This is a genomic window from Priestia sp. SB1 (genome assembly GCF_038898415.1).
Genome location: NZ_JBBJSS010000001.1, coordinates 1 through 57,671, shown reverse-complemented (window position 1 = coordinate 57,671; position 57,671 = coordinate 1). Strand labels below are relative to the sequence as shown.

Genomic DNA, 57,671 nt, shown 5'->3' with positions numbered 1-57,671 from the left:
GGGCAAGGATATGCTTTTATGACGCCTACACTGTTTGTACTATTGCTGTTTGTTATTGCACCTATTTTTTATGCCATCTTTTTGTCTTTACATAAAGTTCAATTGCTGGGAGGAACTGAGTTCCATTTTCGAGGGCTTGAGAACTACATGAAGGTTCTTGAAGATGAGAAAGCTAAAATTGCTCTTTGGAATACGGTGAAGTATGTAGTAATTGTTGTACCGGTACAAACCGCATTGGCACTTATACTGGCTGCCACATTAAATGCAGGGCTAAAAGCAGAAAAAGTTTTTCGCATTATTTATTTTTTACCTACACTTACATCATCGGCTGTATTAACGCTTATTTTTATGTGGATGTACAATCAAAATGGAATTGTGAACGAGTTTTTAAAGTTTGTTGGTCTTCCAACTTACAATTGGCTTGGAGATCCTCAGGTCGCTTTGATTGCCATTATGATTATGAACATCTGGGCAACAGCTCCATTTTTTATGGTTATTTATTTGGCAGCTTTGCAAGACGTACCAGATTCGCTTTATGAAGCAGCTCAGTTAGATGGGGCTAATGTATTTCAACGATTTTGGCATATTACAGTTCCGAATCTGCGACCGGTTACATCATTCGTAGTGATCATGGGACTGATTGGTACGTTTCAGTTATTTGATCAATCGTTTATTTTCTCAGGAGGTTCAGGAGGTCCTAATAACTCGACTCTGACTGTTGTTCTGCTTATTTATCAATATGCATTTAAAAATTTAGGTACTATGGGGTATGCTGCAGCACTAGCCTTTATGCTGGCGCTCGTGATTTTGGTGGCAACGGTTATTCAGAGAAAGTTTTCAAAAGAAGAAAGTATGTACTAAGGGGGGGAGAAAAAGATGAAGAAAAAAACAGGAGTCCTCATTTTATATACGATTTTAAGCATATACGCGCTGATTACTCTGATTCCATTTATTTGGGCGCTGTCCGCTTCTTTTAAAACGCTAGAAGAAATTGTGTCAGGTACGGTGAACTTTATTCCGAAACACTTTACGCTAGACAACTATAAACAAATTTTTGTGGAACAAAAGCTGTTCCCTCGCTGGATGTTTAATAGCTTATTTATTGCCGTAGTAGGAACAGCTCTGAATTTGCTATTTAACTCAATGGCTGGTTATGCCCTTGCACGCCTCAGTTTCCCGGGAAAGAAAAGTTTATTTATTATTATTTTAGCGGTGCTTATGATTCCTGGACAAGTAACGATGATTCCTAATTTTTTAATTTTAAAAGAGTTAGGCTGGTTAAATACCTATCAGGGAATGATTGTACCGGGAATGGTAAATGCGACTTTTATATTTATGATGCGTCAATTTTTTATTAATTTCCCAAAAGAGCTTGAAGAAGCAGCGGAGTTGGATGGGTTATCGAAGTTTGGAACATTCTTCAAAATAGTCCTTCCACTTGCAAAACCTGCCTTAGCAGCACAAACGATTTTTGTATTTATGGGGTTTTGGAATGATTTTATGAAGCCTTTAATTGTGATGTCTGATGAAAATATGTTCACGTTGACTTTAGGCCTTAACACATTTAAAGGTCAGTATATCAGTTATTGGAACTATATTATGGCAGCTTCCATGGTTTTTACACTTCCAATTTTGCTCATTTATGCGTTTTTTAACAAATATTTCATTAAAGGAATTTCGTTTACTGGAGGAAAATAAAAAAGAGGCTGGGATAAAAGTATTTTAGTTGGAATTACAAAAAAACGAACGATTAATTAAAAAATCATAATCGTTCGTTTTTTGTTGTCATGGTGAGCGTTAATTTCATATGTTTAGTTGCTTCTAGCTGTTGATTGAAGTTCACTCACATACTGATCAATCATCGTTTGCAGTTCCTCTAGGTTCGTTTTACTGTTGTTAACAGGCAGCTGCTTTAATGAATGAAGGGCACTATCCACAACAAACTTGCGGGGAGTCGACTGTTTAAACAGCTCTTCTTCAATAAAACTAATAAGCTCTGTACATTTTTGACGTTCAAATTCATCCGTAAATTGTTTGTGAACCTGCTTTTTTAAATCGATAAGTGCTGCGGAAATGTCCTGTTCTATTTGATTTTTAGTATTTGGGCAAGATGGAAGCCATTCTTTAATCGTTTGCGGATCGAGCAAAATGTCTCCTGAATTTGCTACTTCGTCTACAAGAGGAAGCAGACGCTTAACGCTGTAAGTTATAATCTCATGGGGATCAGTCTTTGTACCATTGACCATAAAGTTATAGTGAAAGTTGCGGTGAAGCATGCCAAGAAACATAATTGCACAATCTAGCAGGTAAGGTTTCTTTTCTTGACCAAATAAATCAATGAACCGTTTGTAGAACCAGTTTACTTCAATAAACTGGGTTTTTTTTATGTATGCTTTTAAATCAGGGTCATTGGAAACAAATACTTCTTCAAGTAATGTAAAAAATTTGTGTTTGTGATGGTTTTTCATCTGTGCATCGATCTGTTTAATAAATACATCTACATCGGTCAGACTTTTACCAACCAGCAGCTGATTCCGCTCTTGTTCAATGGTCGTATGAAGCCATGTAAAAACAGCGATTAATAATTCATTTTTTGAAGAAAAATAGTTGTAGAATGTTCCTTTTGAAATGCCGCTATAATCAATGATGTCTTGAATAGACGTAGCTTGAAATCCTTTTTCAACGAAGAGATGGTGTGCATTTTTTACAACTTGCTGTTTTCGGTTATTCATTATTATCACCTAAATATAAAATTAGACTCATGGTCCAACTTTATGATACATGATTTAAAGCGTTTACACAAATGTTCTTTTCAGAAAACTGAACGATATCACGACAATATATTGGTATAAAAGGAGTATAGGACTAAAAAAGTTGAGAAAATAAAGAACGTGAACGTAAGATTTTTCACTTGCATAAATTGAACTCACAGTATAATATACTCTATGTAGAACACGTGTCTAAAAAAATGAACCTAAAGTATAAGGAGGTACAATAATGAGTCGATCGATAAATCAAATGGAAAAGCCGCCTTATGGCATAATTGCTATTTTGTTAATTGGCGCTTTTATCTCATTATTGAATGAAACGTTATTAAATGTGGCGCTGCCGTCTATTATGAAAGACTTAGATGTGACAACGTCAACTGTCCAGTGGCTTTCTACTGGTTATATGTTAGTGAATGGTATTATGATTCCAACTACCGCTTTTTTAATTCAGCGCTATTCTGTCAGAGGCTTATTTTTAACGGCGATGACTTTATTTACAGCAGGAACAATACTTGCAGGTGCTTCGCCCGTATTTTCTGTGTTGTTAACCGCTCGTATTATTCAAGCGTCAGGCGCAGCTATTATGATGCCGCTTTTAATGAACGTATTGCTCACAAGTTTTCCATTAGAAAAACGCGGAGCTGCGATGGGGATTTTCGGTTTAGTTATGATTTTTGCTCCGGCAATTGGTCCTACATTATCAGGATGGCTAATTGAACACTATGAGTGGAGAATGCTGTTCCACCTTGTTACGCCAATCGCAGCCATTGTATTAATAGGCGCTTTCTTCCTATTAAAAGACAAAAAAGAAAAAGTGGAAATCAATTTGGATTTTTTATCCCTTTTGCTATCTACAATTGGATTTGGCGGACTTCTATACGGGTTTAGCTCAGCAGGGGATAAAGGCTGGGATTCTGTGGAAGTATATGGTACCATTATCGTAGGAGCTGTGGCTCTGATTTTATTTATTACACGTCAGTTCAAGCTTAAAACACCGATGCTTGAATTCCGCATTTTTAAATATCCAATGTTTGCTTTATCATCAACGATTTCGATGGTGATCACAATGGCATTATTCTCAGCCATGCTGCTAATGCCAATTTATGTTCAAACGGTACGAGGCATCTCTCCGCTTCATTCAGGATTACTAATGCTTCCAGGTGCGCTGCTAATGGGTGTAATGTCACCGATTACCGGAAAATTATTTGATAAATTCGGAGCGCGTGCATTGGCTGTAACGGGTCTAACGATTACAGCCGTTACGACGTATTTCTTCAGTAACTTAGAGCTTGATACGACGTATACAACGCTCATTACGCTTTACACGCTTCGCATGTTCGGAATGTCTATGGTGATGATGCCGGTTATGACAAACGGATTAAATCAGCTGCCGCAGCGCTTTAATCCGCATGGTACTGCCATGAACAATACGCTTCAACAAGTATCGGGAGCTATTGGTTCGGCTCTTTTAGTAACGGTGATGTCAAACCGTACAGCTACTCATGCAAAAGAGCTCGCTCAAGATGCAATGAGCGGAGCAGGAGCAGCTAATGCAACCGCAGCCGGGGCAGCTCAAATGAAAGAGCAGATTGGGATGCAGGCAATGGTACAAGGGATTAACGATGCGTTTGCTATCTCTGTAGTCCTAGTGGTGGTTGCCTTAATTCTTTCATTGTTTATGAAACGAGCAACGCCGGCAAGTGAAGATGAAATGATAAAGGAAAAAGCAGGACGCGAGCAGTTTGCTAAATAAAAAAGAAATCCCCGCTGAGACAGCGGGGATTTTTTCAGCTTGTATATCTAAAGCTTAAGCCCATTTTCTTTAATAATTTCCGGTAGCCGATAGACGTTTGATCAGCCATAATATGCGCTTCCATCTGCAGGTCTAAAGGCAAGTCTTCAGGTTTTTGATTTTCAACCATTTCACGGTCTTCGTCAAAGACGCGAAGGTTAAAGTCATACACACCTTCAACGGGAGAATCTTTGTCAAAGTTTCGAGCGATTGGCGCGAATAAACGTGTTTCGCGGGCTGAAATAGGAGAGACTGCATTCATAATCCACAGCTCTGCGCCTTCTGGGAAGTATACTTTTAGCGTAGCTGTAAACGGCGGATAAACATCAAAGACGCGAAGCCATTTAAAATCAGGTGGATTTAAATGCTGCTGTTCTTTGGAATAATTGCTCACGGTGCTCGTATATTCTACATGAAGCCCATAGTCTGTATCGCTTACTTTATATTTAGGCACAAAGGCGTTGTTTCGATCACCAAATGTGTCCGTGTGAACCCAAGCAAAATGAGCTACGTCTAAAAAGCCTTCCATTTGACGACCGGCTGAACCCATGATATCAAAGCTCGGACAAACAATTTGCTGAAAATCAGGGTCTTCCCACGCATCGAAGTAAGGCAGGTTATCTTGTTCTCCTGTCAGGGAAGTCCAAACTAATCCAAATCGTTCAATAACTGGATAGACGGCCATACAGAGGCGGGGAGAAATGTTGGCGTCAGGGTGAGCTGGAATCGACGTGCATGCGCCGTCCGTTGCGTAGCGGAAGCCGTGGTAAGGACAGACAATTTCATCATCTTCCACCCAGCCCATGCTAAGCGGGGTCCCTCGGTGAACGCATAAATCGCGTGCCGCTACAACTTTGTGTGTGGTGCGGTATAGAACTAGATTTACATCTAGCAGTTTTACAGACGTTGGTTTCTCAGTTACATCACTGCAGCGTGCGACGGGGTACCAATACTTAGCGAGCGTCGTCCAATCTTCCAGGCTGAACGTGCAGTCTCTTGGGTAGGGAGTTGCCGTTTTTGATTTGGTCATGGTTGGTTGTTGTTCCATCTATTTTCTTCCTTTCTTTTGTAAGCTCTTTTACTAAGGGTAATATAAAAAAAGAAAATTCACACAATTTATGTGAGAAGTTCTAACATAAAATATGGAACTTTGTAGAAAGTGCGAATTTCAGAAGACGCCAATTAGAGAATATACCAATAAAAAAATTTAAAAAAGCGCTTCCTAAATAAATTTAAACGTGATATAATTTTCCAAGACGCTGGTGTAGCTCAGTAGGTAGAGCACTTGCATGGTAAGCAAGAGGTCGCAGGTTCGATCCCTGTCGCTAGCATACTCAAAAACCTTCTTTCTTGTTGAAAGAAGGTTTTTTTATTTGAATTGGCTTTAAATTTATTCTCCGAATTATTCTTCCCCGCCTTGTGAAAACTTTAACAGTTTGATAGCCTTATTAGGAGGCTGTTAGAAAACATGTGTATCTTTTCCACTATGTCTTATGAATCATATTTAGAAATATTCTTAAAAGAATGTTTATTGCCTCTAAGTATTGGGTACACGAAACTAGGGGTTAAATTTCAACAGGGAGTGTGAACGATAATTTGATTACGTTTAAGAATGTGTCAAAGCAATATCCAGACGGTACGACCGCCGTGAAAAATATTAATCTAGAAATAAAAGAAGGAGAGTTTTTCGTTTTAATTGGTCCGAGTGGATGTGGGAAAACAACCACCTTAAAAATGATTAACCGTCTTCATGATATTACCGAAGGAGAACTATACATAAAAGATAAGCTCGTATCGGACCACAACATACATGAGCTACGCTGGAACATTGGTTATGTGCTACAGCAGATTGCTCTTTTTCCTCATATGACCATTGCTGAGAATATAGCCATTGTACCGGAGATGAAGCATTGGAAGAAAAACAAAATCAAAACGCGTATTGATGAACTGCTTACCTTGGTAGGACTAGACCCAAAGCAATATCGAAACCGAAAGCCGTCTGAGCTCTCAGGTGGCCAGCAGCAACGTGTAGGTGTAGCACGTGCCCTCGCAGCTGATCCCCCCGTTATTTTAATGGACGAACCCTTTAGCGCCCTCGATCCGTTAAGCCGCGAACAGCTTCAACAAGATGTTATTAGCTTAAAAGAAAAAATCAAAAAAACATTTGTGTTTGTTACGCATGATATGAGCGAAGCCATGACGCTTGGAGATCGTATCTGCCTGATGAAAGATGGGGAAATTGTTCAAGTTGGCACCCCGGAGGAATTCATTCAAAAGCCTAAAAATGAGTTTGTAAAAACATTTATTGGAAATCAAGGAAATACTTTATTTGAGACATTGGATATGTTTGTCAAAGAAAGTGAACAGCCAGACGTAGAACCTACTGAAGAGCTAGCTTCAACCGCCACTGTTCAGCAGGCAATGGACGCCCTTTACGACCATGAAGCAATAGCTGTGAAAAAAGGGAGCAAACGCATTGGCGTTGTAACGCGCAAAACTCTATTAGCGTTTCTTTCTGATAAAACGAAAGAAGGAGGAACGCTGTAATGAATGCACTAAGCACATTATTAGATCAACGAGGAGATGCCCTGTTTCAAGCTCTTCTTGAACACATTCAAATTTCAGTACTGGCTCTTGTGATCGCCGTATTAATTTCAGTGCCGCTTGGACTGTACTTAACGAGGCATGACCGCATTGCTGAACCGATCATTGGCGTAACAGCCGTACTGCAAACCATTCCCTCACTCGCTTTATTAGGATTACTGATTCCTCTTGTCGGAATTGGAACCTTTCCCGCGGTTATTGCACTGTTTTTATATTCGCTTCTTCCTATTGTACGAAATACATATACCGGAATTAAAGAAGTGGACCCATCTTTAATTGAAGCATCCAAAGCCATGGGGATGAACTCGTGGAGACGATTAATCAAAGTAGAACTTCCTCTAGCGCTTCCTGTCATTATGGCCGGAATTCGCACAGCGATGGTACTCATTATTGGTACAGCGACAATCGTGGCTCTTATCGGAGCAGGCGGACTCGGAAGCTTAATTTTGCTTGGTATTGACCGAAGCGATAATAGTTTGATTTTATTAGGAGCCGTTCCAGCAGCATTATTAGCGCTTATTTTTGATGGAATTCTGCGAACGATTGAACACTCTGCTAAAAAAGGGTCCAAAAAACGCTCGTTCATCATGATCATCGTATTAATACTTATTCTTGTTTCTCCGTTTGCAGCAATGAGCGCAACAAAACCAGACCTTGTTATCGGAGGGAAAATTGGCGCAGAACAAGATATTTTAATTAATATGTACAAAGAATTAATTGAAGATCAAACCGATATGAAAGTAAATCTTCGTTCGTCGCTTGGAAAAACAGTATTTGTATTTGAGGCTCTGCGTAACAAGGAAATTGATTTGTACCCTGAATATACGGGGACAGCCATTGTGACGCATCTAAAGGAACAGCCGGACAGCAAAGATGAAACACAGGTGTACAAGCAGGCAAAAGAAGGATTTCAAAAGAAATTCGGCCTTGTCTATTTAGATCCAATGAAGTTTAATAATACGTACACATTGACCGTTACAAAAGAATTTGCTAAAGAAAATAATCTAACGACCATTTCAGATTTGGCAAATGCAACAGATAAAGTAAAAGCAGGATTTACGCTTGAGTTTAAAGATCGTGAAGACGGCTACGTAGGCCTTCAAAAAGAATATGGCCTTACCTTCCCGAATATTAAGACGATGGAGCCGAAGCTTCGCTATCGCGCTGTAGAAAAAGGCGATATTAACATGCTTGATGCTTATGCAACGGATCCTGAAATCAAACAGTTTGGTTTAAAAGTCTTAAAAGACGACCAGCAGTTCTTCCCACCGTATCAAGGAGCGCCTGTGCTTCGTGAAGATACGCTAAAAGAGCACCCTGAACTGAAAAAAATCTTAAATCAACTGGGTGGTAAAATCAGTGACGACGAAATGCGTGAAATGAACTATCAAGTAAACGCAAAAGGAAAAACGGCTGAAGAAGTCGCTCATCAATTCTTAGTGAAAAAAGGATTAATTAAAAAATAAAAATGAAGACAAAAAGATCCGAACGATTTATCGTTCGGATCTTTTTTTAGGCGTGATTTCGTTATGTTTCAATCTCTTTTTAATGTGAGAGAAGCGTTAATGAAAATGAGGTCTTATGAACAAGCTAAAGGTACCAAATTTGTTTTCTGATGGAGAGGAGGCGCCGTTATGAATTCATTTTTTGCGTGTCATCCTGTACAACATTCTTTTCAGCTTTTTTCAGTTGAACACCTTGTAACTTTAGCCATTATCGTGATCATAGGAACAGTTATTTTTTTGTGTCGAAAGCAGCTGCGAAAAAAGAGGTTTGCGTTCGTTTTGCTTTCACTCGTTCTAATTGCTTCAGAAACGGCCTACCAGGCTTGGGAAATCGGATGTCATCAGTGGTCCGTTGAAACTTCTTTGCCTCTTCAGCTGAGTGATATAGTCGTGCTGCTGGCTGCTGTTATGCTGATAACCAAAAGCAGATTTCTTTTTTATTTTGTGTACTTCGCAGGAATCAGCAGCTCTGTTCAAGCGATGATTACCCCAGACCTTGGCGGCTATGCGTATGCCCAGTTTCGCTATGTGCAGTTCTATGTATCGCATGGTGGTGTGGTACTTGCTTGCTGTATGCTAATTGCTGCCTGCAGATATGAGCCGACGCTTCGTTCTTTATGGGTAAGCGTAGTATTTGTTAATCTGTACGGAGGTTTTATCTATGTCATGAATCGTTTACTCGGTGCGAATTATTTATACATGATGAAAAAGCCAGAGCACGCTTCCTTGCTAGATGTTCTTGGACCTGATCCTTGGTATTTAGTATGGATTGAAGGAATCATGATTCTTAGCTTTCTTGTCCTTTATCTTCCGTTTTGGGTACATAAAAAAATTAAAGGTGATAAAAGCAAAGTCAATTTTATTGAAGCAGAATGATAATACTGGTAATTTATAAGTGTAAACGAACTCGGATTTCCTGAAGGAAAAGGAAAGAATGAGTGAACAAGACGTGAGAGGCAAGCGTAAAAAATAGAAAAGAAAAAAGCAAGCACAGACATCAGAAGGAGAGTATCCAAATGAAAACACTGGTTATTTTAGCGCATCCAAATCTAGCATCTTCTCGTATTAATAAAGCGTGGGCAGAGCGAGTAAAAAAAGAGGAGGATGTGTACGTTCATGATTTATACGCAAACTATCCCGATTTCAAAATTGATGTAGAAAAAGAGCAGGAGTTAGCTGTTCAATTCGATCGTATTGTTTTTCAATTTCCATTTTACTGGTACAGCTCACCAGCACTCTTAAAAGAGTGGCAAGATGTTGTTTTAACATACGGATGGGCTTATGGAAGCAAAGGTACTAAACTTCAGGGAAAAGAGTTTGTCGTAGCTACTTCGACAGGAGGCCCTGCAGAAGCTTATCAAGAAGGGGGATACAACCGTTACCCAATGAATCATCTGCTTCTTCCTTTCCAAGCTATGGCAAATTTAACAGGTATGAAGTTCCAAACTCCATTTTTATTTCAAGGAGCAGGCGGTGACCTGAGTGACAAAGTTATTCAAGATAGCGCAGAAAGCTACGCTCAATTACTAAGATAATAAAAAAAGCCGCGTCAAAGCGGCTTTTTAATTTGCGTTTGTTCGTGAGAAAGAAGTAAGCAGCTTTTGAGGAGCAATATCTAATCCTTCAATCAGTAGTCCTGTCATAGCCGTTAGACTCCCGACTTCAAAAGATTCCCCAGCTCTCCAAAATGCTGATTCACCTTGTTTGATATAAATTTTCAGTCCGTTATCGCCAGCTACCCAGCCTTCCCCGTGAACGACTAAAAGAAGCTGTGGAATCGTAGCTTCTTGACGGGGGGTATAATCATTTTCTTGAAAAGATAAAAAGCTGATTTTGACATCTCCAGTATGAGAAAGCAATGGGTTTACTTTATAGGTAGAATGAAGAAAGGAACGCTCTTCTTCAGATTGAAAACCATATAATTTCATCATTTCATCTCCTTGACTAAAAAATATAAAAAAGAAGTCCTTCTCTTTTCATATACGCATACAGGAGAAAAAATAGAACTCCAAAGAAACAGCTGTTTTCTAGAAAACAACTCCATTTTATCTCCATTTTTTGTCGAAGCTGAAAATTTTTTGAAGGATAGGGAGGAAAAACAGAAGTTTTTTTGAATAGTATAAAAAAAGGTGTCCTCTAATGGACACCTTTTCCTAATTTAAAAATGACTGTAACGCTTGTTTGTTTTCTTCAAGGTCGATGCTTAAAACAGCACCAATACCGGATATTCGTTCATTTGAATAGGAACCTTCAACCGGTAAACGAAGAGATTTTAAATCTGGCTGATTTCCAACTAAAAAATCTTTTCCTATCACAATAAATGTTTTTGGCGGAATATTTGTATCCACATATGGATCAATGACACCCCATAGCTTAGGAGCTTTCGCCAGTGTCTTTACTTGAAGAGCTTCATCCATTAATTTACCAATCACTTCTTGTTGACGCTTCACACGCCCGAAATCACTTTGGCTATCATGGCGGAATCGCACGTATCCTAGTAATTTATCTCCGTGAAGAGTTTGTTTTCCAGGTTTTAGCGTCATGCCAATTCCTGACGACATTTCGTGTGGCACGGTAACCGTAATTCCCTCAGGGGCAATCGTATCGGCAACTTTAGAAAAACCTTTAAAATCAACAACGGCATAATAGTTTACATCTACGCCGAAATTTTCTTTAATTGTCTTACGCATTAATTCGGGCCCGCCAAATGCATAGGCTGAATTTAATTTGTTTTTGCCATGTCCAGGAATATCCACATATGAATCACGCATCAAAGAAACAATTTTAGGCTGATTGCTGTCTTTGTCATAATGAGCAATCATGATTGTATCGGCACGCGAATGTTCTTCACCGCGAGAGTCAATTCCGAGAAGCAGCACATTCATGCTATCTAAATTGGCACTTGCACCATTAAAATCAAACTGTCCATCTTTCCCAAAAGCTCCGTCTGCTTCTGCTAATCCTTGTTGGTATTGATAATACACATATGCACCAGCGGCGATTACAAGAATGAGAAAGAAAAGAAGTAGCTTTCTAAAGCGTTTCTTTTTTCTTTGCTTTTTTCTTTTATGTTGTTTACGTTCTGTACGTTCTTCCAAATGTCTCACCATCGCATTCAAAAATATTAATACTTTTTTGTCTAAAACCAATTATGCAAAAAATTATAAAACGACATAATAAAATTAACACTAAGGAATTAGATTAGCAAGTACGTTCACTAGTAAATCTGCGAAGACAGCTAAAATAAGAGAAGTGTACAAATAGAAGAAAGAGGAAATAAAGGTTATTTTTTTCGAGGATATTTGTTATAATCTATCATAGTTAGGGAAAAAGTTCTGTCTTTTAAGAAGGGTATAAGAGAAAAGTCTCTGTTTGTTGAGAATTAAATATAGGTCTAAGTGTAGAAAAAAGGAGTGAAGCGAATGAGTATATATGTGTCATCTTCGAACCTTGTGCTGATTCCAGAAGCGGCGTTAAGTCATTGGAAACCTTATGGCGCGGGGGAATTGACCGGAGCTATTATTTCAGGTAAGGATAGTGCTGAAATAATTAGAGAGCTTAATCAATCGTCTATTCTGCCTTTTACAAGTTTTTTCTATCGAAAGCATTTTGTTATTCTATTTGATAAAGAACAAGTGAAAAATCATTTTGAACAGCTGCTTTTATTATATAAATCTCAGGGCTATATTTTTTATTCTTCTACTTTATACGATGATCATTGGTCCCAGGTCCTTGAAGGAACCAAGCAGCTGCTAACGGTAAATGGACAAGTGGTACCGGTGCTTGAGCTTGAACAAAACGGTGAATTTGACGTTGTGCGTGATGAAGGTGGTCTTCACATTGTGATAGATGATGACGAAGACGAAGAGAAGCAGCTAGAAAAAAAAGTTCATGAGCTCCCGCTTGAAGAAGGTAGCTATTTTATTGGCGATCCGGGATTTGTTGAAAACCGAGACATGCTGGTAAAAGAATATTTTCCTAAAGGTACGTACGAATTTATTTATAGATACGGAGAAAATGGCTGGCTGATGAAAGTAAGTATTCAGCGAAAAGCGATTAAAGAGCAGCTTACTACTCTTCACGCGGCTTTGTCTTAACCTCTATTCATTGTACAATATTGCTAAATAACTATGTTATAATAGTAATATTGCACAATGAAAGGGGTTTTTTTAATGGAAGCACGTTTGCAAAAAGTCGTATCATGGCTGAAGGAAAAGAATGTAGAAACGGCCTTTATTTCGTCAACTGAAAACGTATTTTATTTAACTGGATTTCACACGGATCCGCATGAGCGTCTGCTTGGTTTATTTTTATTTAATGAAGCGGAGCCGATGCTTGTTTGTCCATCAATGGAAGTGGGTCAAGCAAAAGAAGCCGGCTGGAAATTTGATGTGATCGGATATGAAGACCATCAAAATCCTTGGGAACTTATTAAAGAAGCTTTACATAAACGAAACGTAATGGATGTGAAAAAAGTTGCTGTAGAGAAAGAGCAGCTGCTGTATGCGAGAGCTGAAGAACTGCTTAATTTATATCCAAATGCTGAGCTAGTCGGAGCAGAAGAGAAATTAAATCAGCTGCGTTTAATTAAAGATGAGCGTGAAGTTGAGATTCTGCAAAAGGCAGCTGCATTAGCTGATTTTGGCGTGGAAGTAGGCGTAGCTGCCTTAAAAGAAGGCGTTACGGAAATGGATGTTCTGGCTAAAATTGAATACGAGCTAAAGCGAAAAGGAATTCGTGAGATGTCGTTTTCAACGATGGTGTTATTTGGTGAAAAAACGGGAGAAGCGCACGGGAACCCAGGTCTTCGCACGTTAAAGCCAGGAGATATGGTTCTCTTCGATTTAGGTGTAGTGCTAGATGGATACTGTTCAGATATTACGCGTACAGTCGCGTACAAGTCGATTAATGATAAGCAAAAAGAAATCTATGAAACGGTACAGCGCGCCGAGCAGGCAGCTCTTGAAGCTTCCAAGCCTGGCACTCGCATTGGCGACTTGGATATGGTAGCACGCAATATTATTACAGAAGCAGGGTATGGAGAGTATTTCTTGCATCGTCTTGGTCATGGCCTTGGTATCAGCGTGCATGAGTTTCCTTCAATGAGCCGCAACAATGATGATGTGCTTCAAGAAGGCATGGTGTATACGATTGAACCGGGTATCTATATTCCAGGACTCGGAGGCGTGCGTATTGAAGATGATGTAATCATCACAAAAGATGGATACGAAACGTTAACGAAGTACCCAAAAGAATTACAAATTATTTCATAATAATGTCATAAAAAATAGAGGCTGCCATGGTGCAGGCTCTATTTTTTTATGGGAAAAGAAAAAATTGGTTAAGGTTTCTTGTTTGCTTCTTGAGACAATTTCATAGTATGTTACGAAACGATAACATTTCTATCACATTTTCTAAAAACTATATCGTAAGCGAGTGCGGTAGTATATGCTGTACAGTAGGGGACTTTTTAAGGTCGCAAGCAAGGAGGTTTTTTATGAGTAATTTTACAAAAGATGAAGAATTAATTATACATAAAGCAATAGATGTATTTGGTCAAAAGGACCGAATTGAAGATTATTCAGATGAACGAAAAAAGCATGGTATTCACGTTGTGGCATGTGAAAATCATCCGCGTCAAGACGTAACCGCGTATGCAACGCTCGGTGGACATCAATGTCCGACAGGTTATACAGTTGGAGGGATCCCGCTTCGAATTGAAATTGTTGGGGCATGTCATGAGGAGTTCGGTATTTATTCTGCTATTTTAGCAAACTGTATTTTCCATATGATGAAATCTCATGTCTCCATTTTCCCAGGAGCTATTTATAAAGACGTTATTGCAGTCCTTGATGACAGCTTTCATATGCAGCACATTTTGCTGATTCCGCCGTTTTTATGGGATAATTTTTCAACGATTGAACTATCTGATAAAAAAGTAACGTTCCTGCAGGCCGTTCCGATTTCAGAAAATGAACGTGCTTTTGCACTTGAGTACGGAGTAGATTCGTTGCTAAGCCGCTTTGATGCTGAGCAGGTTAATGTCTTCAATTTAGAAAGAAGATCTGTTGTATAAACAAAAAGAGCGCCGACTGAGACGCTCTTTTTTGTTATTGATTAGTAGGTCAATTCTTTTTGAGGTATAGCTTTTTTATGACTCGTTTGGTAGCTGTGAAGCACCATGCCTGCTACGATAACTCCCATTCCAACCCAAGAAAGAATCGATGGCAAAGGACTTGATAGAAGGAAGACCTCTCCTAGCAGGGCAAATAAAACTTCCATCGATTGTGTAGCTTCAACTGCACCTAACTTGTGAGAATCTTTTTTCACAAGGTCAGTTGCCGCAAAAAATAAAATCGTTGCACACACTCCTGAAAGTAAAGCAACTAAACTGCTTTGATACATCTGAGTTGGTTTTGGTAGTCCATCGGTCAAGTAGGCATAGACAGAAAGAATAATCCAAAACGGCAGGCTTGAAAGCGTCATTCCAAGCACGCGCTGAAACGTATTAAGCGACGACAGCTCCATCATCTTACGGTTGCCAAGCGGATACGCAAAAGACGCAATTAAAATGGGAATCGTACAAAGCAAGGCAGTAGCCGCCGACAGTTCAGTCGCATGCTCAAGCTGCATGAGCACAACTCCTATTAAAATAATAAACGAAAAACCTAGCTGCTTGAAAGGAATGGCTCCTCGCTTTTTTCCTTCCTTGTAAAACAAAGGAGCTAGGAGAGACCCCGATAAAATCGTGATTTGCCAAGTTCCTGCAATAAGCCAGCCGGGACCGTAGGCGGAAGCAAAACAAAGAGGAGCGTAAAATAAGCCAAATCCGACCGTGCTCCATAGCAGCCATTTTTGCGGCTGGGCTTTTATTTCTGCCACCACAGGTTTGATGCCACCCCAAAAATAAACAAGCATAAGCAAAAGAGGTACCATAAAAAAATAGCGCAGAGATGCGCTCCACGCCCAGCTGCCTCCAGATAAATCCATCGCTCGATTTAAAACGAATGTAAAAGCAAAAAAGAATGATGCAGCAACGCCTAATAAAAGAGGCTTCACTTTGCTTCCTCCTCACTTGTCAGCGCTTCACCTAGTGTCAGCCAGTTTGTTTCGACAAGCTGTGATGTCAGTGCGGAATCTTTTTGACGGCAAGCATTTATGATTTCTTTGTGCTGATCAACGGAAGCAAGGCTAGCAAGAGAAGAAAAGCGAGCGATTTCCAGACGTTGAATTTTGGCGCTTGTTTGTTTTACAACACGTTCTAGCTCTAAATTATTTGCCCGGTTTAAAAAAACGGAATGAAATGCTTCATCCGCTTCGATCGCTTTCAGTACATTTCTTGTTTTGATTGCATGTTCTAGAGATTGATTATGTTTGATTAGTTCGCCCATATCTTCTTCTTGCAATGAAGTACAAGCCAGCTTAGCAGCAAGTGCATGAAGAGCTGCGACGACAATAAAGGATTGTTTTGCCTCCTCAAGGTTTAATGGAGCCACTTTTGTAGAAGAACCAGGTGTCGTTTGTACAAGGCCTTCATCTTCGAGCCTTTTTAATGCTTCTCGAACAGGAGTGCGGCTAACTCCAAATTGCTCAGCCAGTTCTTTATCCTGAAGCTTTTGTTCCGGCTGAAATTCAAGCATAACGATATTGTGTTTAAGTGTTTGATAGACTTCCTCCCGTAGGGAAAGTCGTTTGAGAGGTTGAATGTTATTTTTCATAAAACCAATATATCGCATATCATATTAAATAACAATGTGAAATCTAAAAAACTTCGTCTAAAAAGCAGACAGCTGCTTTTTAGATGAAGAGCTTAATTACTGCTGCGCAAAGATTTAGATAAGATGCGCGCAATTGCTTTGCTGTGCTCAACCTGCGTTTTTTTGGACTCTTTTCGTTCAAGAGCTACTTTTTGAAGGCTTTTTTCTTCTTCAGTTTGAGCAATAACTTGAGGAACGGGAGCAGGCTTCCCATTTTCTAATGCGACGAAGGTAAGAAAAGAAGTAGCAGCAATACGTTTAATGCCCGTTAACAAATTTTCGGCAATGACTTTAACAAAAATAATCATGGAACTTTTTCCTGTGACAACAACGAATGCCTCATATGAAATAAAATCTTCTTCTGTGACGGGCTCGATAAAGTCAACATGATCAATGGAAGCTGTAACACACGACTTTCTGGAATGTTTAGCTGCTGAAAGAGAAGCCGTCATGTCCATGTCAGCGACAATTTTGCCGCCAAAAAGGGTGTGGTGATTGTTCAGGTCATTTGGAAAAATGTGCTGTGATTTGACTACTCGTGAGACGCTGCAAAGTACTGCTTTTTCACTCATTGAAAACACTCCTTCAAACTGTTTATATGGTTTAATGTATGTTGACTACTTGTTCTTATGTATACAAGTTATAGAAAGCCCTTTCGTAAAAAGCTCTTCAAAAGCTTCTATATGGTAAAATAGAACAAATATGAAAGAGAGGATGAGAGCATGAACTTAACGCAATTTTCTAGAAGAAAATATACGGATTCCCCTACACCTTTAGAAAAGCTATCGGTTTTATCTCAGCAGTTAAACGGACCTTCAATTTATATGAAGCGCGATGATATGCTTGGACTGACAGGGGGCGGAAATAAGACGCGTAAGCTTGAATATCTAGTAGCTGATGCAAAAGCAAAAGGGGCAGACGTGCTTGTAACGTGCGGTGCGATACAATCCAATCACTGTCGTTTGACGCTTGCTGCTGCCGTAAAAGAGCAAATGAAATGCGTGCTCGTATTAGAAGAAGGGGAAAATAAAGCAAGTGATCAGCCGACGGGAAACTATTTTCTTTATCATTTATTAGGCGCTCATGACATGCGGTTTGTCGCTGAAGGTTCGGATTTGACAGCAGAAATGGAAAAAGTAGCGCGCGAGCTAAGTGAAAAAGGTCATAAGCCGTACCTAATCCCCGTAGGAGGTTCAAATGTTATCGGTGCAACAGGCTACGCTGCCTGCGCACAGGAGCTGCTTATGCAAAGCTATGAGCAACAAATAAAGCTTAGCCACGTAGTTTGCACAAGCGGAAGCGGAGGCATGCATGCAGGGCTAGTGGCAGGCTTTCAAGGCCTTCAAAGCGGGGTGTCTGTTATTGGAATGAATGTGAGTCGTGCTAAAGAAGAGCAAGAAATGAAAGTTGCCAAGCTGACGAGTGAACTTTATGATCATTTACATAGCAAAACGCCTTTTAAAAAAGAAGATATTGTTTGTATGGATGAATATGTCGGTCCAGGCTATGCTGTTCCAACAGAAGAGATGGTGGAAGCAGTCAAACTTGTGGCCGGTACGGAAGGAATTTTATTGGATCCTGTGTATACGGGAAAAGCGATGGCCGGCCTGATTGATTTAATTCGAAAAGGTTATTTTAAAAAAGATGAGAATGTGGTGTTCATTCACTCCGGGGGTTCACCAGCTCTTTATGCATATACATCGGTTTTTTCATAAAAAAGCAAGGGAGTCGACTCCCTTGCTTTTTTAGTTTATATAGGAATAGTAAGTGAAAACGTCACTCCGGCGTCTGTGTTTTCAGCCGTAATGGCTGCATCGTGCATCGTAACAATACGCTTTACGATACTTAGGCCAATACCGAATTCACCGTTTGCTCCTTTTTTAAACGGTTCAAACAAGTGTTGAAGCACGCTTTGATCAATCGGCGGACCATCGTTGCTGATGGTACATTGAACGTTCGTTTGGTGTTTAGCAAGTGAAAGTGAAACCTTCGTATCAGCATAGCGCAGCTGATTGTCGAGTACATTTTCAAGGACTTTTGTCCACAGCTCTTTGTCTCCCTTAATCGTTGCATTTACGTCGTCAAATTCCCACTGTATTTCAGGGCGCCTCCACCGCAAGCGATCCACTACTTCATGAAGAAGTGCAGTAAAATCAAAGTCGTCTTGTGCAAGCTGGTGAGTGGACATATAGTCAAGCTTGGTTAAGTAAAGCAAATCGCGGATTTTTTTCTCAAGATTTTTGGATTCATCTTCAATGACTTTTACCGTTTGGGATAAATCACCTTTTGGATAAATGCCGTCTTGAATCGACTGAGCGTAGCTTTGAATAACCATTACCGGTGTTTTTAAATCATGTGAAATATTTTGAAGGAGCGTTTGCTGTGCTTCATCTTTAGATACGAGCCTTTTGCGCATTTGCTCGATGGACGCGCCTAGCTTGCCGATTTCATCGGAACGGTTGACTGTAACAGGTTCATGCCAATTTTGTTCGGCGATTTTTTTTACATCTTTTTCAAGCGATACAAGCGGCTTGCTTAAGTATCTTGATAGCCAAATAGATGGAAGCCAGCTGAATAGAAATACAATTGAAATGACAAGAAGCAGCTGTTTAAAAAGAGTAGAAGTGAGCGCGTTGCGATACGTATCCCACGAAAATGAAAGTAAAAAAGCAGGCTGTCCGTTTACGCTTACTTTTCGAATCACATAAAAAAGCGTCCGGTTGCCGAGATCTTTTTCATAGCGAGCGACGATTTTCCGCTGACTGATTGCATCTTCCTGTGCTTTTCTCAAAAAGTCTTGAGGCAACACCCGTGATGAAAAATAAGAGATATCCGCATGTTCAGGCAATAAAATATGATCCACGGTTCGATTGCCAAGCGTTGGTTCACTGTCTTCATTGCTAAAGTAGTATTCACCTGAGCGGCTTGGCAGGCCGTATTCTTTTAAAATATGCTGTTCATTTTCAATAGTGGTATAAATTTCATTCGTGAAGAACTGCCTAAGCGTCGTTGGGAATAAAATAGCGAGCAAAATTGAAATGAGCAGTAAAATACCCGAGATGACGAGCCAAATTTGAAATGCAAGCGACTTGTTTTTCATGCTTTCATCATCCGGTATCCGTATCCGTAAATCGTTTCAATTCGTGCTTGCGGCATTTTTTTACGCACGCGCCTCACTAAATCATCCACCACTCGGTCTGTGCCGAAATAATCTTCTCCCCAAATGAGATTCAACAGCTGCTCCCTTGAAAAAGCCTGTCCAAGGTCTTTTGAGATAGTGACAAGAAAATCAAATTCTTTAGACGTCAAATCAATCGGCTTTCCATTTTCACTGACTGTACGCGTATGTAAATCGATTTCATAAGGAGTCAGCGTAATGGTATCGGTTTTCTTTTGATTGGAACCATATACGAGGTTTAGCAGTTTGTTTGCTCGAATAACTAGTTCACGAGGTAAAAAAGGCTTTGATAAATAGTCGTCGCTGCCCATTTCAAGTCCAAGAACCCGGTCAATATCGGCATCGCGTGCTGAAATGAAAATAACAGGCACATGTGGCGTTTGCTGCTTGATTTCGCGAATGAGCTGATACCCGTCAATATCAGGCAGCATAATATCTAAAATCCACAGGTGCGGAGGAGTTGCAATCATTTCTTTTGCGTCCGTGCCGTTAAAAAATGAGCGAACGTCCCAGCCTTCTTTTTGAAGGTAAAGGGTTAAAACTTCGTTTAAATTTTGTTCATCCTCTACTAAATATAGTGTAAAGCTCAAATTTGACACCTTCCTCTGAATATATGAAAATTAAGGTAAATAAAGCATATTGCGCCATCTATGCGCGTTTTTTTAAAGGTTTATGTACCCGCTATTATACTACGTGTTTGCTGTTATAAAGAAATTTTTCACAATTTCACATATTGTTTTGATACTTATCCCAAACTTTTATTTTATAGTATAGATAACATAAAATTTGCTACGTTAAAAGGAGTGTTTTTCATGGATCCACGTGATTATGAAAGAGAGCAAGAACGAAAAGAAGAATATGAAAACCGCCAGCAGCGCTACGATCAGTATCAGCCTGCGTCATCATCACAGCCTCCAAGAAGACGCTTATTTCCAGTGATCGCATCTTCCATCGCGGGAGCAGTGCTAGGGGGAGGAATTGTGCTATACGGCGCTCCGCAGCTAGGGTTAATGGATTCAGCGGATACGCAAACAGCGAATCAAACAACGCAGACTCAAACGGCAACAACAACGAGCACAACGCCTCGAACAGTAAGCACAACCGTGAATCAGTCAGATCTTGTTTCAGTTGTAAATAAAGTATCAGCTGCTGTTGTAGGCGTGAACAATATTCAACAGCAAACAAATCCATTTTCTGGAGATACCCAAACGCAAGAAGCAGGAACGGGTTCCGGTGTTATTTTCAAAAAAGAAAATGGAAAAGCCTACGTTGTAACAAATAACCACGTTATTGACGGCGCAAGCGAAGTAGAAGTGTCACTTTCAAACGGACAAAAAGAAAAAGCTAAAATTGTCGGAGCTGACGCGCTAACGGATTTAGCGGTGCTTGAAATGTCCGACAAAAATGTTGAACAAGTGGCGAAGTTCGGAAAATCATCAGATTTAGTGGCGGGTGAAACGGTTCTTGCAATCGGAAATCCTCTTGGTGAACAATTTTCTCGTACGGTCACACAAGGTATCGTGAGCGCAGCAAAACGCTCTGTCCCTATTTCAGAGAATTGGAACGTAGATGCAATTCAAACGGATGCGGCTATTAATCCAGGAAACAGCGGCGGTGCCTTGATCAATTCTTCCGGTGAAGTAGTTGGTATCAACAGTATGAAAATTTCAGAAGACAATGTAGAAGGAATCGGCTTTGCTCTTCCAAGTGATGAAGTGCAGCCAACAATTGAACAGCTGATGAAAAACGGAAAAATAACGCGTCCATATATGGGGGTAGGTCTTCAAGATGTAGGTCAGCTTTCAGCTGCAACAAAACAAGATCAGCTAGGCCTAACAAGCGATACGTCTGAAGGGGTTGTCGTAACGACGGTTGAACCGTTCTCTTCTGCTTCTGATGCTGGTTTACAATCAAAAGACGTGATTGTGGCCATCGATGGAAATGAAGTCAAAACATCCAGTGATTTACGTCAATATCTATACACAAAACGCAAAGTAGGAGACACGGTAAAATTAGACGTGTACCGAAATGGAAAAAAACAAACTATTTCTCTGAAGCTTTCAGAGCAGCAGGATAACAATGGATGAGTTCAGCACCGTTAAAGCTGCTGCTAGCAGTATTAACAGCGTTCGGATTTTTAACAGGCTGCGGAGGGAAGCATTCAAACACGATGTTTCCTTCTGTAGAAATTAGTCAGCTATCTTCTGCTAAAGAAGTGGCAGCGTATGAAGGAGGAAAGGTGACAGGAGCTGAATTCAATCGTTTTTTAGCAGTTGAAGGGTTCTTAAATCCCGATGCTCCGCTAAATGATACAAGCTACCGCAAAGAGTTGTTGCGGCAGCTTGTCATGCAAAAAATCTTAATTTCGCATCTAAAGACAAGTGACAGGGTACAGAAAAAAGTCGAGGATATGTGGAAACAAATCAAACGTTCATATGACGAAGATACAAGAAAACAAGGCTATGAAGTCTTGCACATTCGTTCTAGCGATGTAACTAAACAGCTAATAAATCAGTTTAAATTAGAAGAATATTTCCGTAAACAAATTACGTCTGATGAACTAGACGCTTACTATACACGTATTGAGAATGATGTAACGCGCGTATCTTTTTCGCAGCTAACTTTTACAACTTTACATGATGCCGAGACCGTTGCGGCTGAGCTGCAAAAAGGAACATCGCTTCAAGACGTTCAAAAAAAATATGCTGATGTCCAGACCATCAGCAAAATAGAGAATGATGATAATCTAAAGCTTTCGAATCTATCTCCCTCTTTTATAGATGTTTTAAAAAAACAGTACATCGGAGAGTGTAGTAAGCCCATTAAAATGGGTAAAGTCTATTATATTCTTATTTTAAAACAAAAAGATAAAAAAACGGAATCAGAAGTCAAAGAAGAAATGATGAAAGAACTTGTTTTGAATCATATCAACCGGTATATCCAGGATCAACTGCCAAGGTTTCACGTGACTTTCAACCTTAGGTAGTTCCCTTTTATATAGATTGATTGTTTTCAAAAAACAAGCAGGTAAAAGAGCTTTCTATTAATAGAGAGCTCTTTTACATTTTTAAGTAGACAGAAATGTCGGTACCTGATAGAATGAAGTTGTAAAACTTTCATTATTCGGAAAATTTATACCCTCCAGCTTTGGAGGGTTATTTTTTATGCTTTTGGACGAATAAAAGAGGCTAGGACAGAAGTAGTTTAGTGGAAAGAAGATCCGAACGATGAATCGTTCGGATCTTTTCGTTAGTACGGTGAACGTATGTTTCAATCACTTTTCATCTTTTAAATGACTCAATAATGCAGAAGACATCTCCACGTGAGAAAGGGCGATGTGTGAAATCGTTTTGGCATAAGGTGTAATTTCGTTAATAAATTGCTCGAGTACGTGCAGGTGAGGAAGCTGAAGCTTTGTAATGAAGCAAGCCTGTCCGGCGATGCGTTCACAGAATAAAGCATAGGGATACTGAGAAATAAATCTTTTAAAACGCTCGTGCTCTCCGTTTTTCATGGTTACTTCAATAAAACACGAGACGGGCAACTGCAGCTTTTCATAATCAATATCGATTGTATATCCTTTTATAATACCAAAGCTCTCTAGCTGTCTTACTCGCTCTGCCACTGAAGGAGGAGACAGGTTAATTTGTTTTCCTAGCTCTCTTAAGGAAAGACGGCTGTTTTGCTGCAGTGCCTGCAAAATCGATAAATCAATTTCATCAATTTTCAATTGAAAACCTTCTTTCATATTAATGTTTCATTTGATTAGTAACAGCAGATAATATGTTTTATTTGTTATCTGAAATCTCCATTTTTCTTACTATAATAATTAAAAAGGAGTGAGTGAAAAATGGCAAGAGTTTTGTTAACAAACGAAGAGGGAACAAATTTTGAAAAAGCACTGAATTTAATTCCAGATGTAAAAAGGTTGTATGATGAGCTATACGACAAGCTTTGGAACAGTGATATAGTAAAAAGAGAGACTAAGGAAAAAATCAGGCTTTATCTAGCAGGTGTTAACGGCTGTGAGACGTGTATGAGCATGTCATATGTAGGCGATAAGACGCTTAATCAAAAAGTGTTAAGAGAAAAAGAGCTGGAAGAAAAAGATCGACTGCTGTTTCGATTTATAGATGTATACCGAGTGCGTCCAAGGGATTTGACGGATGCTGATATGGATCAATTAAAGAAATTTTACAGTGATACGCAGCTATTAGAGCTTTTGGCTGTTATTAATTTGTTTGATCAATTTCACAAACTGATTGTCAGTTTAGATTTATATGATTTTTGCAGTTTGCAGCGCAAGTGATGTCTTCCCTAAAAATATCTTGACAGACAAAATCCACAGGAGTAAGATAGCTTTCGTGAAGTGAAACGTATCATGAATCGAATCGATTATTCTAAAAAATAGATCATAGACATTTGAATAAAAATCGCTTAATCCATTACGGAGCGGAGGACCCATTATTTACGCACATATTGTGCTCCGGGGTGAATCCTTAAAAAGGTAGGGTTACTCTTAAAACCCGAACCCGACAGCTAACTTCGCAAGCGTTTTGAGGGGGAAGAGTGTGAAAAAACACAGGAGCCTTCCTGTGTTTTTTTGCGCTTTTTTTAAGAAAAACATGTAATTTTTTAGAAAAAGTATAAGCTAAGAGAACACACAGCAGTTGAAGAAAGGAATAAATACATTATGAAAAAACAGTTTGCTGTATTGGGATTAGGTCGTTTTGGAGGCAGTTTGGTTGAAGAGTTTGCTAATTTGGATGTGGATGTGCTCGCTATTGACCGCAATCAGGAGGTAGTAAAGAAATATAGCAACTCAGCTACATATGTCGTGCAAGCGAACGCAATTGATGAAGCTAGCTTAAAAGGGCTAGGCATTCGTAACGTTGATCATGCTCTTATTTCGTTTGGAGACGATATCGAAGCAAGCGTGCTTGCAACGATGCTTTTAAAAGATATGGGCGTTAAGCAAGTATGGGTAAAAGCGGTGAATATGTATCATCAAAAAGTGCTGGAGAAAATAGGAGCGGACAAAGTCATTCACCCTGAGCGCGATATTGCGAAGCGTATTGCTCATCACGTGGTGTCAGAAAAAATCATTGATTACATTGAACTGTCAAAGGATTATAGTATTGTCGAAATTGTCGCTTCTAAAAAGCTTCATAATAAAACGCTGTTTGATTTAAATATCCGTGCCAAGTACGGCTGCAATATTATCGGCTTTCAGCGGAAAGACGGGGAAATGGTGATTTCGCCTACCGCGCATGAAATAATTGAACAAGGAGATATGCTGATTGTTATCGGACATAATCGCGATTTGAACCGTTTTGAAGAAGAAGGAGTTTAACTCATGAAAAAACAAATCATTAAACTAACTCCTCCGCAGCTTCTTGTTTCCATTTTTGGCGGAGGAATTATTATTGGTGCTCTTCTATTGATGATGCCTTTTTCTACTACTGAGCCAATCCGGTGGGTAGACGCCCTTTTTACATCTACTTCCGCTATGACAGTGACCGGCTTAGCCGTCGTAGATACAGGTACGCGTTTTACCGTCATCGGTCAAACGATTATTATGCTGTTAATTCAAATAGGCGGTCTTGGCATTATGTCATTTGCCGTGCTGATTTTCATGATGCTAGGTAAAAAAATTGGATTTAAAGAGCGTATGCTCGTTCAGCAGGCATTAAATCAGACGAGCGTCGGTGGAGTTGTGCTGCTAGTTAAAAGATTGTTCATCTTTTCATTTTTAATTGAGTTTGTTGCACTGATCTTTTTAGCGATACGCTGGGTTCCGGAATTCGGATGGTCTAAGGGGCTGTTCTTTAGCTTGTTTCATTCGATTTCGGCTTTTAATAACGCAGGGTTCGGACTACTGTCTGATAACTTAGTTCAGTATGTAGGAGATCCTATTATTAACATCACGATTTCTTTTCTCTTTATTATTGGTGGGTTAGGGTTTACCGTCCTTGCTGATATGTGGGTGAAAAAATCGTATAAAAAACTAACGCTGCATTCAAAAATTATGATTATCAGCACGTTCGCCATTAACGTGATTGCCATGCTTTTTATTTTTTTCTTAGAGTACGGCAATTCGCATACGCTCGGAAATTTATCATTAGGAGACAAAGTATGGGCTTCTTATTTTCAAGCGGTAACAACAAGAACCGCTGGCTTTAATACGATTGATTTAGCTCATTTGCATGACGCAACGGTGTTTTTAATGGTTTTATTGATGTTCATTGGTGCAGGGAGTGCGTCAACAGGAGGGGGTATCAAACTCACGACGTTTGTGGTGATTGTCTTTTCTGTATGGGCATTTTTACGAAGCAGGGAAGATATTGTGCTGCTAAAGAGACGACTTCTTCCTCTTCATGTGTTTAAGGCACTAGCCATTACGATGATTTCAATTATGTTTGTGTTTGGGGCCATCTTCCTGTTAAATATTTCGGAAAACCTGCCGTTTGTAAAAATTATGTTTGAAGTTGTTTCTGCGTTTGGAACAGTAGGTTTATCGATGGGAGCGACTCCTGAACTTTCGTACTTTGGACGCGTGATTATTATCTTTATCATGTTTTTAGGAAAAGTGGGGCCATTAACGCTTGCGTTTTCATTATCTAAGCAAAAGCGTGAAGCCGTTCGCTATCCAAACGAAGATATAATGCTAGGATAGAAAAATCGCCTTCGATGAGGCGATTTTTTTATATTATTTATACGTTCAAGACATATAAGAGGTTACGCACAAAACAGTTGCGATGAATAAAAAGAAGGCAAAAACAAGAACAATGGGCAATTTGGAATGTCGGCGCATTAAAGCCCCTCCTTTTTTATAGTAAAAAAATCTCTTACTATATATAACGAAAGAAACAAAAATATGATTCACTTTTTTTGGCGAAATTTGAAGGTTTTTCTCATTGGAAAAATCCGCACCCCTGTCCTAAACATTTTGCCAAGCTGTTGCATACACTAAAAGCAGATAACAGGAAGTGAGGGATGGTACGTGGGAAAACAAAATTTTGCGTTAATCGTTGTGTTATTTGTTTTACTTGTTATTGTAGGTGCGTCTGGCTTTCGCTTTTAAACGTTAACTTTATTTGCGCATAGCCCCCGTCAAAAAGGGCATACTAGGCGGAAGTAAAAACCAAAAATTTCTTCAATATTGCCGAACAATGAGTTCCTCTACTCATTCATCTAATCGGTATGTAGCCATGCGAAAGCATGGTTTTTTTTGAAATAGGAGAGGATGAATGATGTTCATCCTCTCTAGAAATTAGTAGTAGCAAGAACACCCTACGATTACTAATAGGATAAATAAAACAACGATAAATGAAAAACCAAAACCGCCTTTTGCGCCCATATGTGTAACCTCCTTTAATAAAAGTCTCTATATCCTATGTACTAATTGGGTTAAGTGATTGAGAAATTTGCCTATTTTTTAATGGTAACGTTTTTTGTGAAGAATGAAGAACACTTACTTTTTTCATTTGCGCAGAAATCCTTTATGATAAAGAGGAAAAGGAGGGCAAACAGGTGGGAATACATGCACAATACGTCATGAATCAGCTAGAAGAGGGAAAGTGGAAAGAGATCAAGCGCGAAATTCAACAAGAAATGAAGAAAAAACCTCAAGCATCTGATTTGTACTGTTACTTAGCCGTTTGTTTAGCAAAGCAAATCGAAGAATCAATTATCTTTGAAAAAATGGTATTGAACTTAGAAATGGACCGGGCTCTTCATCAGGCATTAACATTAAATCCATCTTCAAGCTTGGCGCACTTCGTTCGAGGAATAAAATATCGGGAAACTCCGCTTATGTTTGGAGGGAATTACGAAAAATCGCTGTTTTATTTGCAGAAGGCGCAAGATCTTGGTTTTGAAGGGATTATGCTGCCGCTCGAACTCGCCAAAACCTATATTCAATTAAAAGAAATGGAAAAAGCGAAAGAACAAATCGCCTATGCTCGGGAAATCAATCCTACGCACGCGGACATTAAAAAAGTCGAAAACATGCTCCAAACAGGACGATGAATCTAAAGTCCTGTTTTATTTTTGATTTTCAGAAAACGTATGCTGATTTTCATAAAGGATTGCTTTTTATATAACAATAAGAATATTTATAAAAAATTTAAGAAGTGCATGTAAGTCGAACGACTTCTTAACTGCTAGATTTTCTACATTATTAGAGCGTTCAGTCTACATAGTTCCAAAAATAGTAAGAAACTATCAGCCTATGGATAAATTGTTAGAAAATATAGATAATTGTAAATGAATAGAGAGAAAAGTTAAACATGCGATTAACTAAAAAAGCAAAGGTATGATTTACTTTGCTTTTTATTTATACGCATATGTAAAAAATATCATAATAAACCAATTTATTCTTCGTGAAATCCATCGTCTCAGGCGATGTGAAATAATGCATTTGAAGGAGGAGACCCAGATGAAGGTTATGAAGATGTTGGCTATTACGTTATTTAGTTTATGTTTAGTTGTCACACCAGCTGCTGCTGAAGTTCCGGGTGTCGACCATTCAATGAAACGGGGTGCTACACAAGGAATTGTAGCGGCATCTCACCCGCTGGCTGCTGAAGCGGGGAGGAAAGTGTTAGCTGAAGGCGGAAACGCTGTAGATGCGGCAGCGGCCATTCAACTATCTCTAAACGTTGTGGAACCGATGATGTCTGGTATCGGCGGCGGCGGTTTTATGATGATTTATGAAAAAAAGAAAGATAAAATTACGATGCTAGACAGCCGTGAAATGGCACCGGCTGATGTCACGCCTAAGCTGTTTTTAGATTCAAAAGGAAAAGTCATTCCTTTCAGTAAGCGTCACATAACAGGAAAAGCAGTTGGAGTTCCGGGCACGTTAAAAGGAGTAGAAACAGCCCTTGAAGATTATGGAACAATGGACTTATCAGATGTTATTAAACCTGCTATTACTCAAGCGGAACAAGGAATTAAAGTGAATTGGTCGATGGCTCAGTATATCGATGAAAATGCGGACAAGCTTGAAAGATACCAAACGGCCGGTAATGTATTTGTACCGAATGGCAAGCCGTTAAAAGAAGGAGATAAGCTTGTTCAGCCTGATCTTGCGAAAACATTAAAGCTTATTCAAAAAGAAGGGTCAGACGCTCTTTATAAAGGAGAAATTGGAAAAGCACTTGTTAAAGAAGTTCAAAAACGCGGTGGAAGCATGACCATGGATGATTTAAAAAATTATGTTGTAAAAGAACGCGAGCCGGTCAAAACAACTTACCGAGGCTACGATGTGGTTAGTGCGGCTCCTCCTAGCTCCGGCGGATTAACCGTGCAGCAAATTTTAAAGCTAATGGAAGGTTATGATGTAGAAAAAATGGGTTCCAATACGCCACAGTATTTGCAGCATTTAACGGAAGCGATGCACTTAGCTTTTGCAGACCGCGCGGCGTATATGGCAGATGAAGACTTTTACGAAGTGCCGAAAAAAGGCCTGTTAGATGAAGATTATATTAAAGAACGTCGTAAATTAATTAATCCAAATAAAGCAACGCCTAATGTTAAAGAAGGAGACCCTTGGAAATATGAAGGAAAAGAAAATCCAAATAAAGCAACGGTAACGGAAGAAAATCCAATCGGCCAAACGACTCATTTCTCTGTTGTAGACAAATGGGGAAACATGGTTTCTTACACGACTACCATTGAACAAGTTTTTGGTTCAGGAATTATGGTTCCTGACTACGGATTTATGCTCAACAATGAAATGACGGATTTTGATGCCACTCCGGGAGGCGTGAACCAGGTTGAGCCTAAAAAACGTCCTCGAAGCAGCATGTCTCCAACGATGCTGTTAAAAGACGGAAAGCCGTTCATGGCAATTGGTTCACCGGGAGGCCCAACCATTATTGCGTCTGTAGCAGAAACGATTATGAATGTTATTGACCATAAGATGCCAATTCAAAAAGCGATTTTAACGCCTCGTATTTATTCAAGCGGCTATCCAACCGTAAGATGGGAACCTGGCTTTAGCCAAGATACACTCCTTGAAATGATGGCTAAAGGACATGCGTTTGAAGAAAAGCCAGAGCATATTGGAAATGTCCAAGCGGTTATCTATGACTATGAAACGGGGAAAATGTACGGAGGTGCTGATAATACGCGCCAAGGCACGGTATTAGGAGTAGACGCAATTAAATATGTATCCAAACAGCCAAAACCAATTAAAGAAGAGAAAAAAGGAGAGTTTACGGTCGAAGTCAACCGTGCCGTGTATCCATTTACTGATAAGCAAGTAAAACTGATTGATGGAAAGCCTTACGTTCAGTCCGACCGCTTGCTGCTAGGATTAGGCGTCATTGATTCGAGTGATTTAAAGCTGTATAAGCCAAATCACCACTCCTATTTATCGGTTATCAAAGTAGCCAAATCACTTGGCTACAAAGTGAAATGGGATGAAGAAAAGAAAGTAGTCTCATTAGAAAAAGATCCTGGTGAAAACGATACCGGCGATGATGAAGACGGAGACGTTATTACAAATTAAATGGGATAAAAGTAGCTTAGTTGAAGGGAGATTCCGAACGCGTTTGATTCTTGATAGAGAATCTAAAGCGTTCGGATTTTTTTATTGCGATGGTAAACGCAGGTTTCATTTATATATTGGCTCACTCCTTTTTAAGAAAGCAAATAAAATTGGCGATTTTAAACCAAACGACAAAAAAATTTGCGTAGTTTGCCAAAAAGTTGTAGAAATCGACAGTTTTTTTGGCATGTGTAAGAAAAACTGTGATAAAAAGACTGATAGAATGCTACAAATAAAGTTGGCATCATTTTTGCATAAGAAATAGATGAGGGGCTGTATCAATGAAAAAATACATAGTTAAATAAACGCCTATGTTTACTTCACACAGACTAACATGCAACGGAGGTATAGAAAATGAAAAAAGAAATTTCAATTATCGGTGTACCAATGGATTACGGGCAAACAAGAAGGGGCGTAGACATGGGGCCGAGCGCAATCCGCTATGCGGGCATGAATACACGCTTAGAAGCTCTTGGCTATACCGTACATGATGAAGGCGATATTAAAGTAGAGATTAAAGAACGGGCAGACGTGGATAAAAATACGAATTTGAAAAACTTAGCGGCTGTAGCCAGCGGAAATGAACAGCTTGCTGCAAGAGTTGAAGAAGTGAAAGAGCAAGACCGCTTTCCGTTAATATTAGGCGGAGATCACAGTATTGCAATTGGAACGCTTGCAGGAGTCGCGAAAGGTTCAGAAAATTTAGGCGTTATTTGGTATGATGCTCATGGTGATTTAAACACCGCTGAAACATCTCCATCGGGCAACATTCACGGCATGCCGTTAGCGGTGAGCCTGGGTATAGGACATCCTGTACTTTTAAATATTGGAGGGTATACACCAAAAATTAAACCTGAAAATCTAGTTATTATCGGTGCACGCTCGTTGGATGATGGTGAAAAAGAGTTAATTAAAGAAAAAGGAATTAAAGTGTATACCATGCATGAAATTGATCGTTTAGGTATGACGCAAGTGATGAAAGAAACGATTGATTATTTAAGCGGTACAGACGGTGTGCACCTGTCGCTGGACTTAGACGGCTTAGATCCAGATGATGCACCAGGCGTAGGTACACCTGTAAAAGGCGGCATCAGCTACCGAGAAAGTCATTTAGCAATGGAAATGTTAGCGGAAGCAGACATGGTCACATCCGCTGAATTTGTAGAAGTGAACCCTATTTTAGATCAGCATAACAAAACTGCAGAAGTAGCGGTTGCGTTAATGAGTTCATTGTTTGGTGATAAGCTTTTATAAGAAAAAGCTACTTACAGGTATCGTGTGGAGAAAATCTGTTATGACCAAGAAACGGTCATACAGGACTAAGCGGCTGCCATCCTCGCTACGGGGGTGGCGCCATTTGAAAATCATCCGGCATCAATTGACTTCAGTCAGGAAGAGCTGCGTAATAAGCGGCTATAAAAACAAAATAAACCTAAAAAAATGAAAGCGATTTCATTTTTATGCAGCAAAGGGAGGAAATGGGATGAATATTCCACAGGGACAGCCAGGAGAATTAAAAAGAACGATGAAAACAAGGCATCTTTTTATGATATCACTAGGGGGATGTATTGGTACCGGTTTTTTTCTTGGTTCAGGTTATACCATCAATGAAGCAGGTCCGATGGGAGCAATGATTTCCTACTTAGTAGGAGGGATCATTATGTATCTAACGATGCTGTGTCTTGGAGAATTATCCGTTGCTATGCCAGTTGCAGGATTGTTTCAAACGTACTCCACTAAATTTATCGGCCCTGCAACCGGTTTTGCGATTGGATGGCTGTACTGGCTAGGATGGGCAGTAACGGTGGCACTTGAGTTTTTAGCTGCCGGACAATTAATGCAAAGATGGTTCCCAGACTCGCCCGTTTGGTTATGGTGCGCCATTTTTGGAGCGTTAATTTTTTCACTAAATGCACTTTCAGCCAAAGCATTTGGTGAAACAGAATTTTGGTTTTCAAGCGTTAAAATTTTCGCCATCATTATGTTCATTGTGGTAGGTGGAGCGGCAATGTTTGGACTTATTGATATGAAAAGCGGACAGGAAGCACCGCTTCTATCAAACTTCTTTGCCGAAGGGCTGTTTCCAAACGGTGTAACGGCTTTACTGATTACAATGATTACGGTGAACTTTTCATTTCAAGGAACAGAATTGATTGGAATTGCGGCGGGAGAAAGTGAAAATCCGGAAAAAACAATTCCAAAAGCGATCAAACAAACGGTTTGGCGTACGCTTTTCTTTTTCGTCTTATCCGTGTTTGTCTTAGCAAGCATGATTCCTCGTGAAAAAGCAGGCGTTGTAGAAAGCCCGTTTGTTGTTGTGTTAGATAGTGTAGGTGTACCTTACGCGGCGGATATTATGAACTTTATCATTTTAACAGCTCTTCTTTCAGTCGCAAACTCTGGGTTTTACGCGGCTACACGTATGCTTTATTCTCTTTCAAGAGAAGGAATGGCAAGTCCTGCGCTTGGAAAAGTCAACAAAAGAGGTGTACCGTTTAATGCACTATTAATTACGCTTGTGATTTCATGTTTTTCGCTGCTTTCAAGCGTAGTGGCAGCTAAAACCGTTTTCGTATGGCTGATTTCACTCGCTGGACTTGGCGCTCAAATTGGCTGGATTGCGATTACAGCTTCACTGCTTGCGTTCCGTCGTGCTTACGTGGCTAAAGGTGGAAAAGTAGAAGATCTGAAATTTAGAACACCTCTTTATCCGGTTCTGCCTATCGTAGCGCTTATTACGAACTGTATTGTTATGATCAGTCTTGCGTTTGATCCTGAGCAGCGAATGGCGTTATACTGCGGAGGTATCTTCTTTATAGGCTGTTATGTTTATTATTATTTGAAAATTCGAAAACAAAATCAGTCAAAACAGGAGCAAGAAGTTCAGCTTGCGGAAAATAAACGAATGATTATTTAACATAAAAACCCGGAAAATCATGATTTTCCGGGTTTTTTATGTACTTGTCTTTAGCTATCTAGTGTTGTCTCTTCATTTTTACGGCGGCGAAGTCTCCATAGCGTAATAAGGGCAAGCAGTGTAAGAACGATACCGCTGCCGAGCAGGATATGACTCACTGTTTTATCCTGCTTTTTTTGGCCTTGTTCAAAATATTTCTTGTACATCGCCACCGCAGCTTTATTTTGCTTGTGTTTTTTCGGAACGCTCATTTCTTTTCCTAGTTTCCAGCCGTCTTTATAAGCTTTTTGCTGTAAAGATTTCACATCTTTATTCGAATAAAAACCTGCTTTGTACCATTTTTCTAGTTGAGGCTTGTCTTGAAGACTTTTAGGCGCTCTATAGGTCTGATAAGTGAAAGCTGAGTCGTATCCATCTGCTTTTACGTCTTTTTGTTTTTGTTTCTGTCCTTTTTCATATCCTTGTTCAAAGGCTGTTTGCAATTCGCCCTCTGCTTCTGCAGGTACTTCGAGTGGAAGGTCGTGATAGCCTTGTACGTAGCCTTGCTTTTTAAACTGCTTTTTTTGCTGATTCAGTACTTCGGCTTGAGCGGTTTCAAAGCCTTCTGTAAAAGCCTGACGTGTGACATCCTCATCATCATACATGCTGGGAACACTCATCGAATCATTTTCAAGACCTTGTTCAAAGCCTTCTTTTTTTGCTTTAACAGATAGGTCCATTAAAGAAATAGCTTTTTTGTAGCCTTGAACATAACCTTTATTCCAGTCGGATGACTTAGAAGGGAAGGGGTCGATTTCTGATTGAATAGTAGCATGTTTGTAATCAAGGACGCCTTGCTGATAGCCTTCCTCTTCGCCGGCAGCCATTTCATTTTCTTGTTCAGTCTTGAGCTCTTCCTCTTTTTGCTGCTGTCCTTTTTTATATCCTACCGTATACCCCATCATAAACCACGTGAATTCTTCAGAAGATTTGTCCAGTCCTGTTGTTTGATCGAACTGCTCGAATTTTTTCTGTGCGTATCCATCTTCTTCTCCGAGCGAATAGCCTTCTTGATAGAGAGAGTCAAAAATAGCTTTTACATCTTCAGTTGTATCCACGTCCGTTGACTGGTCCACAACATCGGAAGAGGAATCCGGGGAATCAGGAGTAGCATAAGAAGAGATGGGGTCACTTGCAAGAATAAGTAAGCAAGCTGTACTAATAACGGCTAATTTTTTTTTCATCATTTCTTCACCTTTTAGTTCAAAGTTAATATTTATTTTGTAGTTTAAGCGTACAGCTTTCCATGAAGAAAGGCGTGTAAAAGTTTCTCCAATTATGAAAATTATAACATTTAAATGGAAAGGAGAATAGGTGGTAAAAAGGAGAAATATGTGTTTTTTACGGAGTTTTATTTTTGCTGCTGTTTTGCTTTTTTTACTTTAAATGAGCGGTAAAATACTTCAACTACAAAACAGAACAAAAGGAAAAAAAGGACAAATAATTCAGCAAACTCCATAACACGAAACGGACTGTAGGCATTTTGCAAGGCCATGGAAAAACTAAATCCTTGCATCATATCCACGCCGATAGAAAATCCCATTAAGCATCCTAACAGCAAAGCTGATATCCAAACGATTTTCATATGTCTCACTCTCCGTTTTTATTTTTTTCTCAAAAACATTCTACTGATAGTTTTTGTTATTTTTTTGGTCTTACGCTTTGATTGCTCTATTAAAAATTGCATACAAAGCATTTATTTGGAAAAAGCTAAAAAAAAGAAAAGAAAGGTGTTTTTAATCGTGCCTTCTTTATTTAAAAATAAAAAAAGCAAAGACAATAAAAAGGAAACAGAAGGTTTGCTACCAGAGGAACAAGAACTGCTGATGCAGTCGCTTGAAGGTAATATAGCTAACATAAAAAAGCGAACGGGGAACAGCTCGGATATGGTGATCCGCTATATAAAAATTGGGGAAAGGGCAGCCATTCAAGCGGCTGTTATCTATATAGACGGAATTGTAGACAATCAGTCTATCCAAGAGCTTTTAGTAGACACCATGATGAAAGATGACGTGTTTTCTGAACCAATAACACCTCAAAACGCCTTTACGTTATTAAAAGAAGATGTAGTAGGAATTGGAGACGTTGCGATTTTACATACGTGGAGTGAAGTATTTCCCGCCTTGATGTCAGGAGACACGCTTATCTTGATAGATGGAAACAACCATGCGATGAGTGCAGGTACGAAGGGCGGGGAGTGGCGTTCAATTCAAGAACCGACTACACAGCTTGTCGTTCGGGGTTCTAAGGAAGGGTTCACGGAATCGATTGCTAAAAACATGCCCATGGTCAGGCGAATTATCAAATCGCCTGACTTATGGGTAGAAACGATGAAGATTGGGAAAGTAACGCAGACAGACGTTTCAATGATGTACATTAATGGGATTGCCAATGACAAAATCGTAAAAGAAGTAAAGCAGCGTCTTAACCAAATTAATATCGATAGCATTTTAGAATCAGGCTATGTAGAGCAGCTTATTGAAGACCAAACGTACACTACTTTTCCTACAATGTATCACACGGAGCGTCCCGATATCGTTGCAGGAAATCTCTTAGAAGGGCGTATTGCGATTTTTGTAGACGGAACGCCATTCGTGCTGATTGCACCTGCTGTCTTCATTCAGTTTTTTCAGTCTCCTGAAGATTATTATTCGCGCTTTGATATTGCCACGTCGATTCGTTTTTTACGCGGTAATTGTGGGGCTTTCCACGCTGTTTAAGGTAAAACGACCTTCTGCGCTGACATATCCTGTTGGCACGGTGATTTTATTTTTTTCTCTGACGATTGCAAGTAATTTTCAAGAGCATTTAAAAGAAGGCTTAACGATTATGCCGGTGCTACTTTTTATCCCTTTTCACGTAGTGATTCCGCTTACGCTGCTCTGTATAGCCTTTATTAAACATCGCATAAAAAAAACAAAAGCGCTGCAGCCATCCTAATGGCTGCAGCGCATTCGTCTGCGATCCTCTACTGCAAGTGCAGCTGTTCCCGCTCTTTTTTTACTTGTTCTAGCTGTGAAATCGTAACAAGCTGATATCCTTGTGCGTGAAGCTGCTTCATAATTTCAACTGCTGCTTCGGCACTTGTTTGGTAAATATCATGCATTAAAATAACTTTTCCGTCTCCGACTTGGCTCATAACTGCTTGAACGGAGTGAGGAACGTTTCGATATTTCCAGTCTTCAGGATCGATATCCCATAGAGTCACGCCAACATTTCCGACATAACGTCTTACATTTGCGTTCACAGCTCCATAAGGAGGACGTACATGCATTGGTTCATAGCCGCTCACTTGTTTAATAAGCGCTTGGGTATCGCCTATTTGGTGTTTGACCTGCGCTTCATTTAAACGTGTGAGCTGAGGGTGGTCCCAAGAGTGATTTCCGACTTCGTTGCCTTCCTTCACCATACGTTGGATTGTTTCAGGATAATATTGAACGCGGCTTCCTAACACAAAAAAGGTAGCGTGTCCGTTCACTTCTTTTAATCCATCTAAAATCACATTGGTAGATGCAGGGTTAGGTCCATCATCAAAGGTCATCGCAACGACTTTTTTAGTTGGATCAATAGGCGCTCCTTGCTGCGGTATTTCGTTAACGATATGTTTTGGAGGCGTTTCTTTGACTTTATTTTTATTTGCGGCTTCGTCTTTGTAAGCATCACTCAGCATGTCTTTAAATAAATCTTTTTGGATAGCGATTGTTTTGGTTTTCGTTTGTTCAGCACCTAGCTGATAAGGCTTAAAGTAGATCACAATACTGTTTTCAAGCAGCGCAAACTGACTGAAATTTTGATTGGCTGCCTGAGTTCCTTTTTGAAGGCCCGGGTCAAAATCAGCTTTTTTCATTTGTTTTTTTAATTCAGCATATGAAATAGCCGAAAGGCGATCTAAATAGTTTGCATTCTCGTTAAATAAATCTTTTAACGTCATTTGTTTTTGAGCAGGCAGGTCAAATGTAAAGGTTTTGAGAGAAGACGTTCCTTTCTCTCCATTTATAGATTCATATTCATCAAAGACAATGCTTAGCGTTTGCTTGCTGTAATGGACGATTTTATATGTAATCGTTAATTCAGATTTTTTCTTTTTTGACTGCTTCTTCAGCTTTTTTTCATAGTGTGCCACTTGATCTGTTACGTAAGCTTGAATGGATTGATCAATTTCTTTTTTACCAAAGGAAGGGTAGCTAATGGCATAGCCTCCGTCGGTAAGGTCCTTAACTAGCGTTTGAATTTCAATGTCTGGATAGGTTTGATCTGTTTGAATACTTGCCGTTTTTTTCTCTGTACTGTTTGCTTTGACGATATACCCTGCTGTACCAAGAAACAAAATACAGCATCCAAGCAGTGTCAAAATACGTTTGTAGCCCATGGTTTTCATGTAGTAATATTCCCCTTTTTGTATATATCTACCTAATAGACGCATGAGACCATCATTTAGTTTTACTTTTTTTAAAAAAAACCAAACTATTTTTCTACTCATTCCGTCTACCTTATAGATGTACTTCAGCAAGAGAAAATAGAAGGGGTATGAAAGACAATGAAAAAACACGATGCACATCAGATGCTCGTAGCATGCATAACCGAGCATAAAGCAGATTTTTACCGGCTTGCCTTTAGCTATGTGAAAAATCAAGAAGATGCGCTTGATATTGTGCAAGAATCGATTAAAAAAGCACTTATTTCAATAGACAGTATCAAAGATATTCAATCGATTAAAAGCTGGCTTTATAAAATTGTTGTACGAACGGCAATCGATTTCCTGCGTAAGCATAAACGTTTAACGCTTATGGGCGATGAAGAGCTTGAGTATCTGAGCAGCGAACGTGAAGATCAGTATGAAGATATTGATTTAAAGAAAGCAATGGATCAGCTGCCGGTTAAATATAAGACCATTATTATTCTGCGGTTTTTCGAAGATTTAAAAATGGACGAAATTGCGGAAATCATTGAGGAAAATGTAAATACAGTAAAGACAAGGCTATACAGAGCGTTGAACCTGTTGCGGATTACGATGACGGAGGAGGACTTAGAACAATGAATGAAAAAATAGAAAAGTTAAAGAAGCAGTATCATGACATTCCTATTCCAGACGAATTAGATGGTGTTGTTGCACAGGCACTTTCTTCACACCCTCGTAAAAAGAAATTCTATATTTGGCCGAGCTCGATTGCGGCAGCAGCGATGATTTTTATCACAACGGTGAATGTAAGTCCAGATGCGGCAAATGCAATGGCAAAAATTCCTGTACTGGGAAAAGTAGTAGAAGTAATTACATTTGAGGAACTAAAACAAGAAGAAAAGCATTCTCGTATTGACGTGAAAACACCATCGATTTCAGGCTTGGAAAACAAAGGTCTTCAAACAAACTTAAATGAAAAGTATATAAAAGAAAATGAACAGCTGTATGAACAGTTTAAAAAAGAGATGAAAACATTACGAAAAGAAGAGAAAGGAAACGTGGCTGTCAGCAGCGGCTATGATATTATGACAGATACCGATGATTTGCTTGTGGTTCATCGATATGTGGAAGAATCGAGAGCTTCAACGTCGAGCGTTAATCAGTACGACACGATTGATAAAAAACACGAAGTGCTCGTTACGCTTCCAAGTTTGTTCAAAGATAAAAGCTATATAAAGGTCATTAGTGAAAATATTAAACAGCAAATGAAAGATCAAATGAAGCATGAAGAAGGCACAATCTACTGGCTGACTGAAGAAGATATGGATCCTTTTAAAGAGATTGCTGAAAATCAAAGCTTCTACATTACAAAAGATCACAAGCTTAGAATTGTATTTGATAAATACAAAGTCGCTCCAGGATATATGGGAAACATTGAGTTTGAAATTCCAACGGACGTTATTTCAAACCTTCTAGTTGGTAAACGGTATATTCATTAAAAACCAGGCGTGAACACTGAACGTTCACGTCTGGTTTTTTACATAAAGAAACGTTTAAATTTATTTTTATGCAAAATAAGTTGAAATATATAAGCAATCATGTATAATATTCTGTATATATTTTCATTCTTTTTATTTATAAAGTCTTAGGGACAAATGATGTGAACGGTTGCATTTCTAGAGAGGAAGTGAAGAGGTGAAACGCACGTTAAATCAAGATACGATTAAAGATGCCATGCTGTTTAATCAGCTTGTGATGCAAGTAAGCAAAGCTCTTTGGAAGTCTACTGAAAAGGATTGGGAACAGTGGGTTAAGCCGTACGATCTGAGCATTAATGAGCATCACATTTTAGGGATTGCTTATCAGCTGGAAATTGCGTCGATGACCGACATTTCAAAGCTAGGCGTCATGCATTTATCCACAGCTTTTAACTTTGCAAAAAAATTGCACCTGCGGGGCTATCTTACCCTTTCTAAAAATGAGAAAGATAAGCGGAATACATACGTGCAGCTCACAGAAGAAGGAAAAAAGATGTTTTTAAAAACGATCGAGGATTATAACCCTCTTGAAAATCCTTTGTTTCAAGGAGCGATGCCGCTGCGAGATGTTTACGGAGAGCTGCCTGACTTTGTTGAGCTGACGGCTCTGATTCGAAGCATATACGGAGATGATTTTGTCCAGTTCATCGAACGTTCTTCTCAAGAGCCCGCTAGCTTGAAAAAATAAAAAAGCCTTCTTGTGCAAGCTGAGAAGGCTTTTTTGCATATCAACTTTTTTCAGTTAACCGTTCAAGTTCTTCTGAGGAATGGGCCATCTTCTCAATCCGCAGAGATAGCTGCTTCATTGCGTCAGCGATTTTATCAAGCTCTTTTTTTGTTAGAACTGTTTGCTGTTTGTTCTCGGTTGTTATGCTAAGGACGTTCGTGAAAAAAGAAGTAATGTTGTTCATATTGTCAGCTGTATCTTTTGTTAATGTAGCGACTTCTCCACCTAACGCCGAAACGCTTTCGATTTGTTTTTGAATGTCTCCGATAAAAGTAGAAATATTAGAAATCGATTTCTTCGTTTCTTCTGCAAGCTTCCGTACTTCCTGTGCCACCACTGCAAATCCTTTTCCATGCTCACCTGCTCGAGCAGACTCAATCGAAGCGTTTAATGCCAATAAATTCGTTTGCTCCGCAATAGAAGTAACAATCGAAACGATTTGATGGATTTGCTGTGATGTATGTTCGAGCGTTTTCATTTTGTTTTGAATGAGCGACGTATTTTTTTGTATGCTTCCAAGCATGTTTTGTTCTTCTTTTAATTTTGCTTGACTCGTAACGGATTCTTTCTCAATGACTTCTGCCAATTGGGAGCTTTTGTTTGCATAAGAAACGACGTCAGAAGACTGATTGTGCATTTGATTCATAAATTTCTTCGTTTCTTCAGATAACGAAGAAAGGATAGATGATGTACGAGAGATTTCTAGCTGAATTTTCTCTTTTTGAGTCTGAAGTCCAGCGCGCTGCTCGTCATATTCAAGCTCATAGGCTTTTAACACAATTTGCTGTTCTAGACTAATAAGCTTTGTCATACTTGCGATAAAAGCTAGACATTCTTCTTTTGATTCCATCGTACGTTCACATACTGAAAGAAGCGACGTAAATAAATTTTGAAATGCGCACAAATACCAGTTTGGCTCAAGTCCAATTTTAACGTGCATCTTGGAAATTTTTTGACGTTTTACCACAAAAGCGTCGTCTATTTGTCCATCAAACATTTCTAAGATGTGCTGTTTTAACGTTTGTTTTAATGCATGGACGCTGCTGTGCTTTTCGATAATCGCAACCAAATGAGCCTGTTCGCCAATAGCTTTATAAAAATCATTCACGATTTCTTCGATGGCGTTCAGCGCGTGAACTTGAAATCTGGCAATGCGTTCGAGATCCTCTGCCGTTAAGGAAATCATGTTAATCTGCTTTTTTATCATCGGGTCCGATACATGAAGCTTTACAGTGATGGATTCGACAGCCGCGGCTTCGGGGTGCACGTTGTTTCGTTTAAACCAATTCATGTTTATCACCTTTATTTGCTAGAATAGTTGTTTTTCTCTTCTTCTTATATTTCGGCGTTTTACGTCTAAGAGTTGAGGCTGTTTAAAAAGATTGTTATCAAATTGTTATCTTCTATTAATTGAATTGTTATCCGCAGATGTTATGGTTGTACGGTGCTTAAAACATGATTCGGGGAGGAAACGAAATGAAAAAAATGCTATCGGCGCTTCTTGTAGGAGGAGCTTTATTTGCAAGTCCGGCAATGGGACATGCTGCGTTTGGCGACACGGTTTTAAAACAAGGGATGACAAATGATGATGTTGAACAAGTTAAAACGGTGTTAAAAGATAAAGGATTTTTAAAAGGCGAAGTATCGCGTTATTTTAATTATGAAACAAAAAAAGCGGTTATGGCTTTTCAAGAGAAACATAACCTAGAAGCAGATGGAATTGTTGGAGAGAATACATACAATGCATTAGGTAAAGGCGGCGTTGTAGAAGGCGAATCAGAAGTGAATACGGATAAAGTAATCAGCAAAGCAAAATCCTTAATGGGCACCCCGTACAAATGGGGCGGCACTACACCTTCGGGATTTGACTGCAGCGGATATCTTCAGTATGTATATAAAGAAAGCGTAGGCGTTGATATTCCAAGAACGGTTGAAGATATCTATAAAGCAGGTGAAAATGTAAGTGAACCGCAGGTAGGAGATCTTGTTTTCTTTGAAACGTACAAAGAAGGTCCTTCTCATGCAGGCATTTATCTTGGAGACGGACAGTTTATTAACGCATCGTCTTCTAAAGGCGTTACAATTAGCGATAAAAATTCAAGCTATTGGAAAGAGCGCTATATAGGAGCAAAGCGTATTGCAGTCAACTGATTCATAATTTAATAAATAAACAAGGCAAAGCTTAAAGGCTTTGTCTTTTTTTGTTTTCGTTTCAACAGGACTAGGTAACAAGGATCCTGTGTAAAATGGGCTAGTCATGTGCGTATTTGTATGAAAATACGACAAAAGTTCTGTCACCTTTACGACAGAGCTTGTATATATTGATAAAGTAATCTCTTAGGTTAAGTCAATTGTTGTAGGTAATTTGAAGGGATAACAGTATAAAAAGGAGGAACAAACTTTATGTTTTTTTGTTGTTACCGTCGCTATGTAGAAAAGATAAAATACCTGTTGTTTTCAAATCGATTTGCTGAATTTATTCAGGAAAACACAAAAAAAGCAGTAGAAGACGTTGTTTATTCCGACACGTTTAAAGAGTATGTGATCAGTATTATTAAAGAAGCTCAAGAATCACCTTTTAAAGAAATTGCCAAGCAGTATATCGGACAAGAAGTTGTAATTGAAACAACGGCTGGTCCGCTTGAGGGCGTCGTGACGTTTGTTGGGGATAACTATTTAGAATTGATAGAGTCTTCCACATCAACGGTATTACTGCCATTTACAAGCATCGTCACCATTCAAAGTGCTTAAACGAAAGGAGAGAAAAGTATGTTTCAAGATGCATTAAGAGAAAATGTGGGTTCATTTGTGCAAATCATCACAGCTATTGACGTTATTAATGGAACACTGCTTGCTGTTACGGACGCAGCTGCTGTTGTACGTACATCAAGCTCATATGGTGAGCCAACGGATGTAACCATTCCACTAGTATCCATTACGTATGTTCGAATTTTTAGCGGAGTTGAGTGAGTTTGAAAGTATCAGTGATTATTCCAGCCTGTAACGAGGCCGATTCTTTGTTACCTGTCATTAAAGAAGTTCAAAAAATGAAGCCGTTTGAGATTATTGTCGTCGTAAATGGATCCAGTGATACAACAAAGGAAATAGCCGAGGATGCAGGATGCCGCGTTGTTTATTATGAAGAAGCTCTTGGTATTAATATCGGAAGAGCCATTGGGGCTAAAAAAGCAAAAGGAGATATTTTGCTTTTTTTGGACGGAGATATAGCGGTTCCTCATGAGGAGCTGATGAAATATACTCAAGCTATAGAAACCGGTCATGATATCGCTTTAAATAATCTTACATGGATTATGAAACGAAAGGTGCGTCCTCATCCTGTTTCTGTTGCCAAATATATGCTGAACTTGTGCTTACAGCGTGAAGATTTATCTGTTCAAGCCTTAACAGCTATTCCTCATGCCATCAAAAAAACATCAGCAGCTAAAATCGGATACGAGAATTTAGCTCATCCGCCCCTCGCTCATACGATTGCTCTTTTAAAAGGAATGTCAATTGTTGCACCGTGTTCTTCAGACGTTATTTATACAAACAAGATTCGAAACACTCATAAAACCATTCCTACCAATTCCCCTTTTCCTATTTCCACTAACTATATCATTGGAGATCACATTAAAGCGTTAGCTCATCTTATTGAAGAAAAAGGAATAAGAGGCGGACTAACAGACGGCGATCGAAACCGGGAAGTTGTTTCGGCTTATACACCGAATGTGAAACGGAAAACAGGCGTTAAGTACAGCGCCGTTATTCCAGTAGGTGAAGAAAAAGAAACGATTGCAAGCGTGATCCAAGAAGTGAAAAAAGCAGGAGTGGAAGAAATCATCGTGGTTGCCAACGGAGCCGATGAAGTGACGGTTAAGCGAGCAATTGAAGCGGGTGCTACTGTTCTTCATTACAAGCAGCGGCTTGGGCATAACGTCCCTCGAGCAATCGGTGCGATGTACAGCAGCGGTGAGATTTGCTTGTTCATAGATGGAGACATTGTGATTTCCGCGGAAGATTTACGACGGTATTTAGAAGCAGCTGACCAAGGCATTGATGTAGCGCTTAATAATTTAGAGTGTCTGCTGGATGAAGTGCATCCTATTCACTCGGTAAGTACTGCCAAATATTTTCTGAACCTTATCTGTAAACGTCCTGATTTAACAATTAATACAACGACGGCTATTCCCCATGCCATTAAACGAAATGTAATGGAGAAGGTTGGCTACGAATCTCTTATTATTCCGCCTTTATTTCAATTAAAAAGTATTATGTACGGCTTTATGGTTCAGCCCGTTCATTTTGTTGATGTGGCGCGAACGAACCGGGTTCGAAAGGAGCACATGAAAGTCAAAGGTTTGGCGGCATCAACGCAGCGTATTCTAGGAGATTATGTTGAGGCCCTTGCATACTATATTAGCCAAACAAGTGAAAGAGGCGAGTTTTTTCCGGACATACGAAGACATGATATCTTGTTTGAGGTGTTGAAGAATGAATAAAAAAGTTGCTGTTATTGGTCTTGGCTATGTTGGATTGCCGCTTGCTCTTTTATTTGCAAAGAAAAACTATAGCGTCGTTGGTCTTGATATTGACGCACGAAAAATTGAGGCGCTAAAACAAGGGAAAAGCTATATTCCAGATGTGCATAGTGATGTGATTCAAAGCGAGAAAAATTTTGAAGCATATGAGTTACAAAAAGGTATCTCTGCATTTCAAGCATGCGATTATGTAGTTGTGACCGTGCCAACTCCTATTACAGAAAATCATAACCCCGATCTAGGACCAGTCATTAGCGCATCTGCATTCTTAAAAGAACAGATGGTAAAAGGGCAAACCGTTATTTATGAAAGCTCTACTTACCCAGGCACGCTTGAAGAAGTCGTGTTGCCTATTTTGAAAGATTCCAACTTACAGGCAGGTAAAGATTTTTATCTAGCTTATTCTCCAGAACGAGTTGATCCGGCAAACAAATCATACGATATTGAGCATATTCCAAAAGTAATTAGCGGCTACAGCAAAGACTGCCTTTATCACGTGCAGACGTTTTATGAAAGTATTTTTCAACAGGTGGTGCCTGTTTCTTCTCCAAAAGTAGCGGAAATGTGCAAGCTGTTTGAAAACATTCAGCGCCTTGTCAATATTTCGTTGGTGAATGAAACAAATGAATTGTGCGAGGAATTAGGGATTGATTTTCATGAGGTATTACAGGCGGCATCTACTAAGCCGTTTGGGTTCACACCGTATTATCCAGGACCCGGAATTGGAGGGCACTGCATACCCGTTGATCCGCTTTATTTTTTATGGAAACTAAAGCAAAATGGGTTAACGAGCGAACTTATTGAAGCTGCTCATCATATTAATGAAGAAATGCCAAATAAAGTAATTAGACGTGTTGAAAAGCAGCTCGCAGCAAATGAGAAACGCGTGTTTGTTGTAGGCATCGCGTATAAAAAAGACGTAAATGATATGCGTGAATCGCCTGCGCTGACGGTATGTGAAGGTCTTTTAGCCAAAGGATATGAGCTGACGTATCATGACCCTTACATTGACTCCGCTATATTAAATAAGCAAACGTATTTCTCTGTCCCGCTGACAAAAGAAGAAGTTAAAAAAAGCGATGTTGTACTTGTGTTAACCGATCACAGTCAAATCGATTGGTCGATTGTAAAATACGCAAAAAAAGTTGTCGATACAAGAGGTATTTTAAACAAATGAAGCCGCTGAATTGTTCAGTGGTTCTTTTTTTAGGGGTGATATCAATGAAAACTCTTTCTGTCGTGCTGCCCGTTTACAATGAAGAAGAAACGCTAAAAAGCGTGCTTAAACAAATTAAAAAAGTGAACGTGCTTGAGATTATCATAGTTGCAAACGGCTGTACCGATGCTTCAGTTAAAATAGCGAAAGAAGAGGGATGTACGGTAAAAGTAGTAGAAAAACGCCTTTCTCCACATGAAGCGAGAATGGAAGGGGCAAAGGCTGCTAAAGGAGATGCCGTCTTATTTGTAGACGGCGATATTATTCTTTCGGCTTCCGAGCTTGAGCGTTTTGTTCAGCCGCTGTTATTTGAACATAGCGATGTGGTGCTAAACAAGTGGGAAAAAACAAAGATGAATGCTTTTAACCGCAGCGAGCTGACGTGGAGTACGGTTCTGCATCATGCACTTGGAAAGCCTCATCGTGCCAACGCTTGTTTAAAAGCGCCTTACGGTGTGCTAGTAAGCGTATTAAAGAACCACTGGGAGTTGCCGCCTCTTTCTTTATTTGTGACGTTCTTAACACAGTATCGTGTAAGCTCGCATATTACGATCGAAACGCAGGGAAAGGGAAGCTTTCGTCCGTTTGATCGGCCGCTGCGTAGCAGAGAACGAATTCAATCCTACCAGCAGCTTCTTCAAACATATTATACGTTTGCGTCACACCGTAAAAGGCGAGTGGATATGCTCGCACAGCCTCTTCCAGTTGTTGAGCACGGCTGGGGGAGATTATCTTCTTTTTATGGAGGTAAACAGCTTTCTGTTATTATTCCGGTTTGCAACGAAGAACAAACACTCAAACAAGTGATTGCAGAAGCAAGAAAACTTGAACCGTTAGAAATTATTGTTGTGATTAACGGCTCTACGGATCAGTCGGAGAAGTATGCCAAAGAACAGGGTGTTAAAACTATTGTTTACGATGAGCGGTTAGGGCATGATTGCGGAAGAGCTGCAGGAGCACTTGCAGCAACGGGAGATATTCTTCTCTTCATAGACGGGGACTTTGTTCTTTCAGCTCAGGAGTTGTATCCGTTTGCTGCAGCGGTAGCGAGCGGTGTCGATGTAGCTTTAAACATATGTGAAGATGAAGAAAAGCTCACGCATGTGGTCCAGGGGTGGAAGTACGTGTTGAACGAGACAATAGGAAGAAAAGATTTATTAATGAGCTCCATGACAGCTGTTCCTCATGCCATAAGCAGAGAGTGCCTCGAGAAAATTGAGCCCGAATCTCTTGCTGTACCGCCTTTTGCCCAAGTAAAAGCCATAGTAGGGGGGTTTCATGTGCAGGCCGTTCACCATGTTGATGTAAATAAATTTAACCGATTTCGATATTCTGAACACTTATCATTAAAGAGCCATTCTGCTACGGCAGAACTCATTATTCAGGATCATATTTTTGCATTTCTATCTTATCTTCAGCGTGACTGAGCAGGAAGCATGGTCTTATTTTCAAAAAAATGTTTAAAATGAGGTAAAGAAATTTGCTGATATCTTGTTTTTCTGTTCTAACCTCTTGAATTTGTTCACAGTTGTAACTAAAATTGTTACATGTGCAGACAAAAGTAAAAAAGGAGGAAAAGAAATGAAAAGCTATCAGCTTGGAACGTTTTTACTTCGTCTTATGTTAGGACTAACGTTTTTTATTCATGGACTTGGCAAATTTCAAAGCGGTATTGATAATACGGTCGGTTTTTTCCACAGCATGGGGATTCCCGCGTTTTTCGCTTACGCAGTTGCTGTTATTGAATTCGTAGGAGGAGCCGCTATGATTCTTGGGTTTCAAACGCGCTTAATAGGTGTTCTGTTTGCGATCGTGATGATTGGCGCTATTTTCACAGCGAAAAGCGGTGCTGGTTTTACAGGCGGCTATGAGCTTGAGATTGCCCTTTTTGCTGTTTCGCTTCATGTGATTCTAGCAGGAAGCGGCGCGTACGCGTTAGACAACCGATTACAAAAGCCAGAAGAACATTATTCTTAAAAAGGGTAGGCGCTATGCGCCTACCCTTTTTTGTAAAATATATACTTCTATCGATTCATTTTTACTAAAATATACAGCTATCATTTTTAAGGAAATTCGTATATATGGTACTATTTGGTCATAGATGACTACATAGTCAGTCTATTTGAACGATACGGGGAGGTTTTAACATGAAAACCGAAAGAGAAAACGGAATCGTCCGTCAAGTGAATACGATTCAATCAAAAGAAGAGCGCTTTAATCCTTTTTCATGGTATGAAGAGATGAGAAACAGCGCGCCTGTGCAATGGGACGAAGAAAGGCAGGTATGGGATGTTTTTCACTATGCTGGAGTCAAAGAAGTGCTAGAACAAAAAAATATTTTTTCTTCTGATCGAAGACCTCCACAAAACCAAAGACAAACTGCTCTAGGAACAAGCCTAATTAATATTGATCCGCCTAAGCATGCTGAAATGAGAGCGCTTGTTAATAAAGCTTTTACGCCTAAAGCAATGAAAGCATGGGAGCCTAAAATTGCGCGCATTACCGCTGAATTATTACAAGAAGTTGAGCATCTTGAAGATATTGATATAGTTGAGCATCTTTCCTATCCGCTTCCGGTTATGGTAATTGCCGATATTTTAGGCGTCCCGATAGAAGATCAGCGCCAGTTTAAAGACTGGTCGGATATTATCGTAGCGGGTCCATCGAATAATGAACGTGAAACGCTCGAAAAATTGCAGCAAGAGAAAATGAAAGCAAACGATGAGTTAGAAACTTATTTTTATCGAATCATTGAAGAAAAACGGACGCAGCCAGGAGATGATATTATTTCCGTGCTTCTTCAGGCAAAAGAAGAAGGGAAACAGCTAACGGATGAAGAGATTGTCGGTTTTTCTATTTTGCTGCTGATTGCAGGAAACGAAACAACTACGAACTTAATTTCAAATACGATTTATTGTTTAATGGAAGATAAGGATTCTTTTGAACATCTCAAACGTGAGAAAGAGCTTTTGCCTTCTGCGATCGAAGAAGTTCTTCGCTATCGTTCACCGGTTCAGGCTCTTCACCGAATCGTAAAAAAAGATGTGACTCTTGCCGGTCAAAAACTAAAAGCGGGCGAACACGTTATTCCATGGATGGGATCCGCGCACCGAGACGCGCAGTACTTTGAAGACCCAGATGTATTTAAAATCGACCGAAAACCAAATGTGCATATGGCATTTGGAAGAGGGATTCATTTTTGCTTAGGAGCACCGCTTGCTCGAATCGAAGCAAAGATTATGCTGGCTGAGCTGATTGATCGCTATCCGCATATGGACTGGAGCCCGGCATTTGAGTTAAAGCCGATTGAAAGCACGTTTGTGTACGGGTTAGAAGAATTATTGATTCGTAAACATGTATAAAAAAAGCACGCTTTGCGTGCTTTTTACTCTTTCTCTGCCTGAATTCTCGCTTCAGCAATTTTATCCGTATGATCATATCCCCATTTAAACATCAGCTCGATAATAGGAATGAGAGTTTCTCCAAAAGGCGTTAAATAATATTCTACTTTAGGCGGAACTTGTTTGTAGACTTCGCGGTGGATAATTCCGTCCCGCTCAAGTTCACGAAGCTGCAGCGTCAGCATTCGCTGCGTCACGCCTGGAATGAGTCTGCGCAGTTCATTAAAGCGCCGGCGTTCCTTCGATAATTGATATAAAATGACGCTTTTCCATTTGCCTCCGACTACATCAACGGCTGCTTCCACAGGGCAAGAATAGCCGTGAGGCTCCCATTTTGTTAAGTCGTATTTCATAGTGATTACTCCTTTTATCCGTGAGTCCAGCTGCATTTGTGCTGTCTATACTATAGCACGTCTTATTTGATAAAAACATGGAAATGATTCATGGAATTATTGACGGAAAATTAAAAAAGTAATGGAAATAATTATGAGTTTGTTGTATGATGAAACTATGAAAATAATTTTTCTATTAAAAAGCGAAATATTTTGAAAGCGCTTTATTTATAAAGGACGACAGGGGAAAGGGCGGAGGAACGATGAAAAGATTTATCAAAGTAGAAAAAAGAAATCACGTGGCGGTTGTACGAATGAATCAGTCGATGCTTAATCGTTTGAACAGTGAAGTTATGTATGAGCTGCAAGAAACGATGAATGAGCTGCAGCACGATGCGTCGGTTGGATCTATTGTATTTATGGGAGAGTACTATAAAATGAACGGCGATCATAGAACAACTTCTTTCCTGCGTGAAGAAACAGGAAGGCTTTATCAGCCGATTCATGCAGTAACAGCTCGAGCGATTTTTCATCGCATTTCATGGAGCTCCAAACAAACGATTGCGCTTCTTACAAACTTTACGTTTGGCGGAGGGTATGAGTTAGCTTTAGCATGCGACGTACGAATTGCAGAAGAACCTGTGCAGCTGAAGTTAACAAACGGTATGACCGTTAGTGCGCAAGAAGCATGCAACATGGGTAAAGTGCAGCATATTGTGCAAAAAGGAAAAGGGTTGGACTATTCGCTTGCGCTGAACGCATTAGAAAAGGAAGCTTAAAAAACGCTTTCACTTTATTTTTATAAAGTGAAAGCGTTTTTATTTCATTTTGTTGATAAAAAGGTATTGAAAATTCTGAAAAAAGGAGTAGAATGATAACAAATCTACTTATTTTAAATAAGCAAAGGAGCTGGTATCAATGCCATTCATTTTTAAAGAAGCGGTAGTCGGATTGTTTACAGCGGCAGCAGCAGGTTTACTGGCGTTTCAAGGGGTAGAAGTGGTGTCAGCCATCATTCATCTGCTAACTTTTTGGAAACAGTAATAGCTAATAAGTAGAGAAACAACTTATAAAGATAAGGGGCTTGAGACTTTCTCAGCCCTTTTTGTTGTGGAGCTCATTATTTTTCAGTATACTAACGGTGGAAATTAAGACATAATATGGTTACATAGCAGGGATTTACGAACTCAGTAGGGAAGTATGTAGACTCTGAAAAAATAAACAATGATCGCTTTTACCCGGTAACAAGTTTTGTTATCGGGTAACGTGTGTAAGGGGTGTGGATAAGTGAAAGATAAAAATTTAACAGAAGAACAGCAGCGAGTTGATTGGGTAGTCGAAGAAATCAGCCAAAAAGCTGAAAAAATAGGCAAAAGCGTAGGAAGCGTAAAAGGCGAAATTGTCGATTTGCGAAGCACGTTTTGGGACGATGTCACGGTTAATATGGATGAGCCGGATGACGTGATTGAGACATTTACGAGCATTAAGCAGCAGGCAGAACTTTTAGCTGAACGTGAAATTACCCATAGACAAGCGTATGATCAATTAAAAACATTAAAAAAGCTAACGCAATCCCCTTATTTTGGACGTTTTGATTTTATAGAGAATGGTGAAAAAGAAGCGGAAGCTGTTTATGTGGGCGTGGGCTCTTTAATGGATCAAAAAGATGAAGAGTTTTTAATTTATGATTGGCGTGCGCCTATTTCGAGTCTTTATTATGATTATTCACCGGGAAAAGCGCAGTACGAAACGCCAGGTGAAGCGATAAAAGGCGAGATGAAGCTAAAGCGTCAGTTTATTATCGAAAATAGCGTAATTAAAAGCATGTTTGATACAGGAATTACCATTCGAGACGAGCTGCTTCAAGAAGTGCTCGGACACAACGCAAGCAGTCAAATGAAAAGTATTGTAGCGACCATTCAAAAAGAACAAAACCAAATTATTCGAAATGAAAAAAATAAAGTGCTGATCGTCCAAGGAGTAGCAGGGAGCGGTAAAACGTCTGCAGCTCTTCAGCGGGTGGCTTATCTTCTCTATCATCATCGAAAGCAGCTGACTGCAGAAAATATGATGCTGTTTTCGCCAAATCCGCTTTTTAACAGCTACGTCTCAACTGTTCTTCCGGAGCTTGGAGAAGACAATATGAAACAAACAACGTTTCAGCAATATGCCGACGGACGGTTAGGAAACGAGTTTGACGTGGAGGATTTGTTCGTTCAAATTGAATATTTATTAACGGAAAAAGATGCTGCGGCAAAAAAACAAAAAATGCAGGAAATCCGCTACAAAGCAAGCCGTGAATTTAAAAAGCAGGTAGATGCGTATATCGAAGAGCTGTCTACTAAAGACATCATTTTTAAAAACATTAAGTTTCGCGGCGAAATCGTGTTATCTGCTCGGCGTTTGTTATCTTATTTCTATTCGCTTGATACGGGAATTTCCATTCCTAACAGAATGCAGCTCGTAGCCGAGTGGGCGCTTAAGCTCATCAACCAGCTTGAAAAACTTGAACGTAAAAAAGATTGGGTTCAAGAAGAAATTCAGCTTTTAGAAAAAGAAGATTATGTCGAGGCCTATCAGCACCTGCAGAAAAAGGAAGGCTATACCGAAAGCTCATTTGATGACTTTGACCGGGAACAAGCGTATTTAGCCAAAGCCGTTGTAGCTAAGAAAATGAAATTTATTAAGCAGGCCATCAAGCAGCTTAAATTCATCGACATTCGTCGTATCTATATGCAGCTGTTTGAAAGACATCACCTTTTTTCACATGTAGAAGGATGGGACGAAACAGCTAAAAACACGGTGGAAAGAGTTATGAACATGAAGCTGTCTTATGAAGATGTAACGCCTTACTTGTATATAAAAGATCAAATTGAAGGGCGAAAAGCCAATCCTGTCATTCGCTATTTGTTTATTGATGAAGCACAAGATTATTCACCGTTTCAGCTAGCGTTTTTAAAAGAGCTGTTTCCGCATGCTAGAATGACGCTGCTTGGAGACTTGAATCAAGCGATTTATGCGCACGCCTTGAACGCACCGACCATTCTTTCAAGCGAACTGTACGAAGAGAAAGAAGCAGAAACGCTGACTCTTACAAGAAGCTATCGATCAACGCGTCAAATTGTCGAGTTTTCAAGGGATATGGTGGCAAACGGCCATTTAATCGATCCGTTTAATCGAGACGGAGCGAAGCCGACCCTGACGGCTGCAGGTAACGTCAAAGATCTGCATGACGCAATTATAAACAAAATTAATGAATTGAAGCAGCAAAACTATAAAACAATTGCTGTGATTGCCAAAACTGCTGAAGAAAGCCGAGAAGCATTCCAAGCACTGCCTGATTCGATGTCTGCAAGGCTGCTGACAAAAGAAACAAGTTCATTTGAAAAAGGCATGCTTGTCCTGCCAGCCTACTTAGCAAAAGGAATTGAGTTTGATGCAGTCATCATTTACAATGCCTCGAGTGAATGTTATCAGGATGAATATGAGAGAAATTTATTTTATACAGCATGCACAAGAGCGATGCATGAGCTCCACCTGTTCTCACTTGGTGAAATTAGCCCGTTTATATCAAATAAAGAAACTTATGAATACAACGGTAAATAAACAGAGAACGGTCAGTGTCTTGAGTGTCTGAAATAGTAGTACGAAAAATCGAGGGTGAAATCGCAAAGGTTTTACCCTCGATTTTTTATTTATATGGAGTCAGCTCCTGTTCATTGCCAAAATAAAAATTGTTTGATTAAGTTTCCACTACTATAAAACGAATTAGAAAGACAGTGAAAGGAGGATTTTTATATCCAATATTTACGAATAAATGTATTACTCACCTCTTTGATAAGTTTATTTTTCTCGGGTATTATTCTTATTTCTTATAAGTTATTTGCTGCAGGAATGTTGCCCATCATAGGCTTGCTTTTTATCTACGCTTTAACCTCTAAATACCGTTCAACTGTTTCTCTGTTTCTATTCTTTTTAGTAGGGACATGTATGTTTCAAGTAGGAAGCAATTATTTCATTGAATGGGATCTATCTAAAGAGATGAAAATCATTGTAAACAGAGTTTTACTTTTGTTTATCATAGGTGGACTATTGCTTTCAATTTTATTGTCCAAGCAAAAGGTATTTCTTTTTGCATCATTACCAGACTGGCAGAAACGTATAGTGATGCCACATCATTCAATTAAACTAACGTATTTTTTACTGTTTGGTCTAATTGGTTCGGCTACAATTTTTGTACCTTTACTATTCGCTGAAGATATAAGCTATACAAAATCATTCGTCATATACGGTATAGTATTCTCAATTATAAATGCAATTTTAGAAGAGGTGCTTTGGAGAGGAATTATGTTATCTCATTTAAAAAGCAGTCTATCGACTTTTTACGCTGTTTTTATTACGAGTATTGGATTCGGTCTTTTGCACATATCAATAGGAATTCCTGTGGTAACAAGTTTACTTTTTTCTTTTGTTGGACTTTTCTATACATTTGTCGTTTTAAAGACGAAAAGCATATACCCAGCCGTAGTTTTTCATTTTATTATTAATTTAGGCATGGTCTTTAACGGATGGATATTTTAGTATCTTGCACCAAAAAGCTCAGAGCTATATATCGCTCTGAGCTTTTTATGAGTTATTAGTGTTGTATATTACCTGAACTGTCTACAGTAGGTCGTCTTTTTTTATTGACTTTCAAAATGCAGCAAATACTTCACTAAATAAAGGCCTGAGTTTGTTTTTTCTTGAAGAGGAATGGTCAGGCATGTAACGTAATAATATCCTTTTGGAATATCATAGCTTAAGGCTTCAGATAGGACGCTTTTGATTTCAATGCCATCGCTTTCGACGTGAAATGGAAGGCGAGTCGTCTTTTCAGCTTGTGATGCGTCTGGAGTTTCGTTTACCCACACTTCGACAATGGCTTTTGTGTTCGAAACGGCTTCAAACGAAATGGCTTTATCATCTGCGACATATCCTTTTTGAATATCTTCATCACTCCAGTCGTGATGGGGCTTTGGCTGTCCTTTTTGAAACAGCGTAAACTGATGATATGACATCGTTAGCTCTTGTTCTTTCCATTTTGTTTTCATCTTTTCACCTCTTCAAAGTAAAGCTTGTTCAGCTATTATTGCACGATAAATTGTACGCGTGTACCATCTGGGTATTGTTCTAATTGATTTCCAACCCATGAGCCCGCTCCGCGGTTATCAGAAGGTGAAATATAGCGAATATCAGCTCCCGCTCCGCCTTCTTCGCACATAGCCATTGGCCATTCATCGCGGTCATATCCTGTTTTTGTTGGGTATCCTTTCAGCGATTCTTCCCGATTCGCTTCAGCACCGTCGCGATCAATTGTGCAAACGGAAGAGTGACCAGCGGCAATCGCGTCGCGAATATGATCACCCGTTTCAGGATATCGGTCCAGTGGAAAATAAAGCGTTGCATCATAGTTTACTTCGGCTTCCGTTTTTTCAGGAGCTAAAAACGCTGCATGTCCTATAAACCCTAAAACGCATGCAATGATAATGAATAGACTTGCCATTAATTTTTCCCCGTATGTACTCATCTCAAACCTCCAGTGTAGTCGTTTTTACAGCTTAACTATACTCTCAGATTGCTAAGTTTAGATTACAGGACAATAAATACGGTGTAAACAAGTATTAACAATTATGTAAAAATGATCATTTTGTCTTGTCTGTAAGATGTAAAAAGCCCCCATAATATTCTGAGAGTTATACTTTCTGATGTTTATCTACTTACGATTCAGATTAAATGCAGTGTGAAGTGTATATTTGCATGTGGGTGAGTCCTAGGTGAAAAAAAGAGTCAATTTCCTTTACTTGACATCATACCCTAATAGGTATAAAGTTGTGTATACATTTACTTCTTGCGTATAGCTTAAAAGCAAGAAACGCAATCATGCATGAGCGGAGGTAGTAGTATGATGGAATATGATAAGCAAGTTAAAAATCGCTTGAAACGAATTGAAGGTCAGTTAAAAGGCGTCTTGAATATGATGGAACAAGGAAAAGACTGCCGCGACATCGTGACACAGCTCTCAGCAGCCAGAAGCGCAATTGATCGCACGATGGGTGTTATTGTCAGCACAAACCTTGAACAATGCGTAAGAGAAAGCATTGAAAAAGGCGAGAATACCGAAAACTTAGTAAAAGAAGCAGTAGAGCTGTTAGTAAAAAGCAGATGAGACATTCGTTTCATCTGCTTTTTGTTTTTACTGTACGCTGCTCATAAGGATAAAAAGCGCTGTTCCTAAACACAATACGGATAGGAACAGCGCTTTTTAGGTTTATCTCGTTTTAAGAACAGGAAAGATATATGAAGAGAAAGGAGGAGGTCAAGGTGAGTGATGACAAAAAGTCACCAACATATAATCATACGGAAATTCATCATAAAATTGAGGCTTCTCCAAAAGCGCCGGGAATCAAAGCTGCTTTTCGCTTTAACCACGCTTCTTCTCCGTGGGTAAGAGGAATCAGCTCGGGCTTGTCTTCAAGTTTGCCGATTTTAATAGGAATTTTGTTTGATCATTTGCAGTACGGACTCATTGCAAGTATTGGCGGCTTTACATATTTGTATACAAAAGATGAACCTTACGCGCAGCGTGCCGTTAAGTTATTTTTAGCTTTGCTTGGCGTTACGCTGTGCTTTACGCTAGGCTCGTTATTTGCTGACGTGGAGTGGATGAAAACTATTTTATTTGGTGTGATTGGAGCCGTATCGGTTTATATCTTCGGAGCTTTAAAAATTCCGGGACCCTCCGCGATGTTTTTTGTCCTTTCATTTGCAGTGAGTACAAGCATTCCAGCTCCGAATTTACAGGCAGTTTTTTTGCATGCAGGTCTCGTTTTTTTAGGAGGAGCACTATCTTGGTGTATTAGCATGAGCGGCTGGCTTATTAATCCGCGCGGTCCTGAAACGGCCGCTGTGGCGAAAGCTTATAGGCAGCTAGCTTCATTTGTTGGATCACTTGGCACGGAATCGTTTCACGCTGAGCAGCACAAAACGGTTGTAGAGCTTCGGGCAGCGGAAACAGCAATGAAACAAGCGAAAATTAATCGAAAAAAATCATCGTTTTCTCACCGCCTGTTTTTATTAAACCAAAAAGCTGAAGGGCTGTTTATTTTTGTGATGGCCGCTGCGAATGATTTTAATCCGGCTGTTTCGAAAAAAGCACAAGCGGTAATTGAAACGTTCGCATCCGAAATGGCCACGTTAAAAAAACATAAAAAAATTCGAGACGTGCGAGAAGAAATTGAAGAGCTGTCCATCAAAGAAGAGCTGCGCACATTGTTACTAGATGTAAACGACGTTCTTCAAATGAAGGAATTAAAAGAAACGGAGTATATTCAATTTTCACAAGGCAGCGTAAAAGCACGGTTAAAAGCTGCTTTTCACAAACGTTCGTATGTACTTAAAAACGCTTTGCGCTACGGAATTATTATGATTATCGCCGCAGCTGTTGCCTACACGACAGACATTCCAAGGTCTTACTGGATTCCTCTCACGTGTGCAGGAGTGATGCTTGGGGCAACCGTTCGTGCAACGGTTCAGCGAGGTATTCAACGCTCTGTCGGAACCATTTTAGGTATTTTAATTGGAACCGGGATTCTCATGCTTGAACCAACGGGAATTGTCATTGCGCTCATTGTCTTTGTGCTTCAGTCAACGATTGAAATTGTGATTGTTAAAAACTACGCGCTCGGTACGCTTTTTATCACACCGAATGCTCTTTTAATTGCTGAAAGCGGTCATCCGGACAAAGCGATTAGCTACTTTACGTCCGCTCGAGTGATTGATATTGTTATTGGTTCTGTTATTGGAGTGGTCGGTACGGTATTAGTTTTTAAACGAGCTTCTTCGCTTCGTCTGCCGTATTTACTTGGAGATGTCATTCGAAAAGAAGGACAATTTTTAGAAATGCTAAGCACTGAACAAGATGAAGAAAGAATTAAACAAGAAAGAAATAAGCTTCAAGGGGAACTAGTTAATCTTCGGGCGCTTTATGATAATGTGATTGGAGAATATTCTAAAACGGCCGTCAAGCTCGAAGGACTGTGGCCGGCAGTTGTCGCTACGCAGCAGTTAGGTTATATGCTTCTTGCGTCGTATGAAGGATATGAGCTGTCAGAAACGGAAAAGCGAGAGCTTCAGGAAACATTTGCTCAGCTAGCCGCAGCAGCAGAGCAAAAGCGAGCGCCAAAGCTTTCAAGTGTTCCGACCCTGAAACGCTACCCCATTATTCAAGGGGAAATCACTGCTTTATATGAAAGTCTGCAGGTAGAAATATAAAAAGCACGGAACCAATGAATTGCCCCCTGTCAAGTAGACAGTGAAAATAATAAAAACAACACTAGACGGCTTTAGCCCTGAACTCGAGAGGG

At 39.6% G+C, this 57,671-nt stretch carries 59 protein-coding genes, 1 tRNA gene and 1 riboswitch (1 of these 61 running past the window's edge); of the genes, 42 read left to right on the top strand and 18 right to left on the bottom strand.

What is annotated here, in order from left to right; translation table 11 throughout:
- Both WKH56_RS00300 and WKH56_RS00295 read left to right on the top strand, forming a co-directional pair.
- Positions 1-861: the 3' portion of a carbohydrate ABC transporter permease gene (locus WKH56_RS00300; RefSeq protein ID WP_048019944.1), read on the top strand. 42 nt of this gene lie to the left of the window's left edge; 861 of the gene's 903 nt are visible here — the last part of the coding sequence; the start codon falls outside the window, past its left edge; the stop codon is at positions 859-861.
- A gap of 15 nt (positions 862-876) precedes the next feature.
- A complete protein-coding gene (locus WKH56_RS00295; RefSeq protein WP_014458643.1) occupies positions 877-1,698 on the top strand; it encodes a carbohydrate ABC transporter permease in 822 nt (273 codons plus the stop codon).
- Positions 1,699-1,811: 113 nt separating this feature from the next.
- On the opposite strand, the gene WKH56_RS00290 is transcribed toward WKH56_RS00295, so the two are convergent.
- The gene (locus tag WKH56_RS00290) at positions 1,812-2,732 is read right to left on the bottom strand and encodes a TetR/AcrR family transcriptional regulator (RefSeq protein WP_063248322.1); all 921 of its coding nucleotides are present in this window, start codon (positions 2,730-2,732) and stop codon (positions 1,812-1,814) included.
- A gap of 265 nt (positions 2,733-2,997) precedes the next feature.
- Here WKH56_RS00290 and WKH56_RS00285 point away from each other — a divergent pair, with 265 nt between their 5' ends.
- On the top strand, positions 2,998-4,521 hold the full coding sequence (locus WKH56_RS00285) for a DHA2 family efflux MFS transporter permease subunit (RefSeq protein ID WP_048019947.1): 1,524 nt from the start codon (positions 2,998-3,000) through the stop codon (positions 4,519-4,521).
- A gap of 34 nt (positions 4,522-4,555) precedes the next feature.
- Here WKH56_RS00285 and WKH56_RS00280 read toward each other — a convergent pair whose 3' ends face one another.
- Positions 4,556-5,608, bottom strand: a complete 1,053-nt coding sequence (locus WKH56_RS00280; RefSeq protein WP_063248321.1) for an aromatic ring-hydroxylating oxygenase subunit alpha — start codon at positions 5,606-5,608, stop codon at positions 4,556-4,558.
- Positions 5,609-5,818: 210 nt separating this feature from the next.
- Here WKH56_RS00280 and WKH56_RS00275 point away from each other — a divergent pair.
- The 5 genes from WKH56_RS00275 to WKH56_RS00255 all read left to right on the top strand — a co-directional run bounded on the left by WKH56_RS00275 (position 5,819) and on the right by WKH56_RS00255 (position 10,204).
- A tRNA-Thr gene (locus WKH56_RS00275) sits at positions 5,819-5,891 on the top strand.
- Positions 5,892-6,156: 265 nt separating this feature from the next.
- Positions 6,157-7,107: an ABC transporter ATP-binding protein gene (locus WKH56_RS00270; protein ID WP_028410979.1), complete on the top strand. Its 951-nt coding sequence runs from the start codon at positions 6,157-6,159 to the stop codon at positions 7,105-7,107.
- A complete protein-coding gene (locus tag WKH56_RS00265; RefSeq protein ID WP_048019949.1) occupies positions 7,107-8,630 on the top strand; it encodes an ABC transporter permease/substrate-binding protein in 1,524 nt (507 codons plus the stop codon). The genes WKH56_RS00270 and WKH56_RS00265 overlap by 1 nt, the downstream gene beginning before the upstream one ends.
- A 168-nt stretch (positions 8,631-8,798) precedes the next feature.
- Entirely contained in the window at positions 8,799-9,545 is a 747-nt protein-coding gene (locus WKH56_RS00260) for a YwaF family protein (RefSeq protein WP_310884058.1), read from the top strand.
- 140 nt (positions 9,546-9,685) lie between these two features.
- Positions 9,686-10,204, top strand: a complete 519-nt coding sequence (locus WKH56_RS00255; RefSeq protein ID WP_033579910.1) for an NAD(P)H-dependent oxidoreductase — start codon at positions 9,686-9,688, stop codon at positions 10,202-10,204.
- Between the two features lie 27 nt (positions 10,205-10,231).
- Here WKH56_RS00255 and WKH56_RS00250 read toward each other — a convergent pair whose 3' ends face one another.
- Positions 10,232-10,597, bottom strand: a complete 366-nt coding sequence (locus WKH56_RS00250) for a hypothetical protein (protein ID WP_028415028.1) — start codon at positions 10,595-10,597, stop codon at positions 10,232-10,234.
- A gap of 225 nt (positions 10,598-10,822) precedes the next feature.
- Entirely contained in the window at positions 10,823-11,554 is a 732-nt protein-coding gene (locus WKH56_RS00245) for an LCP family protein (protein WP_371129326.1), read from the bottom strand.
- 537 nt (positions 11,555-12,091) lie between these two features.
- Between WKH56_RS00245 and WKH56_RS00240 the strand changes: the two genes are divergently transcribed.
- The 3 genes from WKH56_RS00240 (at position 12,092) to WKH56_RS00230 (ending at position 14,745) form a co-directional block, all read left to right on the top strand.
- Positions 12,092-12,766: a hypothetical protein gene (locus WKH56_RS00240; protein WP_028415026.1), complete on the top strand. Its 675-nt coding sequence runs from the start codon at positions 12,092-12,094 to the stop codon at positions 12,764-12,766.
- 75 nt (positions 12,767-12,841) lie between these two features.
- Positions 12,842-13,942 (top strand): M24 family metallopeptidase, encoded by a 1,101-nt coding sequence (locus WKH56_RS00235; RefSeq protein ID WP_033579912.1) that lies wholly within the window; start codon positions 12,842-12,844, stop codon positions 13,940-13,942.
- A gap of 224 nt (positions 13,943-14,166) precedes the next feature.
- On the top strand, positions 14,167-14,745 hold the full coding sequence (locus tag WKH56_RS00230; RefSeq protein ID WP_013084584.1) for a suppressor of fused domain protein: 579 nt from the start codon (positions 14,167-14,169) through the stop codon (positions 14,743-14,745).
- A gap of 41 nt (positions 14,746-14,786) precedes the next feature.
- Here the strand turns inward: WKH56_RS00230 and WKH56_RS00225 are convergent, their stop codons facing one another.
- The 3 genes from WKH56_RS00225 to WKH56_RS00215 form a co-directional block, all read right to left on the bottom strand.
- Entirely contained in the window at positions 14,787-15,728 is a 942-nt protein-coding gene (locus tag WKH56_RS00225; protein WP_028415024.1) for a DMT family transporter, read from the bottom strand.
- The gene (locus WKH56_RS00220; RefSeq protein ID WP_028415023.1) at positions 15,725-16,405 is read right to left on the bottom strand and encodes a GntR family transcriptional regulator; all 681 of its coding nucleotides are present in this window, start codon (positions 16,403-16,405) and stop codon (positions 15,725-15,727) included. The genes WKH56_RS00225 and WKH56_RS00220 overlap by 4 nt, the downstream gene beginning before the upstream one ends.
- A 74-nt stretch (positions 16,406-16,479) precedes the next feature.
- Complete coding sequence (locus WKH56_RS00215) at positions 16,480-16,998, bottom strand: acyl-CoA thioesterase (RefSeq protein WP_028415022.1); 519 nt, start codon at positions 16,996-16,998, stop codon at positions 16,480-16,482.
- Positions 16,999-17,148: 150 nt separating this feature from the next.
- On the opposite strand from WKH56_RS00215, the gene cuyA reads away from it, so the two are divergent.
- The gene (gene cuyA / locus WKH56_RS00210; RefSeq protein ID WP_048019951.1) at positions 17,149-18,141 is read left to right on the top strand and encodes a D-cysteate sulfo-lyase; all 993 of its coding nucleotides are present in this window, start codon (positions 17,149-17,151) and stop codon (positions 18,139-18,141) included.
- Positions 18,142-18,176: 35 nt separating this feature from the next.
- Here cuyA and WKH56_RS00205 read toward each other — a convergent pair whose 3' ends face one another.
- Both WKH56_RS00205 and WKH56_RS00200 read right to left on the bottom strand, forming a co-directional pair.
- Positions 18,177-19,526, bottom strand: a complete 1,350-nt coding sequence (locus WKH56_RS00205; RefSeq protein WP_033579914.1) for a sensor histidine kinase — start codon at positions 19,524-19,526, stop codon at positions 18,177-18,179.
- Positions 19,523-20,194: a response regulator transcription factor gene (locus tag WKH56_RS00200; protein ID WP_028415019.1), complete on the bottom strand. Its 672-nt coding sequence runs from the start codon at positions 20,192-20,194 to the stop codon at positions 19,523-19,525. Before WKH56_RS00200 ends, WKH56_RS00205 begins: the two co-directional genes overlap by 4 nt.
- Positions 20,195-20,416: 222 nt before the next feature.
- Here WKH56_RS00200 and WKH56_RS00195 point away from each other — a divergent pair, with 222 nt between their 5' ends.
- On the top strand, positions 20,417-21,691 hold the full coding sequence (locus WKH56_RS00195) for a S1C family serine protease (RefSeq protein ID WP_033579915.1): 1,275 nt from the start codon (positions 20,417-20,419) through the stop codon (positions 21,689-21,691).
- Positions 21,688-22,590, top strand: a complete 903-nt coding sequence (locus tag WKH56_RS00190) for a peptidyl-prolyl cis-trans isomerase (RefSeq protein WP_063248318.1) — start codon at positions 21,688-21,690, stop codon at positions 22,588-22,590. Before WKH56_RS00195 ends, WKH56_RS00190 begins: the two co-directional genes overlap by 4 nt.
- Positions 22,591-22,878: 288 nt before the next feature.
- Here the strand turns inward: WKH56_RS00190 and WKH56_RS00185 are convergent, their stop codons facing one another.
- On the bottom strand, positions 22,879-23,334 hold the full coding sequence (locus WKH56_RS00185) for an Lrp/AsnC family transcriptional regulator (RefSeq protein WP_028415016.1): 456 nt from the start codon (positions 23,332-23,334) through the stop codon (positions 22,879-22,881).
- A gap of 120 nt (positions 23,335-23,454) precedes the next feature.
- Between WKH56_RS00185 and WKH56_RS00180 the strand changes: the two genes are divergently transcribed.
- From WKH56_RS00180 to WKH56_RS00165, 4 genes are all read left to right on the top strand, one after another.
- Positions 23,455-23,913, top strand: a complete 459-nt coding sequence (locus WKH56_RS00180; protein WP_028415015.1) for a carboxymuconolactone decarboxylase family protein — start codon at positions 23,455-23,457, stop codon at positions 23,911-23,913.
- A 115-nt stretch (positions 23,914-24,028) separates the two neighbouring features.
- Positions 24,029-24,173, top strand: a riboswitch (cyclic di-AMP (ydaO/yuaA leader).
- Positions 24,174-24,297: 124 nt separating this feature from the next.
- Positions 24,298-24,957, top strand: coding sequence for a potassium channel family protein (locus WKH56_RS00175; RefSeq protein WP_028415014.1), 660 nt, complete (start codon positions 24,298-24,300; stop codon positions 24,955-24,957).
- 3 nt (positions 24,958-24,960) lie between these two features.
- Positions 24,961-26,280 (top strand): TrkH family potassium uptake protein, encoded by a 1,320-nt coding sequence (locus WKH56_RS00170; RefSeq protein ID WP_063248317.1) that lies wholly within the window; start codon positions 24,961-24,963, stop codon positions 26,278-26,280.
- Between the two features lie 327 nt (positions 26,281-26,607).
- On the top strand, positions 26,608-26,688 hold the full coding sequence (locus tag WKH56_RS00165; protein ID WP_016765202.1) for a YjcZ family sporulation protein: 81 nt from the start codon (positions 26,608-26,610) through the stop codon (positions 26,686-26,688).
- Positions 26,689-26,877: 189 nt separating this feature from the next.
- On the opposite strand, the gene WKH56_RS00160 is transcribed toward WKH56_RS00165, so the two are convergent.
- Positions 26,878-26,964 carry a YjcZ family sporulation protein gene (locus tag WKH56_RS00160; protein ID WP_016765201.1) on the bottom strand — a complete coding sequence of 29 codons (87 nt, stop codon included), beginning with the start codon at positions 26,962-26,964 and terminating at the stop codon, positions 26,878-26,880.
- Positions 26,965-27,137: 173 nt separating this feature from the next.
- Here WKH56_RS00160 and WKH56_RS00155 point away from each other — a divergent pair, with 173 nt between their 5' ends.
- From WKH56_RS00155 to WKH56_RS00135, 5 genes are all read left to right on the top strand, one after another.
- Positions 27,138-27,635 (top strand): tetratricopeptide repeat protein, encoded by a 498-nt coding sequence (locus tag WKH56_RS00155; protein ID WP_028415012.1) that lies wholly within the window; start codon positions 27,138-27,140, stop codon positions 27,633-27,635.
- A 409-nt stretch (positions 27,636-28,044) separates the two neighbouring features.
- The gene (gene ggt, locus WKH56_RS00150; protein WP_048019954.1) at positions 28,045-30,123 is read left to right on the top strand and encodes a gamma-glutamyltransferase; all 2,079 of its coding nucleotides are present in this window, start codon (positions 28,045-28,047) and stop codon (positions 30,121-30,123) included.
- Positions 30,095-30,427 carry a hypothetical protein gene (locus WKH56_RS00145; RefSeq protein ID WP_342834710.1) on the top strand — a complete coding sequence of 111 codons (333 nt, stop codon included), beginning with the start codon at positions 30,095-30,097 and terminating at the stop codon, positions 30,425-30,427. The genes ggt and WKH56_RS00145 overlap by 29 nt, the downstream gene beginning before the upstream one ends.
- An 89-nt stretch (positions 30,428-30,516) precedes the next feature.
- Positions 30,517-31,416: an arginase gene (gene rocF / locus WKH56_RS00140; RefSeq protein ID WP_034270538.1), complete on the top strand. Its 900-nt coding sequence runs from the start codon at positions 30,517-30,519 to the stop codon at positions 31,414-31,416.
- A 229-nt stretch (positions 31,417-31,645) separates the two neighbouring features.
- Positions 31,646-33,079 (top strand): amino acid permease, encoded by a 1,434-nt coding sequence (locus tag WKH56_RS00135; protein ID WP_342834709.1) that lies wholly within the window; start codon positions 31,646-31,648, stop codon positions 33,077-33,079.
- 50 nt (positions 33,080-33,129) lie between these two features.
- Here WKH56_RS00135 and WKH56_RS00130 read toward each other — a convergent pair whose 3' ends face one another.
- Both WKH56_RS00130 and WKH56_RS00125 read right to left on the bottom strand, forming a co-directional pair.
- Positions 33,130-34,302, bottom strand: coding sequence for a hypothetical protein (locus WKH56_RS00130; RefSeq protein WP_342834708.1), 1,173 nt, complete (start codon positions 34,300-34,302; stop codon positions 33,130-33,132).
- A gap of 167 nt (positions 34,303-34,469) precedes the next feature.
- The gene (locus tag WKH56_RS00125; protein ID WP_028415008.1) at positions 34,470-34,703 is read right to left on the bottom strand and encodes a YczF family membrane protein; all 234 of its coding nucleotides are present in this window, start codon (positions 34,701-34,703) and stop codon (positions 34,470-34,472) included.
- A gap of 157 nt (positions 34,704-34,860) precedes the next feature.
- Between WKH56_RS00125 and WKH56_RS00120 the strand changes: the two genes are divergently transcribed.
- Both WKH56_RS00120 and WKH56_RS00115 read left to right on the top strand, forming a co-directional pair.
- Entirely contained in the window at positions 34,861-35,838 is a 978-nt protein-coding gene (locus tag WKH56_RS00120; protein WP_338130784.1) for a spore germination protein, read from the top strand.
- A 40-nt stretch (positions 35,839-35,878) separates the two neighbouring features.
- On the top strand, positions 35,879-36,058 hold the full coding sequence (locus WKH56_RS00115; protein ID WP_342834707.1) for a hypothetical protein: 180 nt from the start codon (positions 35,879-35,881) through the stop codon (positions 36,056-36,058).
- Positions 36,059-36,086: 28 nt separating this feature from the next.
- On the opposite strand, the gene WKH56_RS00110 is transcribed toward WKH56_RS00115, so the two are convergent.
- Complete coding sequence (locus tag WKH56_RS00110; RefSeq protein WP_310884057.1) at positions 36,087-37,496, bottom strand: polysaccharide deacetylase family protein; 1,410 nt, start codon at positions 37,494-37,496, stop codon at positions 36,087-36,089.
- Positions 37,497-37,655: 159 nt separating this feature from the next.
- Between WKH56_RS00110 and WKH56_RS00105 the strand changes: the two genes are divergently transcribed.
- From WKH56_RS00105 to WKH56_RS00095, 3 genes are all read left to right on the top strand, one after another.
- Complete coding sequence (locus WKH56_RS00105; RefSeq protein WP_221832125.1) at positions 37,656-38,156, top strand: RNA polymerase sigma factor; 501 nt, start codon at positions 37,656-37,658, stop codon at positions 38,154-38,156.
- Complete coding sequence (gene rsiV, locus WKH56_RS00100; protein WP_310884056.1) at positions 38,153-39,016, top strand: anti-sigma-V factor RsiV; 864 nt, start codon at positions 38,153-38,155, stop codon at positions 39,014-39,016. Before WKH56_RS00105 ends, rsiV begins: the two co-directional genes overlap by 4 nt.
- A gap of 196 nt (positions 39,017-39,212) precedes the next feature.
- Entirely contained in the window at positions 39,213-39,743 is a 531-nt protein-coding gene (locus WKH56_RS00095; protein WP_028415001.1) for an HTH-type transcriptional regulator Hpr, read from the top strand.
- A 40-nt stretch (positions 39,744-39,783) separates the two neighbouring features.
- Here the strand turns inward: WKH56_RS00095 and WKH56_RS00090 are convergent, their stop codons facing one another.
- Positions 39,784-41,073 (bottom strand): globin-coupled sensor protein, encoded by a 1,290-nt coding sequence (locus WKH56_RS00090; protein WP_168761200.1) that lies wholly within the window; start codon positions 41,071-41,073, stop codon positions 39,784-39,786.
- Between the two features lie 185 nt (positions 41,074-41,258).
- Between WKH56_RS00090 and WKH56_RS00085 the strand changes: the two genes are divergently transcribed.
- The 8 genes from WKH56_RS00085 (at position 41,259) to WKH56_RS00050 (ending at position 48,898) form a co-directional block, all read left to right on the top strand.
- Complete coding sequence (locus WKH56_RS00085) at positions 41,259-41,933, top strand: C40 family peptidase (RefSeq protein WP_033579928.1); 675 nt, start codon at positions 41,259-41,261, stop codon at positions 41,931-41,933.
- Between the two features lie 252 nt (positions 41,934-42,185).
- On the top strand, positions 42,186-42,533 hold the full coding sequence (locus tag WKH56_RS00080; RefSeq protein WP_048019958.1) for a hypothetical protein: 348 nt from the start codon (positions 42,186-42,188) through the stop codon (positions 42,531-42,533).
- A gap of 18 nt (positions 42,534-42,551) precedes the next feature.
- On the top strand, positions 42,552-42,752 hold the full coding sequence (locus WKH56_RS00075; protein WP_033579930.1) for a hypothetical protein: 201 nt from the start codon (positions 42,552-42,554) through the stop codon (positions 42,750-42,752).
- 2 nt (positions 42,753-42,754) lie between these two features.
- Positions 42,755-44,281 (top strand): glycosyltransferase family 2 protein, encoded by a 1,527-nt coding sequence (locus tag WKH56_RS00070; protein WP_342834706.1) that lies wholly within the window; start codon positions 42,755-42,757, stop codon positions 44,279-44,281.
- Complete coding sequence (locus WKH56_RS00065; protein WP_168761199.1) at positions 44,274-45,497, top strand: nucleotide sugar dehydrogenase; 1,224 nt, start codon at positions 44,274-44,276, stop codon at positions 45,495-45,497. Before WKH56_RS00070 ends, WKH56_RS00065 begins: the two co-directional genes overlap by 8 nt.
- Before the next feature lie 44 nt (positions 45,498-45,541).
- Positions 45,542-46,963: a glycosyltransferase family 2 protein gene (locus WKH56_RS00060; protein WP_221832127.1), complete on the top strand. Its 1,422-nt coding sequence runs from the start codon at positions 45,542-45,544 to the stop codon at positions 46,961-46,963.
- 154 nt (positions 46,964-47,117) lie between these two features.
- Positions 47,118-47,513 (top strand): DoxX family protein, encoded by a 396-nt coding sequence (locus WKH56_RS00055; protein WP_048019962.1) that lies wholly within the window; start codon positions 47,118-47,120, stop codon positions 47,511-47,513.
- 170 nt (positions 47,514-47,683) lie between these two features.
- Entirely contained in the window at positions 47,684-48,898 is a 1,215-nt protein-coding gene (locus tag WKH56_RS00050; RefSeq protein ID WP_342834705.1) for a cytochrome P450, read from the top strand.
- A gap of 23 nt (positions 48,899-48,921) precedes the next feature.
- Here WKH56_RS00050 and WKH56_RS00045 read toward each other — a convergent pair whose 3' ends face one another.
- Entirely contained in the window at positions 48,922-49,290 is a 369-nt protein-coding gene (locus WKH56_RS00045) for a winged helix-turn-helix transcriptional regulator (RefSeq protein WP_013084552.1), read from the bottom strand.
- 242 nt (positions 49,291-49,532) lie between these two features.
- Here WKH56_RS00045 and WKH56_RS00040 point away from each other — a divergent pair, with 242 nt between their 5' ends.
- The 4 genes from WKH56_RS00040 (at position 49,533) to WKH56_RS00025 (ending at position 53,850) form a co-directional block, all read left to right on the top strand.
- Positions 49,533-50,048, top strand: coding sequence for an enoyl-CoA hydratase/isomerase family protein (locus WKH56_RS00040; protein WP_221832129.1), 516 nt, complete (start codon positions 49,533-49,535; stop codon positions 50,046-50,048).
- Positions 50,049-50,187: 139 nt separating this feature from the next.
- A complete protein-coding gene (locus WKH56_RS00035) occupies positions 50,188-50,313 on the top strand; it encodes a hypothetical protein (protein ID WP_016765178.1) in 126 nt (41 codons plus the stop codon).
- 243 nt (positions 50,314-50,556) lie between these two features.
- Positions 50,557-52,875 carry an RNA polymerase recycling motor HelD gene (gene helD / locus WKH56_RS00030; protein WP_221832131.1) on the top strand — a complete coding sequence of 773 codons (2,319 nt, stop codon included), beginning with the start codon at positions 50,557-50,559 and terminating at the stop codon, positions 52,873-52,875.
- Between the two features lie 384 nt (positions 52,876-53,259).
- A complete protein-coding gene (locus WKH56_RS00025) occupies positions 53,260-53,850 on the top strand; it encodes a CPBP family intramembrane glutamic endopeptidase (RefSeq protein ID WP_221832133.1) in 591 nt (196 codons plus the stop codon).
- 101 nt (positions 53,851-53,951) lie between these two features.
- Here WKH56_RS00025 and comJ read toward each other — a convergent pair whose 3' ends face one another.
- Positions 53,952-54,359, bottom strand: coding sequence for a competence protein ComJ (comJ, locus tag WKH56_RS00020; RefSeq protein ID WP_033579939.1), 408 nt, complete (start codon positions 54,357-54,359; stop codon positions 53,952-53,954).
- A gap of 35 nt (positions 54,360-54,394) precedes the next feature.
- Positions 54,395-54,835: a NucA/NucB deoxyribonuclease domain-containing protein gene (locus WKH56_RS00015; protein WP_221832134.1), complete on the bottom strand. Its 441-nt coding sequence runs from the start codon at positions 54,833-54,835 to the stop codon at positions 54,395-54,397.
- Positions 54,836-55,213: 378 nt separating this feature from the next.
- Between WKH56_RS00015 and WKH56_RS00010 the strand changes: the two genes are divergently transcribed.
- Together WKH56_RS00010 and WKH56_RS00005 are read left to right on the top strand one after the other, a co-directional pair.
- Complete coding sequence (locus WKH56_RS00010; protein ID WP_013058561.1) at positions 55,214-55,474, top strand: metal-sensitive transcriptional regulator; 261 nt, start codon at positions 55,214-55,216, stop codon at positions 55,472-55,474.
- A 155-nt stretch (positions 55,475-55,629) separates the two neighbouring features.
- Entirely contained in the window at positions 55,630-57,579 is a 1,950-nt protein-coding gene (locus tag WKH56_RS00005) for an FUSC family protein (RefSeq protein ID WP_047750005.1), read from the top strand.
- Positions 57,580-57,671 lie beyond the last annotated feature (92 nt).

Bases quoted from the DNA above. Each gene is read 5' to 3' on its own strand.
- WKH56_RS00295 (WP_014458643.1), top strand. From the start codon at position 877: ATGAAGAAAAAAACAGGAGTCCTCATTTTATATACGATTTTAAGCATA.
- WKH56_RS00290 (WP_063248322.1), bottom strand. From the start codon at position 2,732: ATGAATAACCGAAAACAGCAAGTTGTAAAAAATGCACACCATCTCTTC.
- WKH56_RS00285 (WP_048019947.1), top strand. From the start codon at position 2,998: ATGAGTCGATCGATAAATCAAATGGAAAAGCCGCCTTATGGCATAATT.
- WKH56_RS00280 (WP_063248321.1), bottom strand. From the start codon at position 5,608: ATGGAACAACAACCAACCATGACCAAATCAAAAACGGCAACTCCCTAC.
- WKH56_RS00265 (WP_048019949.1), top strand. From the start codon at position 7,107: ATGAATGCACTAAGCACATTATTAGATCAACGAGGAGATGCCCTGTTT.
- WKH56_RS00260 (WP_310884058.1), top strand. From the start codon at position 8,799: ATGAATTCATTTTTTGCGTGTCATCCTGTACAACATTCTTTTCAGCTT.
- WKH56_RS00255 (WP_033579910.1), top strand. From the start codon at position 9,686: ATGAAAACACTGGTTATTTTAGCGCATCCAAATCTAGCATCTTCTCGT.
- WKH56_RS00250 (WP_028415028.1), bottom strand. From the start codon at position 10,597: ATGAAATTATATGGTTTTCAATCTGAAGAAGAGCGTTCCTTTCTTCAT.
- WKH56_RS00245 (WP_371129326.1), bottom strand. From the start codon at position 11,554: ATGAATGTGCTGCTTCTCGGAATTGACTCTCGCGGTGAAGAACATTCG.
- WKH56_RS00240 (WP_028415026.1), top strand. From the start codon at position 12,092: ATGAGTATATATGTGTCATCTTCGAACCTTGTGCTGATTCCAGAAGCG.
- WKH56_RS00235 (WP_033579912.1), top strand. From the start codon at position 12,842: ATGGAAGCACGTTTGCAAAAAGTCGTATCATGGCTGAAGGAAAAGAAT.
- WKH56_RS00230 (WP_013084584.1), top strand. From the start codon at position 14,167: ATGAGTAATTTTACAAAAGATGAAGAATTAATTATACATAAAGCAATA.
- WKH56_RS00220 (WP_028415023.1), bottom strand. From the start codon at position 16,405: ATGCGATATATTGGTTTTATGAAAAATAACATTCAACCTCTCAAACGA.
- WKH56_RS00215 (WP_028415022.1), bottom strand. From the start codon at position 16,998: ATGAGTGAAAAAGCAGTACTTTGCAGCGTCTCACGAGTAGTCAAATCA.
- cuyA (WP_048019951.1), top strand. From the start codon at position 17,149: ATGAACTTAACGCAATTTTCTAGAAGAAAATATACGGATTCCCCTACA.
- WKH56_RS00205 (WP_033579914.1), bottom strand. From the start codon at position 19,526: ATGAAAAACAAGTCGCTTGCATTTCAAATTTGGCTCGTCATCTCGGGT.
- WKH56_RS00195 (WP_033579915.1), top strand. From the start codon at position 20,417: ATGGATCCACGTGATTATGAAAGAGAGCAAGAACGAAAAGAAGAATAT.
- WKH56_RS00190 (WP_063248318.1), top strand. From the start codon at position 21,688: ATGAGTTCAGCACCGTTAAAGCTGCTGCTAGCAGTATTAACAGCGTTC.
- WKH56_RS00180 (WP_028415015.1), top strand. From the start codon at position 23,455: ATGGCAAGAGTTTTGTTAACAAACGAAGAGGGAACAAATTTTGAAAAA.
- WKH56_RS00175 (WP_028415014.1), top strand. From the start codon at position 24,298: ATGAAAAAACAGTTTGCTGTATTGGGATTAGGTCGTTTTGGAGGCAGT.
- WKH56_RS00170 (WP_063248317.1), top strand. From the start codon at position 24,961: ATGAAAAAACAAATCATTAAACTAACTCCTCCGCAGCTTCTTGTTTCC.
- WKH56_RS00160 (WP_016765201.1), bottom strand. From the start codon at position 26,964: ATGGGCGCAAAAGGCGGTTTTGGTTTTTCATTTATCGTTGTTTTATTT.
- ggt (WP_048019954.1), top strand. From the start codon at position 28,045: ATGAAGGTTATGAAGATGTTGGCTATTACGTTATTTAGTTTATGTTTA.
- WKH56_RS00145 (WP_342834710.1), top strand. From the start codon at position 30,095: ATGAAGACGGAGACGTTATTACAAATTAAATGGGATAAAAGTAGCTTA.
- rocF (WP_034270538.1), top strand. From the start codon at position 30,517: ATGAAAAAAGAAATTTCAATTATCGGTGTACCAATGGATTACGGGCAA.
- WKH56_RS00135 (WP_342834709.1), top strand. From the start codon at position 31,646: ATGAATATTCCACAGGGACAGCCAGGAGAATTAAAAAGAACGATGAAA.
- WKH56_RS00130 (WP_342834708.1), bottom strand. From the start codon at position 34,302: ATGAAAAAAAAATTAGCCGTTATTAGTACAGCTTGCTTACTTATTCTT.
- WKH56_RS00125 (WP_028415008.1), bottom strand. From the start codon at position 34,703: ATGAAAATCGTTTGGATATCAGCTTTGCTGTTAGGATGCTTAATGGGA.
- WKH56_RS00110 (WP_310884057.1), bottom strand. From the start codon at position 37,496: ATGAAAACCATGGGCTACAAACGTATTTTGACACTGCTTGGATGCTGT.
- WKH56_RS00105 (WP_221832125.1), top strand. From the start codon at position 37,656: ATGAAAAAACACGATGCACATCAGATGCTCGTAGCATGCATAACCGAG.
- rsiV (WP_310884056.1), top strand. From the start codon at position 38,153: ATGAATGAAAAAATAGAAAAGTTAAAGAAGCAGTATCATGACATTCCT.
- WKH56_RS00090 (WP_168761200.1), bottom strand. From the start codon at position 41,073: ATGAATTGGTTTAAACGAAACAACGTGCACCCCGAAGCCGCGGCTGTC.
- WKH56_RS00085 (WP_033579928.1), top strand. From the start codon at position 41,259: ATGAAAAAAATGCTATCGGCGCTTCTTGTAGGAGGAGCTTTATTTGCA.
- WKH56_RS00080 (WP_048019958.1), top strand. From the start codon at position 42,186: ATGTTTTTTTGTTGTTACCGTCGCTATGTAGAAAAGATAAAATACCTG.
- WKH56_RS00075 (WP_033579930.1), top strand. From the start codon at position 42,552: ATGTTTCAAGATGCATTAAGAGAAAATGTGGGTTCATTTGTGCAAATC.
- WKH56_RS00065 (WP_168761199.1), top strand. From the start codon at position 44,274: ATGAATAAAAAAGTTGCTGTTATTGGTCTTGGCTATGTTGGATTGCCG.
- WKH56_RS00060 (WP_221832127.1), top strand. From the start codon at position 45,542: ATGAAAACTCTTTCTGTCGTGCTGCCCGTTTACAATGAAGAAGAAACG.
- WKH56_RS00055 (WP_048019962.1), top strand. From the start codon at position 47,118: ATGAAAAGCTATCAGCTTGGAACGTTTTTACTTCGTCTTATGTTAGGA.
- WKH56_RS00050 (WP_342834705.1), top strand. From the start codon at position 47,684: ATGAAAACCGAAAGAGAAAACGGAATCGTCCGTCAAGTGAATACGATT.
- WKH56_RS00045 (WP_013084552.1), bottom strand. From the start codon at position 49,290: ATGAAATACGACTTAACAAAATGGGAGCCTCACGGCTATTCTTGCCCT.
- WKH56_RS00040 (WP_221832129.1), top strand. From the start codon at position 49,533: ATGAAAAGATTTATCAAAGTAGAAAAAAGAAATCACGTGGCGGTTGTA.
- WKH56_RS00035 (WP_016765178.1), top strand. From the start codon at position 50,188: ATGCCATTCATTTTTAAAGAAGCGGTAGTCGGATTGTTTACAGCGGCA.
- WKH56_RS00025 (WP_221832133.1), top strand. From the start codon at position 53,260: ATGTTTCAAGTAGGAAGCAATTATTTCATTGAATGGGATCTATCTAAA.
- comJ (WP_033579939.1), bottom strand. From the start codon at position 54,359: ATGAAAACAAAATGGAAAGAACAAGAGCTAACGATGTCATATCATCAG.
- WKH56_RS00015 (WP_221832134.1), bottom strand. From the start codon at position 54,835: ATGAGTACATACGGGGAAAAATTAATGGCAAGTCTATTCATTATCATT.
- WKH56_RS00010 (WP_013058561.1), top strand. From the start codon at position 55,214: ATGGAATATGATAAGCAAGTTAAAAATCGCTTGAAACGAATTGAAGGT.